Origin of the sequence: Allobosea sp. AK1 (assembly GCF_006714945.1) — a bacterium.
Lineage (GTDB): Bacteria > Pseudomonadota > Alphaproteobacteria > Rhizobiales > Beijerinckiaceae > Allobosea > Allobosea robiniae.
This window is the reverse complement of sequence record NZ_VFMG01000001.1, coordinates 4,022,267-4,077,670: the sequence shown is the minus strand read 5'-3', so window position 1 is coordinate 4,077,670 and position 55,404 is coordinate 4,022,267. Positions and strand designations below refer to the sequence as shown.

At 67.4% G+C, this 55,404-nt stretch carries 52 protein-coding genes (2 of these 52 only partly in view); 22 read left to right on the top strand and 30 right to left on the bottom strand.

Features of this window, described 5'->3' with window-relative positions; all coding sequences use genetic code 11:
• Together dxs and FHT98_RS19645 are read left to right on the top strand one after the other, a co-directional pair.
• A protein-coding gene (gene dxs, locus FHT98_RS19650) for a 1-deoxy-D-xylulose-5-phosphate synthase (protein WP_142114999.1) crosses the window boundary here: on the top strand, window positions 1-1,401 show its 3' portion. It extends 510 nt beyond the left edge of the window; 1,401 of the gene's 1,911 nt are visible here — the last part of the coding sequence; its start codon lies off the left edge, out of view; it ends in the stop codon at window positions 1,399-1,401.
• A gap of 10 nt (window positions 1,402-1,411) precedes the next feature.
• Window positions 1,412-2,140, top strand: a complete 729-nt coding sequence (locus FHT98_RS19645) for a TlyA family RNA methyltransferase (protein ID WP_142114998.1) — start codon at window positions 1,412-1,414, stop codon at window positions 2,138-2,140.
• Here FHT98_RS19645 and FHT98_RS19640 read toward each other — a convergent pair whose 3' ends face one another.
• A complete protein-coding gene (locus FHT98_RS19640; RefSeq protein WP_091855812.1) occupies window positions 2,141-2,641 on the bottom strand; it encodes a hypothetical protein in 501 nt (166 codons plus the stop codon).
• 87 nt (window positions 2,642-2,728) lie between these two features.
• On the opposite strand from FHT98_RS19640, the gene FHT98_RS19635 reads away from it, so the two are divergent.
• Both FHT98_RS19635 and FHT98_RS19630 read left to right on the top strand, forming a co-directional pair.
• Window positions 2,729-3,496 carry an SOS response-associated peptidase gene (locus FHT98_RS19635; protein ID WP_142114997.1) on the top strand — a complete coding sequence of 256 codons (768 nt, stop codon included), beginning with the start codon at window positions 2,729-2,731 and terminating at the stop codon, window positions 3,494-3,496.
• Window positions 3,497-3,549: 53 nt separating this feature from the next.
• Complete coding sequence (locus FHT98_RS19630) at window positions 3,550-5,145, top strand: gamma-glutamyltransferase family protein (RefSeq protein ID WP_142114996.1); 1,596 nt, start codon at window positions 3,550-3,552, stop codon at window positions 5,143-5,145.
• A 107-nt stretch (window positions 5,146-5,252) separates the two neighbouring features.
• Here FHT98_RS19630 and FHT98_RS19625 read toward each other — a convergent pair whose 3' ends face one another.
• A complete protein-coding gene (locus FHT98_RS19625) occupies window positions 5,253-6,662 on the bottom strand; it encodes an FAD-binding oxidoreductase (RefSeq protein ID WP_142114995.1) in 1,410 nt (469 codons plus the stop codon).
• Window positions 6,663-6,676: 14 nt separating this feature from the next.
• On the bottom strand, window positions 6,677-7,915 hold the full coding sequence (locus tag FHT98_RS19620; RefSeq protein ID WP_142114994.1) for a class I SAM-dependent RNA methyltransferase: 1,239 nt from the start codon (window positions 7,913-7,915) through the stop codon (window positions 6,677-6,679).
• A gap of 141 nt (window positions 7,916-8,056) precedes the next feature.
• Between FHT98_RS19620 and FHT98_RS19615 the strand changes: the two genes are divergently transcribed.
• Complete coding sequence (locus tag FHT98_RS19615) at window positions 8,057-9,121, top strand: cysteine synthase A (protein ID WP_465246916.1); 1,065 nt, start codon at window positions 8,057-8,059, stop codon at window positions 9,119-9,121.
• 28 nt (window positions 9,122-9,149) lie between these two features.
• Here the strand turns inward: FHT98_RS19615 and FHT98_RS19610 are convergent, their stop codons facing one another.
• A complete protein-coding gene (locus FHT98_RS19610; protein WP_142114993.1) occupies window positions 9,150-10,517 on the bottom strand; it encodes a dicarboxylate/amino acid:cation symporter in 1,368 nt (455 codons plus the stop codon).
• A 288-nt stretch (window positions 10,518-10,805) separates the two neighbouring features.
• Between FHT98_RS19610 and FHT98_RS19605 the strand changes: the two genes are divergently transcribed.
• A complete protein-coding gene (locus FHT98_RS19605) occupies window positions 10,806-11,864 on the top strand; it encodes a magnesium and cobalt transport protein CorA (protein ID WP_113585894.1) in 1,059 nt (352 codons plus the stop codon).
• Here FHT98_RS19605 and FHT98_RS19600 read toward each other — a convergent pair whose 3' ends face one another.
• The 4 genes from FHT98_RS19600 to FHT98_RS19585 form a co-directional block, all read right to left on the bottom strand.
• Window positions 11,865-13,643 carry an SLC13 family permease gene (locus FHT98_RS19600; RefSeq protein ID WP_142114992.1) on the bottom strand — a complete coding sequence of 593 codons (1,779 nt, stop codon included), beginning with the start codon at window positions 13,641-13,643 and terminating at the stop codon, window positions 11,865-11,867.
• 33 nt (window positions 13,644-13,676) lie between these two features.
• A complete protein-coding gene (locus FHT98_RS19595; RefSeq protein ID WP_061964667.1) occupies window positions 13,677-14,666 on the bottom strand; it encodes a magnesium transporter CorA family protein in 990 nt (329 codons plus the stop codon).
• 102 nt (window positions 14,667-14,768) lie between these two features.
• Entirely contained in the window at window positions 14,769-15,629 is an 861-nt protein-coding gene (locus FHT98_RS19590; protein ID WP_142114991.1) for an SDR family oxidoreductase, read from the bottom strand.
• Window positions 15,613-16,485 (bottom strand): SDR family NAD(P)-dependent oxidoreductase, encoded by an 873-nt coding sequence (locus tag FHT98_RS19585; RefSeq protein ID WP_091856162.1) that lies wholly within the window; start codon window positions 16,483-16,485, stop codon window positions 15,613-15,615. The genes FHT98_RS19590 and FHT98_RS19585 overlap by 17 nt, the downstream gene beginning before the upstream one ends.
• An 89-nt stretch (window positions 16,486-16,574) precedes the next feature.
• Here FHT98_RS19585 and FHT98_RS19580 point away from each other — a divergent pair, with 89 nt between their 5' ends.
• Window positions 16,575-17,369 carry a class I SAM-dependent methyltransferase gene (locus tag FHT98_RS19580; RefSeq protein ID WP_091855821.1) on the top strand — a complete coding sequence of 265 codons (795 nt, stop codon included), beginning with the start codon at window positions 16,575-16,577 and terminating at the stop codon, window positions 17,367-17,369.
• 17 nt (window positions 17,370-17,386) lie between these two features.
• Here FHT98_RS19580 and FHT98_RS19575 read toward each other — a convergent pair whose 3' ends face one another.
• A complete protein-coding gene (locus FHT98_RS19575) occupies window positions 17,387-19,162 on the bottom strand; it encodes an acyl-CoA dehydrogenase (RefSeq protein ID WP_091855822.1) in 1,776 nt (591 codons plus the stop codon).
• Window positions 19,163-19,349: 187 nt separating this feature from the next.
• Between FHT98_RS19575 and FHT98_RS19570 the strand changes: the two genes are divergently transcribed.
• Together FHT98_RS19570 and FHT98_RS19565 are read left to right on the top strand one after the other, a co-directional pair.
• Window positions 19,350-20,318, top strand: a complete 969-nt coding sequence (locus FHT98_RS19570) for an L-threonylcarbamoyladenylate synthase (protein ID WP_142114990.1) — start codon at window positions 19,350-19,352, stop codon at window positions 20,316-20,318.
• Between the two features lie 84 nt (window positions 20,319-20,402).
• Complete coding sequence (locus tag FHT98_RS19565; protein WP_061964675.1) at window positions 20,403-21,302, top strand: LysR family transcriptional regulator; 900 nt, start codon at window positions 20,403-20,405, stop codon at window positions 21,300-21,302.
• A gap of 2 nt (window positions 21,303-21,304) precedes the next feature.
• Here the strand turns inward: FHT98_RS19565 and acuI are convergent, their stop codons facing one another.
• Together acuI and FHT98_RS19555 are read right to left on the bottom strand one after the other, a co-directional pair.
• Window positions 21,305-22,291, bottom strand: coding sequence for an acrylyl-CoA reductase (NADPH) (gene acuI / locus FHT98_RS19560; protein WP_142114989.1), 987 nt, complete (start codon window positions 22,289-22,291; stop codon window positions 21,305-21,307).
• A 97-nt stretch (window positions 22,292-22,388) separates the two neighbouring features.
• Window positions 22,389-23,621: an MFS transporter gene (locus tag FHT98_RS19555; RefSeq protein WP_061964679.1), complete on the bottom strand. Its 1,233-nt coding sequence runs from the start codon at window positions 23,619-23,621 to the stop codon at window positions 22,389-22,391.
• Window positions 23,622-23,951: 330 nt separating this feature from the next.
• On the opposite strand from FHT98_RS19555, the gene FHT98_RS19550 reads away from it, so the two are divergent.
• Both FHT98_RS19550 and FHT98_RS19545 read left to right on the top strand, forming a co-directional pair.
• Complete coding sequence (locus tag FHT98_RS19550; protein ID WP_210244391.1) at window positions 23,952-25,157, top strand: cell wall hydrolase; 1,206 nt, start codon at window positions 23,952-23,954, stop codon at window positions 25,155-25,157.
• 592 nt (window positions 25,158-25,749) lie between these two features.
• On the top strand, window positions 25,750-26,343 hold the full coding sequence (locus FHT98_RS19545; RefSeq protein WP_142114987.1) for a hypothetical protein: 594 nt from the start codon (window positions 25,750-25,752) through the stop codon (window positions 26,341-26,343).
• A 232-nt stretch (window positions 26,344-26,575) separates the two neighbouring features.
• On the opposite strand, the gene FHT98_RS19540 is transcribed toward FHT98_RS19545, so the two are convergent.
• The 4 genes from FHT98_RS19540 to FHT98_RS19525 all read right to left on the bottom strand — a co-directional run bounded on the left by FHT98_RS19540 (window position 26,576) and on the right by FHT98_RS19525 (window position 29,103).
• Entirely contained in the window at window positions 26,576-26,842 is a 267-nt protein-coding gene (locus tag FHT98_RS19540) for a hypothetical protein (protein WP_091855827.1), read from the bottom strand.
• A gap of 4 nt (window positions 26,843-26,846) precedes the next feature.
• Complete coding sequence (infA, locus tag FHT98_RS19535) at window positions 26,847-27,116, bottom strand: translation initiation factor IF-1 (protein ID WP_061964687.1); 270 nt, start codon at window positions 27,114-27,116, stop codon at window positions 26,847-26,849.
• A gap of 78 nt (window positions 27,117-27,194) precedes the next feature.
• A complete protein-coding gene (locus FHT98_RS19530; RefSeq protein ID WP_082617058.1) occupies window positions 27,195-28,712 on the bottom strand; it encodes a DEAD/DEAH box helicase in 1,518 nt (505 codons plus the stop codon).
• Between the two features lie 181 nt (window positions 28,713-28,893).
• Window positions 28,894-29,103, bottom strand: a complete 210-nt coding sequence (locus FHT98_RS19525) for a cold-shock protein (protein ID WP_061964689.1) — start codon at window positions 29,101-29,103, stop codon at window positions 28,894-28,896.
• 271 nt (window positions 29,104-29,374) lie between these two features.
• Here FHT98_RS19525 and FHT98_RS19520 point away from each other — a divergent pair, with 271 nt between their 5' ends.
• Window positions 29,375-29,869, top strand: coding sequence for a GFA family protein (locus FHT98_RS19520; RefSeq protein WP_113585903.1), 495 nt, complete (start codon window positions 29,375-29,377; stop codon window positions 29,867-29,869).
• Between the two features lie 36 nt (window positions 29,870-29,905).
• Here FHT98_RS19520 and FHT98_RS19515 read toward each other — a convergent pair whose 3' ends face one another.
• From FHT98_RS19515 to FHT98_RS19500, 4 genes are all read right to left on the bottom strand, one after another.
• Window positions 29,906-30,607, bottom strand: coding sequence for an HAD family hydrolase (locus FHT98_RS19515; RefSeq protein ID WP_142114986.1), 702 nt, complete (start codon window positions 30,605-30,607; stop codon window positions 29,906-29,908).
• A gap of 13 nt (window positions 30,608-30,620) precedes the next feature.
• The gene (locus FHT98_RS19510) at window positions 30,621-31,175 is read right to left on the bottom strand and encodes a cupredoxin domain-containing protein (protein ID WP_142114985.1); all 555 of its coding nucleotides are present in this window, start codon (window positions 31,173-31,175) and stop codon (window positions 30,621-30,623) included.
• A 3-nt stretch (window positions 31,176-31,178) separates the two neighbouring features.
• Window positions 31,179-33,863, bottom strand: coding sequence for a pyruvate, phosphate dikinase (gene ppdK / locus FHT98_RS19505; protein ID WP_142114984.1), 2,685 nt, complete (start codon window positions 33,861-33,863; stop codon window positions 31,179-31,181).
• A gap of 187 nt (window positions 33,864-34,050) precedes the next feature.
• Window positions 34,051-34,545 (bottom strand): YcgN family cysteine cluster protein, encoded by a 495-nt coding sequence (locus FHT98_RS19500; RefSeq protein WP_142114983.1) that lies wholly within the window; start codon window positions 34,543-34,545, stop codon window positions 34,051-34,053.
• Between the two features lie 239 nt (window positions 34,546-34,784).
• Here FHT98_RS19500 and FHT98_RS19495 point away from each other — a divergent pair, with 239 nt between their 5' ends.
• The 3 genes from FHT98_RS19495 to FHT98_RS19485 all read left to right on the top strand — a co-directional run bounded on the left by FHT98_RS19495 (window position 34,785) and on the right by FHT98_RS19485 (window position 38,275).
• Window positions 34,785-36,995, top strand: a complete 2,211-nt coding sequence (locus FHT98_RS19495; protein WP_142114982.1) for a transglycosylase domain-containing protein — start codon at window positions 34,785-34,787, stop codon at window positions 36,993-36,995.
• Between the two features lie 75 nt (window positions 36,996-37,070).
• Entirely contained in the window at window positions 37,071-37,646 is a 576-nt protein-coding gene (locus FHT98_RS19490; RefSeq protein WP_142114981.1) for a DUF1214 domain-containing protein, read from the top strand.
• Complete coding sequence (locus FHT98_RS19485) at window positions 37,643-38,275, top strand: DUF1254 domain-containing protein (RefSeq protein ID WP_142114980.1); 633 nt, start codon at window positions 37,643-37,645, stop codon at window positions 38,273-38,275. The genes FHT98_RS19490 and FHT98_RS19485 overlap by 4 nt, the downstream gene beginning before the upstream one ends.
• A 1-nt stretch (window position 38,276) precedes the next feature.
• On the opposite strand, the gene FHT98_RS19480 is transcribed toward FHT98_RS19485, so the two are convergent.
• Together FHT98_RS19480 and FHT98_RS19475 are read right to left on the bottom strand one after the other, a co-directional pair.
• Entirely contained in the window at window positions 38,277-39,041 is a 765-nt protein-coding gene (locus tag FHT98_RS19480; RefSeq protein WP_061964707.1) for a hypothetical protein, read from the bottom strand.
• Entirely contained in the window at window positions 39,038-39,247 is a 210-nt protein-coding gene (locus FHT98_RS19475) for a hypothetical protein (RefSeq protein ID WP_091855834.1), read from the bottom strand. The genes FHT98_RS19480 and FHT98_RS19475 overlap by 4 nt, the downstream gene beginning before the upstream one ends.
• Window positions 39,248-39,417: 170 nt before the next feature.
• Between FHT98_RS19475 and FHT98_RS19470 the strand changes: the two genes are divergently transcribed.
• Window positions 39,418-40,551 (top strand): DUF2336 domain-containing protein, encoded by a 1,134-nt coding sequence (locus FHT98_RS19470; protein WP_142114979.1) that lies wholly within the window; start codon window positions 39,418-39,420, stop codon window positions 40,549-40,551.
• A 25-nt stretch (window positions 40,552-40,576) separates the two neighbouring features.
• Here FHT98_RS19470 and FHT98_RS19465 read toward each other — a convergent pair whose 3' ends face one another.
• From FHT98_RS19465 to FHT98_RS19455, 3 genes are read right to left on the bottom strand one after another with little or no spacing between them, the layout of a single operon-like run.
• Window positions 40,577-40,912 (bottom strand): DUF1491 family protein, encoded by a 336-nt coding sequence (locus FHT98_RS19465; RefSeq protein ID WP_142114978.1) that lies wholly within the window; start codon window positions 40,910-40,912, stop codon window positions 40,577-40,579.
• Window positions 40,913-40,927: 15 nt separating this feature from the next.
• Window positions 40,928-41,479 carry a hypothetical protein gene (locus FHT98_RS19460; RefSeq protein WP_142114977.1) on the bottom strand — a complete coding sequence of 184 codons (552 nt, stop codon included), beginning with the start codon at window positions 41,477-41,479 and terminating at the stop codon, window positions 40,928-40,930.
• A 14-nt stretch (window positions 41,480-41,493) separates the two neighbouring features.
• Window positions 41,494-43,302, bottom strand: a complete 1,809-nt coding sequence (locus FHT98_RS19455) for a PAS domain-containing sensor histidine kinase (protein ID WP_142114976.1) — start codon at window positions 43,300-43,302, stop codon at window positions 41,494-41,496.
• Between the two features lie 325 nt (window positions 43,303-43,627).
• Here FHT98_RS19455 and FHT98_RS19450 point away from each other — a divergent pair, with 325 nt between their 5' ends.
• Both FHT98_RS19450 and FHT98_RS19445 read left to right on the top strand, forming a co-directional pair.
• Window positions 43,628-43,897 (top strand): hypothetical protein, encoded by a 270-nt coding sequence (locus FHT98_RS19450; RefSeq protein ID WP_139163480.1) that lies wholly within the window; start codon window positions 43,628-43,630, stop codon window positions 43,895-43,897.
• Window positions 43,898-43,937: 40 nt separating this feature from the next.
• Entirely contained in the window at window positions 43,938-44,366 is a 429-nt protein-coding gene (locus tag FHT98_RS19445) for a SufE family protein (RefSeq protein ID WP_113585915.1), read from the top strand.
• Between the two features lie 6 nt (window positions 44,367-44,372).
• On the opposite strand, the gene FHT98_RS19440 is transcribed toward FHT98_RS19445, so the two are convergent.
• From FHT98_RS19440 to FHT98_RS19430, 3 genes are all read right to left on the bottom strand, one after another.
• On the bottom strand, window positions 44,373-45,167 hold the full coding sequence (locus FHT98_RS19440; protein WP_142114975.1) for a DUF6456 domain-containing protein: 795 nt from the start codon (window positions 45,165-45,167) through the stop codon (window positions 44,373-44,375).
• Window positions 45,164-45,532, bottom strand: coding sequence for a helix-turn-helix domain-containing protein (locus FHT98_RS19435; RefSeq protein ID WP_113585917.1), 369 nt, complete (start codon window positions 45,530-45,532; stop codon window positions 45,164-45,166). The genes FHT98_RS19440 and FHT98_RS19435 overlap by 4 nt, the downstream gene beginning before the upstream one ends.
• Window positions 45,533-45,770: 238 nt before the next feature.
• Window positions 45,771-46,187: a Ros/MucR family transcriptional regulator gene (locus FHT98_RS19430; protein WP_061964725.1), complete on the bottom strand. Its 417-nt coding sequence runs from the start codon at window positions 46,185-46,187 to the stop codon at window positions 45,771-45,773.
• Between the two features lie 330 nt (window positions 46,188-46,517).
• Here FHT98_RS19430 and FHT98_RS19425 point away from each other — a divergent pair, with 330 nt between their 5' ends.
• Window positions 46,518-48,689, top strand: coding sequence for a S9 family peptidase (locus FHT98_RS19425; RefSeq protein ID WP_142114974.1), 2,172 nt, complete (start codon window positions 46,518-46,520; stop codon window positions 48,687-48,689).
• On the opposite strand, the gene FHT98_RS19420 is transcribed toward FHT98_RS19425, so the two are convergent.
• Window positions 48,690-50,087 (bottom strand): hypothetical protein, encoded by a 1,398-nt coding sequence (locus tag FHT98_RS19420; RefSeq protein ID WP_142114973.1) that lies wholly within the window; start codon window positions 50,085-50,087, stop codon window positions 48,690-48,692.
• Between the two features lie 278 nt (window positions 50,088-50,365).
• Here FHT98_RS19420 and FHT98_RS19415 point away from each other — a divergent pair, with 278 nt between their 5' ends.
• Window positions 50,366-50,962, top strand: coding sequence for a superoxide dismutase (locus FHT98_RS19415; RefSeq protein WP_061964729.1), 597 nt, complete (start codon window positions 50,366-50,368; stop codon window positions 50,960-50,962).
• A gap of 117 nt (window positions 50,963-51,079) precedes the next feature.
• Here the strand turns inward: FHT98_RS19415 and FHT98_RS19410 are convergent, their stop codons facing one another.
• The gene (locus tag FHT98_RS19410; RefSeq protein ID WP_185745222.1) at window positions 51,080-52,765 is read right to left on the bottom strand and encodes a methyl-accepting chemotaxis protein; all 1,686 of its coding nucleotides are present in this window, start codon (window positions 52,763-52,765) and stop codon (window positions 51,080-51,082) included.
• A gap of 114 nt (window positions 52,766-52,879) precedes the next feature.
• Window positions 52,880-53,713, bottom strand: a complete 834-nt coding sequence (locus tag FHT98_RS19405; RefSeq protein ID WP_091855845.1) for a ChbG/HpnK family deacetylase — start codon at window positions 53,711-53,713, stop codon at window positions 52,880-52,882.
• 194 nt (window positions 53,714-53,907) lie between these two features.
• Between FHT98_RS19405 and FHT98_RS19400 the strand changes: the two genes are divergently transcribed.
• Both FHT98_RS19400 and murJ read left to right on the top strand, forming a co-directional pair.
• Complete coding sequence (locus tag FHT98_RS19400; protein WP_248309260.1) at window positions 53,908-54,939, top strand: glycosyltransferase family 2 protein; 1,032 nt, start codon at window positions 53,908-53,910, stop codon at window positions 54,937-54,939.
• Between the two features lie 6 nt (window positions 54,940-54,945).
• A protein-coding gene (murJ, locus tag FHT98_RS19395; protein ID WP_113585922.1) for a murein biosynthesis integral membrane protein MurJ crosses the window boundary here: on the top strand, window positions 54,946-55,404 show its beginning. The gene runs 1,068 nt beyond the window's last position; only the first 459 of its 1,527 coding nucleotides appear in the window; it begins with the start codon at window positions 54,946-54,948; the stop codon falls past the right edge of the window.

Here is a 55,404-nt window from a genome sequence, read left to right as displayed (position 1 = left end):
CGGCTGATCGTCATCCTCAACGACAACGACATGTCGATCGCCCCACCGGTCGGCGCGATGTCGGCCTATCTGGCGCGGCTCGTCTCGGGGCGGACCTATCGCTCGATCCGCGAGGTCGCCAAGCAACTCGCCGAGAAGCTGCCGCGCTTCTTCCACGACAAGGCCAAGCGCACCGAGGAATATGCCCGCGGCTTCTGGACCGGCGGGACGATGTTCGAGGAGCTCGGCTTCTACTATGTCGGGCCGATCGACGGGCATAATCTCGACCATCTGCTGCCGGTCCTGCGCAATGTCCGCGACGCCGAGAGCGGGCCGATCCTCGTCCATGTCGTGACGCAGAAGGGCAAGGGCTATGCGCCCGCCGAGGCCAGCGCCGACAAGTACCATGGCGTGGTCAAGTTCGATCCGGTCACCGGGCAGCAGGCGAAGGCGCCAGCGAATGCGCCGAGCTACACCAATGTCTTCGCCAGCGCGCTGATCAAGCAGGCGCGGGAAGACGACAAGGTCGTCGCCGTCACGGCCGCGATGCCGTCCGGCACCGGGCTCGACGCCTTCGGCAAGGAGTTCCCGGGCCGCACCTTCGATGTCGGCATCGCCGAGCAGCACGCCGTGACCTTCGCGGCCGGCCTCGCCACGGAAGGCTACAAGCCGTTTGTGGCGATCTACTCGACCTTCATGCAGCGTGCCTATGACCAGATCGTCCATGATGTGGCGATCCAGAAGCTGCCGGTGCGCTTCGCGCTGGACCGGGCCGGGCTCGTCGGCGCGGATGGCGCGACCCATGCTGGCTCCTTCGATATCGCCTATCTCGCCTGCCTGCCGGACATGGTGGTGATGGCGGCCGCGGACGAGGCCGAGCTGACGCATATGGTCGCGACCGCGACCGCTTATGACGATGGCCCGATCGCGCTGCGCTACCCGCGCGGCGAAGGCGTCGGCGTCGAGATCCCGGATGTCGGCGTGCCCCTCCCGATCGGCAAGGGCCGCATCGTCCGCGAGGGCACGCGGATCGCGCTGCTCTCTCTCGGGACGCGCCTCGGTGAAAGTCTCAAGGCAGCGGAATTGCTGGCGCAGCGCGGCCTGTCGACGACGGTCGCCGATGCGCGCTTCGCCAAGCCCCTCGACGAGGCGCTGATCCTGAAGCTCGCCCGCGAGCACGAGGTTCTCGTCACGGTCGAGGAAGGCTCGGTCGGCGGCTTCGGCAGCCATGTCCTGCATCTGCTGGCGCAGAATGGCGCGCTCGATGCCGGCCTGAAGATCCGGAGCCTGACGCTGCCCGACGTCTTCCAGGACCATGACAAGCCGGATGCGATGTATGCCGCCGCCGGGCTCGATGCCGCCGGCATCGTCAAGGCCGTCGAGGCTGCGCTGGGCCAACCCAGCGCGGTGAAGCTCGCCTGACGATCCAGCCATGAAGAGCCGTGCCGACCAGTTGCTCGTCGAGCGCGGCTTCTTCGAGAGCCGCGCGCGGGCACAGGCCGCGATCGCGGCCGGACTGGTCACCGCCAACGGCACACCGGTGCGCAAGGCCTCGGAGATGGTGGCTGCCGATGCGGAGCTGACCGCGCAGGCGCCGCATCCTTACGTCTCGCGCGGCGGGCTGAAGCTCGCCGGCGCGCTCGATGCCTTCGGGTTCGATCCGCAAGGCCTGACCTGCCTCGATGTCGGCTCCTCGACCGGCGGCTTCACCGACCTGCTGCTGAAACGCGGCGCACGCCATGTCGTGGCCGTCGATGTCGGGCGCGACCAGCTCCATGCCTCGCTGCGAGCCGACCCACGTGTGACGAGCTGCGAGGGACAGGATATCCGCACGCTCGACGTCGAGGCCCTGCCGGAGCGGCCGAGCCTCGCTGCGATCGATGTCAGCTTCATCTCGCTCAAGCTCGTGCTGCCGGCGGTCGCTGCCCTGCTCTCCCCTGAGGCTGGCATCGCTGCGCTGATCAAGCCGCAGTTCGAAGCCGGCCGTGCCGCGCTCAAGAAGGGCATCGTGCGCGACGAGGCGATCCAGCTTCAGGTCTGCGAGGAGATCGTCGCGGTGCTGAAGACACTTGGCTTTGCCGTGGATGGGCCGATCCCCTCACCGATCGAGGGCGGCGACGGCAATCGCGAGTTTTTGGTCGGGGCGCGTCGGCCAGCCTGATCAGCGCGCCAACAGCGCGTCGATCTCGGCTTGCAGGGCCGTATCCTCGAACAGCCCGATATCGATCGCGCCATTCGCGTTGATGAATTGGGTCGCGCGGGCGATCTGTCGGCGCAGCGCTTCACCAGCGACCTCGATGATCGCCGGCAATTCCGGCGGAGGCGGCGTTTCCGTGAGCAGCGCGGTGACCGTACGAATCAGGCGCGTCATCGCACGGCAAGCTTCGTCGAAGGCACGGGCCCTGTTCGGATTCAGCTCGTCATAGGCGGCGAGCGCAGAAGCAGCACAGCGCAGTGCGGATGTCGCGAAATGCTCGCGGTAACCGACAGCCTGCCAGGCCTGGAGATCGGCGAGGATGCTCTCATCCATCGCGACCATCTCGATCAGCATCAGCGCTTCGCTGTAACGGTTGAGAAAGTCGGTCGACAGACGCGGATGGACACCGGCATCAAGCCGATCGGCCGCCGTTCCAGCCAGCATCTCCGTCGCGATGACGCTCATCCGCTACCCCAAACCGGGGCGACTATGTTGGCCCAACCGCAAATAAAGTGTTGATTCCGAACGCTCGTCTCGACGTAAACAGCGGGCATGTGCGGACGCTATGCGATCACCCTGCCCCCCGAGGCGATGCGCGAGACCTTCGGCTATCGCGAGCAGCCGAACTTCCCGCCGCGCTACAACATCGCGCCGACGCAGCCCGTGCCGATCGTCAGGCTGCATGACGGAGCACGGCAATTCCTGCTGATGCGCTGGGGCTTCATTCCCGGCTGGGTCAAGGACCCCAAGGATTTCCCGCTCGTCATCAATATCCGGATGGAGAGCGCCGCCGAGAAGCCCTCCTTCCGCAACGCCTTGACGCGGCGGCGCTGCCTGCTGCCGGCCGATGCCTTCTACGAATGGCGGCGCAGCGGCACCGGCAAGCAGGCCCGCAGCGAAGCCTTCCTGTTCCGCAAGCCGGATCGCAGCCTCTTCGCCTTCGCCGGGCTGTGGGAGACCTGGCATTCACCGGATGGGTCCGAGATCGACACGGTCGCGATGATGACGGGGCCGGCGAACGGCACGATGGCTCCGATCCATCATCGCAGCCCGATCATCCTCGATCCCCGCGATCACGACGCCTGGCTCGATCCGCAGGCGACACAGGAGCAGACCGGGCGCCTGCTGAAGCCGCCGCCCGACGACCTGCTCGAGGCCGTCGCCATCGGCAATGCCGTCAACAAGGTCGCGAATGACGCCGCTGAGATCCAGTTGCCGCTGGCTGAGCTTCCGCAAGAGGAGGCGCCTGAGGAACCGAAGCGCCATGCGCGCAAAGCGACCCGGCCTCCCGCAGATGACGGGCAAGGCAGCCTGTTCTAGCGCCGGATTCGTGCTCTGATCGTCGCCAGAAGACGACGAGGAGGAGATTGAAGATGCACGGCCGCCGCCCCACGATGACCTCTCGCCACGGCATGGTTGCCGCGGCCCATCCCTTGGCGGCACAGGCCGGCGCAAAATTGCTGGCGCAGGGCGGCAACGCTTTCGACGCCGCCGCTGCCACGGCCGCCGCGCTGAACGTGGTCGAGCCTTTCATGTCCGGGCTCGCCGGCATGGGCCTCTCGACGATGTGGGTCGCGGCCGAGAAGCGGGTGCGCGTGCTCGATTTCGTGCCGCCGATTCCGGCGAGCTTCCCGGCCGACCGCTTCAGCCAGCGCACCGATCTGGAGCGCGGCGCGCTCGCCATCGCCTCGCCGGGCAATCTCGCCGGCTGGTGCGAGCTGGTGAAGACCTATGGCCGCAAATCGTTGGCCGAGGTCTTCGCACCCGCGATCGCGCTGGCGCGGGACGGCTTCGCGCTGGCCGAGTTCGGCGCGGCGGAGTTCGAGGAGAACGACCCGCTGCTGGAAAAGATTCCGGCGCTCTACCCGGCCTGGTCGAAGAACTACCAGCCCAACGGGCCGATGCATCTCGGCTCCGTGCTCGTGCAATCCGATCTGGCGAAGACATTGAGCGAGATCGCCGAGAAGGGGCCGGAGCATTTCTATCGCGGCGCGCTCGGCGAGAAGGTCATCGCGCATCTGCAGGCGCTCGGCGGCTCGCTGACCATGGCTGATCTCGCCGCGGTGAAGATGGTCTGGCGCGAGCCGATGGCCGTGAGCTTCAAGGGGCTGTCGGTGCATGTGCCGCCGCCGCCCTGCGAGGGCTTCCAGTTCCTGCTGACGCTCAAGCTGCTCGACGAGGTCGATCTCGGGTCCAAGCCGCGGGACGGGGCGGATCATCTCGACCTCGTCTATCGCGCGATCCGCCTCGCGGCCGGCGAGCGCATCGCCCATAACAACCCCGCGCCGGAGAAGCTCGCTGAGATCATGTCGGATGCTTCGGTCGCGCGCTTGCGCCAGCGCCTCACCGACGGCAAGCCGGTGACCGGGCCGACCGAGCAATGGGTGCCGCAGGACAAGGAAGACCCGGCGCACACGACCTCGCTCTCGGTCGCCGACAGCGAGGGCAATCTGATCTGCATCACGCAGAGCCTCGGCAGCCCGTTCGGCAGCGGCGTGGTCGTGCCCGGCACGGGCCTGTGCTTCAACAACTTCCTGTACTGGGCCGATGTCCAGCCCGGCAGCCCGAACCGCTCGAAGCCCGGCGACGAACTGCCGATGTGCATGTCGCCCTCGCTCTCGACCCGTGACGGCAAGCCGGTGCTCGCGCTCGGCACGCCCGGCAGCTACGGCATCATGCAGACGCAGGCGCAGGCCATGGTCCAGCATCTTGTCTACGGCCTGCCGCTGCAGGAGGCGATCGAGGCGCCGCGCGCCCGGCTCTGGGACGGGCGTCTCGTCGAGATCGAGAACCGGATCACGTCGGAGACGATCGCCGAGCTGGTCAGGCGCGGGCACGAGGCACGCGCCTTCGATGTCGGCTGGACGATGCGCTGCGGCGGCATGCAGGCGGTGGCGGTCGATCCGGCGACGGGCGTGTTCACCGGCGCCGCCGATCCGCGCCGCGATGGGTATGTCGCGACGCCTTGAGTGGAGGCCGTCATGCTCGGGCTTGACCCGAGCATCTCGGAAACGAGTGCCTTCTCGTCATGAGAGTCTCGGGTCGAAGCTCCGCTTCGCCCGAGAATGACGGTGCCCTACGCCTGAAGCACGGCGCCGGGGTTCAGGATGCCCTTCGGATCGAGCGTCTGCTTGATGGTCCGCATCAGGTCGAGCTCGACCGGATCCTTCACGCCCGGCAGCAGGTCGCGCTTCAAACGGCCGATGCCGTGCTCGGCCGAGATCGAGCCGTGCAGTTCGGCGACGATGGCGTGGACCGCCTCGTTCATCTCGCTCCAGCGCGCGAGGAAGCCGGCCTTGTCCGCGCCGACCGGCTGGCTGACGTTGAAATGGATGTTGCCGTCGCCGAGATGGCCGAACGGCACCGGCCGGCAGCCAGGCACCATCGCCTCGACCGCGGCAATGGCACGCGCCAGGAATTCCGGCGTCGCGTGGATCGGCACTGAGACGTCGTGCTTAATCGAGCCGCCCTCATAGGTCTGCACCTCGGAGAGCATCTCGCGCAGCTTCCAGAAATCGGCGCGCTGGGTCAGCGAACCCGCCAAAGCCGCATCGGTGACGATGCCCTTCTCCAGCGCTTCGCCGAGGAAGGCCTCGACATGCTCGTCGAGCCCCGTGGCCTGCTGGGCGGAGACCTCCATCAGCACATACCAGGGCGACGGCTCGGAGAGCGGATCGCGCGTGCCGGAAGCGTGGCGTAGGACGAAATCCATGCCGATGCGCGGCATCAGCTCGAAGGTGGTGAGCGTGCCGCCGGCGCCGGCCTTGGCGGCATTCAGCAGCTCCAGTGCGGCCGCTGGATCGGGCACGGCGAGGAAGGCAGTGGCGCGGGCCACCGGCGCAGGGAAGAGCTTGAGCACCGCCGCCGTGATGATGCCGAGCGTGCCTTCGGCGCCGATGAAGAGGTTCTTCAGGTCGTAGCCGGTGTTGTCCTTGCGGAGCTGGCGCAGGCCGTTCCAGATGCGCCCGTCCGGCAGCACGACCTCCAGCCCCATGCAGAGTTCGCGGGCATTGCCATAGGCCAGCACGGCAGTGCCGCCGGCATTGGTCGAGAGATTACCGCCGATGGTGCAGGAGCCTTCCGAAGCCAGCGAGAGCGGGAAGAGCCGGCCGGCAGCTTCCGCCGCATCCTGCGCACGCTTCAGCGTGACCCCAGCCTCGACGATCATCGTGTCGCCATCGGTATCGACGGCGCGGATCTTGTCGAGGCGCTGCAGCGAGAGGATGATCTCACGGCCCTCGGAGATCGGAATCTGGCCGCCGACGAGCCCGGTATTGCCGCCCTGCGGCACCAGCACCGTGCCGGTCTCGGCCGCGAGCTTCACCAGCTCCGCGACCTCGGCGGTCGAGCCGGGGCGGACGATGCCTTGCGCCTTGCCGCGGAAGAGATCGCGCCATTCCTTGAGATAGGGCACCATCGCGTCGGCATCGGTGATGACGTTCTTGCTGCCTACGATGCCGGCCATGCGATCGAGAATTGCGCTCATCCTGAAGCCCTGCCCTAGCCCTTCCTGCCTCGCCGGAACACGCCGACGAGCTCGACATGAGCGGAATAGCGGAACTGGTCGACCGGCGTCACGGCCTCCAGCGCATAGCCGCCCGCAACGAGGGTCGCGGCGTCGCGCGCGAAGCTCGCCGCATCGCAGGAGACGTAGATCACGTCCTTGACCTTGGACGCCGCCAAGCGCTTGACCTGCGCCTCCGCACCGGCGCGTGGCGGATCGAGCACGACGGCGTCGAAGCCGTTGAGCTCATGCTCCAGCAGCGGGCGGCGGAACAGGTCGCGCGTCTCGGTCGCGATCGGCTTCAGGCCTTGCGTCGCCCCTGCCCCCTTGGCCAGCGCCAGCATCGCCGCCTTGTCGCTTTCGATGGCGAGAACCTGCATCTTCTCCGCGATGCGGAAGCTGAACGGGCCACAGCCGGCGAAGAGATCGGCCGCGCGCTTGCCCTTGGGCAGAGCCGCCATGACGAGCCCGGCGAGCACCTCCTCGCCGGCCGCCGTCGCTTGCAGGAAGCCGCCCGGTGCGGGGGCCACAACTGCCTTGCCCATGCGCTGCAAGGGCGGGCGGCGCTCGACGACGATCTCGCCATGGTTGGAGAGCCGGGCAAGGTCGAGCCGTTCGGCGAGCTGCGTCAGGGCGAGCCTGAGCTTGTCACCGAGCGGGCCGTGGCCACGGATATCGACATCGAGCCCGGCTTCCGAGGCGGTGACCTGGATATCGAGCGGCTTGTTGGCACCGCCCATGCGGTTCGCCAGCATCAGGGCGACGGCAGGCGCGCGATCGAGCCCCGAGGCCAGCACCGGGCAGGCTTCGACCGAAATCAGGTCATGGCTGCGCGCCGCCATGAAGCCGACGACCATCGCCTCGCCCTGCCGGCGGGCATGGAAGGTGACGCGGCGACGGCCGGCACCATGGGCATCGACGAGGTCGCCGACCGGCGCCTCGACGCCGGCGCGGCTCAAGGCGGTGACGACCTGCTGGCGCTTCCATTCACGATAGAGGCCGGGTGCCATGTGCTGGGCAGCGCAGCCGCCGCAGCGGGTGAAGAGCGGGCAGATCGCAGCGATGCGGGATTCGGACGGCGCGATGATCTCGACGAGCTGGCCGCGCTCGCCATCGACCACGGCACGCACGGTCTCGCCCGGCAATGCATAGGGAATGAAGATGCTGCCGGAGGCGGCCTGCACGATGCCGTCGCCCTTCTGACCGAGGCGATCGACGGTGAGAACTTCATTCATGGCGAGCTTCGGAGAAGAAATTTCTCCGGCCTGCGGCTTGGCGACTGGCATTGTTCCGAACTCGGGGCGAAAGGCCCGCTCACTGATGACCGATGAGAGGCTTTCGCCTATCAGGTTGGAGAGACATTGGGAAATCCTGCCATGACTATCCGCGCGAAGATCGACATGAAGGATGGCGTCATCGAAGCCATCGGCAACACTCCCCTCATCAAGCTCGAACGCGCCTCGGCGGAAACCGGCTGCACCATCCTCGGCAAGGCCGAATTCATGAATCCCGGCCAGTCGGTGAAGGACCGCGCCGCGCTCGCGATCATCCGCGACGCCGAGGCGAAGGGACAATTGAAGCCCGGCGGCGTCATCGTCGAGGGCACGGCCGGCAATACCGGCATCGGCATCGCGCTCGTCGGCAACGCGCTGGGCTATCGCTCGGTCATCGTCATCCCGGAGACGCAGTCGCAGGAAAAGAAGGACATGCTGCGGCTGGCCGGCGCGACGCTGGTCGAGGTGCCGGCGGCGCCTTACGCCAATCCGAACAACTATGTGAAGGTCTCGGGCCGCCTCGCCGAGGAACTGGCGAAGACCGAGCCGAACGGCGCGGTCTGGGCCAATCAGTTCGACAATGTCGCGAACCGGCAGGGCCATATCGACACGACCGGCCCGGAGATCTGGGAGCAGACGGCGGGCCAGGTCGACGGCTTCATCTGTGCAGTCGGCTCAGGGGGTACGCTCGCCGGCGTCGGCATGGCGCTGAAGGCGCGCAATCCCAAGGTCACGATCGGGCTCGCCGACCCGATGGGCGCGGCGCTCTACTCCTACTACACGGCGGGCGTGCTCAAGGCCGAGGGTTCCTCGATCACCGAAGGCATCGGCCAGGGCCGGATCACCGCCAATCTGGTGGATGCGCCCGTCGATATCGCCTTCCAGATCCCGGATGCAGAAGCCGTGCAGATCGTCTTCGACCTGCTGGAGCATGAGGGGCTCTGCCTCGGCGGCTCGTCCGGCATCAATGTCGCCGGGGCCATCCGGCTCGCGAAGCAGATGGGACCGGGCCATACCATCGTGACGGTGCTCTGCGACTACGGCACGCGCTACCAGTCGAAGCTGTTCAACCCGGAGTTCCTGCGCTCGAAGAACCTGCCGGTTCCCGGCTGGCTGGAACGGGATAGCTCGGCGTTGAAGCAGGTCGTCAGCAAGGTAATGGCCTGAGGCGGCAGCCGCCCCAGGCCATTCGAGATCACGCCGCCCGCGGCGTCGCGTCGATCGCCTCGATATCGCCGGCTCGGTCGTACTGCGCCTGATCGAGCAGGCCCTGACGCTTCGCGACCAGGGTCGGCACCAGCGCCTGGCCGGCGACGTTCACCGCCGTGCGGCCCATGTCGAGGATCGGGTCGATGGCGAGCAGCAGGCCGACACCGGCGAGCGGCAGGCCGAGCGTCGAGAGCGTCAGCGTCAGCATCACCGTCGCGCCGGTGAGGCCGGCGGTCGCGGCCGAGCCGATCACCGAGACGAAGGCGATCAGCACATATTCCTGGATGCCGAGCGGCACGCCGTAGAACTGCGCGACGAAGATCGCGGAGATCGCCGGGTAGATCGCGGCGCAGCCGTCCATCTTGGTTGTCGCGCCGAGTGGCACGGCGAAGGCGGCGTATTCGCGGGGCACGCCGAGGCTCTTCTCGGTCACGGCCTCGGTCACCGGCAAGGTGCCGATCGAGGAGCGCGAGACAAAGGCGAGCTGGATCGCCGGCCAGGCGCCCGCGAAGAAGCGCGCCGGCGACAGGCCGTGCAGCAGCAGCAGCGCGGGATAGACGAGGAGCAGCACGATCGCGAGGCCGAGATAGATCGCGAAGGCGTACCAGGAGAGCTGCTCAAGCGTCTGCCAGCCATACTGCGCGACGGCATTGCCGAGCAGGCCGATGGTGCCGATCGGCGTCAGCCGGATCACCCACCACAGGACCTTGCGGACGATCGCCAGGAAGGACTCGTTCAGCGCGAGGAAGCTGTTGGCGCGCTCGCCGACCTTCAGTGCGGCGACGCCGACGACGATCGAGATCACCAGCAACTGCAGCACGTTGAAGCCGAGGCGCGTAGTCGCGCCGCTACCCTCGACGCGCGTCGTCGCCTGCAGGCCGAACATGTTGGCGGGCACGAGGCCTTTGAGGAAATCGAGCCAGGAGCCGACATTGCCCGGCGCCTTGGCGCTGGCGGCTGCGACGCCGGCATTGATGCCGGGCTGGATCAGGAGGCCGAGCGCGATGCCGATCAGCACGGCGATGAAGGCCGTGATCGCAAACCAGAGCAGCGTCTGCCAGACCAGCGCGGCGGCGTTCGAGAGCTGGCGGAGGTTGCTGATCGAGGCCACGATGGCGGTGAAGATCAGGGGCGGCACCAGCGCCTGCAGGAGCTGCACGAAGATCGAGCCGGTCGTCGCGAGCGTGACGGTGAGCCAGTTCGGCTGGCCCGGCGCGACCGGCCCCATGTTGCGGGCGACCCAGCCGAGGACGAGGCCGATCACCATGGCCGCCAAAATCTGGAAGCCGAAGCTGGAGTAGAACGGTTTCGAACCGGCTCCGGCTGCGCCGGTCCGGGGAATTGCGGTGGTCATGACAGGATCTCTTATGGCTCGGCCCTGGCCGTAGATGAATGTTCCTATACACCGTCCGATCCGGCCTCCGCAAAAGCGGATATTTTCGTTTTTTGACCACCGCGCGATAAAAATATTCTCTTTCTCTACCCTTCCCAAGCAGAAGGCCGGCCGCCGGGCGAATGGTGTTCTCGTCAGGACCAAAACTGCCGCGCAGCAGCGCTCTCGCTTGTCGGAAAAGTGATTTCCACGGAGATCGAACAGTTCTAGCCTGCACTGCGATGATCCAGCGATCGGCGAGGTGGTCGCATGTCAGTCTCGGAAGTCCGGTTTACCTCCTCCGCCGCGCGGGAAACGGCGCCTGCGGCTGTTCCGCTCGAGCAGGACCACCAGCCGCAGGACGGCGTCATCGCATCGGGCGTCTATGTCCATGGCGTACGCGTCGCCGACATCCCCGTCACCGAAGCCGGCGAATGGGCGCGCAAGGACGACCATGTCGTCTGGATCGGCCTGCTCGAACCGGAACCTGCGCTGCTGCGCTGCGTGCAGCAGCAGTTCAACCTGCACCCGCTCGCGGTCGAGGACGCCACCAACGCGCATCAGCGGCCCAAGCTGGAGCAATATGGCGACGCGCTCTTCGTGGTCGCCCGCACGGCACAGTTGACCGACGGGCGCATCGCCTTCGGCGAGACGCATATCTTCGTCGGCCGCGGTTATATCGTCAGCGTCCGGCACGGCGCGTCGACCTCGTACAAGTCGGTGCGGCAGCATTGGGAGACCTGCCCGACCTCGCTAGCGAAGGGCGAGGATTTCATCCTCTATGCGATCCTCGATTTCATCGTCGACAACTACATGCCGGTGCTGGAAGCGATCCATGACGAGGTCGAGGAGATCGAGGACAAGGTCCTGGCCAAGCCGATGGCGCGCTCCGATATCGAGCGGCTCTACATGCTGCGCCGCGACCTGCTGCGCCTGCGCAATGCGGTGGCGCCGCTGGTCGACGTCTGCCAGCGCCTGATGAACGGCACCGTCCCGCAGGTCCGGCCGACGCTCGCGCCGATGTTCCGCGACGTGACCGACCATGTCCGCACCGTGCAGGAGAAGATCGACAGCCTGCGCGAAGTGCTGGCCTTCGCCTTCGAGGCGAGCCTGCTGGTCGGGCAAAGCCAGGAAAGCCTGATCACCAAGCGCCTGGCCTCCTGGGCCGCGATCCTGGCGGTGCCGACCGCGCTGGCCGGCATCTACGGCATGAACTTCAAGAACATGCCGGAACTGGAGATGCAGTACGGCTATTTCGCGGTCATCGGCGTGATCGTGTGCACCTGCTCGATCCTGTACTGGCGCTTCAAGCAGAATGGCTGGCTGTAGCTATCTCAGCGGCCAGACCAGCAGGATCATTGGTACCGCGAGCAGGATGACCAGGAGGGAGAGCGGCGCGCCCAGCCTGGCATAGTCGCTGAAACGATAGCCGCCCGGCCCCATCACCAGCGTGTTGCACTGGTGGCCGATGGGCGTGAGAAAGTCGCAGGCCGCGCCGATTGCGACGGCCATCAGGAAGGCATCGGGATTGTAGCCGAGGTTTTTCGCGAAACCGGCGCCGATCGGCGCCATGACCAGCACCGTCGCGGCATTGTTGAGGAACGGCGTCACCGCCATCGCCGCCACCAGGATCAGCGCGACGGATGCCCAGCCGGGCAATCCGCCGCCGATCATCGCCAGCCACGAGGCGAAGAGATCGGTGGCCCCGGTCGTCCGCAGAGAGTCGGAGACCGGGATCAGCGCGGCCAGCATCAGTAGGATCGGCGCATCGATGCTGTGATAGGCCTCGCGCAGGGGCACGCAACGGCAGGCGATCAGGAGCACGGCGGCCGCGAAGAAGACGAGCGGCACCGGAGCCAGCCCCGCGGCCAGCGCGATGATCGCCGCCAGCACGATCGTCACGGTCAGGACGACGCGGCGCGTCGAGCCCAGCGGCACCAGCCGGTCGGCGAGCGGCAGCAGGCTGAGTTCGGACAGCTTCTCCGGCAGCAGCTTCTCGTCGCCCTGGATCACGACGATGTCGCCGGCCCGCAGGCGGATATCGCGCAGCCGCTGGCTAAAGCGCTCGCCCGAGCGGCTGATCGCGATCATGTTGACGCCGAAGCGGCTGTGCAATGCGATGTCGCCGGCCGACTGGCCGATCAGCGTCGAATCCGGGCCGATGATGGCTTCGGCGATGCGGTCGGGGTCGAGCGCATCCTCCTTCTGCGTCGGCCGGTCCTTGCCGGTGAGATCGAGCCCGCCTTCGGCGACGACCCGCTCCAGTACGGCGGCGTCGCCGCGCAGCAGCAGGATGTCGCCGGCCTTCAGCGCGGCATCCGGAAGGGGCGCCTGGACGCGGCGCTCGTTGCGCAGGATCGAGACGATCTCGATGGCCTCGCCGCCGATCGCCTTGAGATCGGCAACCGTCTTGCCGGCGAGCGGAGATTTCTCGCGAACCTTCGCTTCGGTCAGATAGTCCTTGATATCGATCGCCTGGTCGAGCGAAACCGCGCCGCGACGGTCGCGCGGCAGCAGGCGGTAGCCGACGCTGAGGAAGAGGCAGCCCGCCAGCGCCACCACGATGCCTACGGGTGCGAAATCGAACATGCGGAACGGCTCGCCGCCGAGTTCCTGACGGACGCGCGCGACGATGACGTTGGGCGAGGTGCCGACCAGCGTGACGATGCCGCCGAGCAGCGAGGCGAAGGCCATCGGCATCAGGAAGACCGAGGGCGATTTCCCGCTCTTGCGTGCGAGCTGATAGGCGATCGGCAGCATCATCGCGAGCGCGCCGATATTCTTGATGATCGCCGACATCACCGCGACGACGAAAACGAGCAGAGGCACCTGCAGCTGCGTCGAGGTCAGGCCCGAGCCCAGCTTCGAGAACAGCCGCTCGATGATGCGTGAGCGCGCGACCGCAGCGCTCAGCACAAGCGCGCTGCCGACGATGATGACGATGTCGTCGGAAAAGCCCTTGAAGGCATCGGCCGCCGGCACCAGCCCGAGCGCGACGGCGACGAGCAGCGCCAGCATCGCGACGATGTCGTAACGCAGCCGCCCCCATAGAAACGCCGCCATCATGCCGGCGACGACAAGAACGGAGAGAATCTGCGGCTGGGTCATCCGGTCTTCGACGTGTCGCGCACGCTTCTCATCTCACAGCCACTTCTTCCAGCGGAAGAACAGATAGGGCAGCACCGCGAACAGGATCATCAGTCCGATCGCCAGCGGATAACCCCACTGCCATTCCAACTCCGGCATCGTCTTGAAGTTCATGCCGTAGATCGAGGCGATCAGCGTCGGCGGCATCAGCGCGACAGAGACGACGGAGAAGAGCTTGATGATCTTGTTCTGCTCGATCGAGACGAGGCCGAGCGTGGCGTCCATCATGAATTGCAGCTTGTTCGACAGGAACGCGGCGTGCTCCTCGATCGCCTGCACGTCGCGGACCGCGGAGCGCCATTCGGCCGAGAAGCCGGTCTGCGCCTTTTTCGGGCGCGTGTAGTTGGCCGAGAGGAAGAGCAGCACCCGCTCGACCGAGACCATGCTCTCGCGGACGTTGGAGATGATGTGCTCGTACTGGCCGATCTTCTGGATCACGAGCTGATAGACGCCGCCGCGCTCGACATCCTGGCCGCGCCCGGCGAAGACGCGGCGCGAGGCGATGTCGATCTTGTCGCCGACACCGCGCAGCACCTCGGCGGCGCGGTCGACGATCGCCTCGATCAGCCCGTCCAGCACCGCTTCCGGCTGCTGGCCGCAGCCGCCGGGCTTGGTGGCGCGGTTGAGGAAGATGGTGAAGGCACCCGGCTCGTCATAACGCACCGTCACCAGCGCCTTGTCGGTCAGGATGAAGGTGACGTCCGCCAGCACCGGCACGATGGTGTCTGACTGGCAGATCACCCGCGCCGTCATGTAGCGCGCGCCGTTCTCGGTATAGATGATCTCGGACGGCTCGAGGTCGTGCATTTCCTCGCGTGTCGGGATCGAGATGCCGAGATGCCGCTCGACCCGCTTGTCTTCCTCGGGCGTCGGATTGAGCAGGTCGATCCAGACGATATCGTCGGGAAACGCGCCCTCCGTACCGAGCGTGCCGGGGCGGAGCTTGTCGCGCGAATCGGGGCATGTGCCGTGGATCGTCAGCATGGGCGCGAATCTCGCTGCACGGTCGGGATGGAAACCGGCAGGAACTCCGATATGGGGCGCGTGTCAAACCGATGACGGCGCGGATCGGAGCACTGCGTGCTGTCAAACCCCGCCCTTCACGCCCTGCGGCGGCAGGCTGTCGGCCGGCACGAAGAAATCCGGCATCAGCGGCACCGACGGATCGACGCGATAGGGCGTGAAGTCGGTGACGCCCTCCCCGGCCATGAAGCTGTCGTCGATCAGGAAGTTGCCGGAGAACGCGCGGGACGGTTTCGAGAAGATCATATGGGCGGCGTCCGCGAGAATCTCCGGCGTGCGGCTCGCCTGGACCATCTTGTCGCCGCCGAGCAGGTTCTGGACGGCCGCGGTCGCGATGGTCGTGCGCGGCCAGAGTGCGTTGACCGCGATGCCCTTGCGCGCCAGCTCGCCGGCAAGCCCCAGCACGCACAGGCTCATGCCGTATTTGGCGATGGAATAGGCCAGATGCGGCGCGAACCACTGCGTCTTCATGTCGAGCGGCGGCGAAAGCATCAGGATATGCGGATTCTCCGCCTTCTCCAGATGCGGAATGGCGTATTTGGAGACCATATAGGTGCCGCGCGTATTGATCTGGTTCATCAGATCGTAGCGCTTCATGTCGGTCATCTCGGTATTGGTCAGCGAAATCGCGCTGGCGTTGTTCACGACGATGTCGATGCCGCCGAAGGTCTCGGCGGTCTTCGCGATCGCATCAGCGACGCTCTGCTCGTCGCGGACATCAACCATCAGCGGGAGGCATTTGCCGCCGGCCGCCTCGATCTCGGCGGCGGAGGTGTAGATTGTGCCGGGCAGCTTCGGATGCGGCTCCGCCGTCTTCGCAGCAATGGTGACGTTGGCGCCGTCCCGCGCCGCCCGAAGCGCGATGGCGAGGCCGATGCCGCGCGAGCCGCCGGTGATGAAAAGCGTCTTACCCTTGAGCGACATCCCCGCCTCCCTGTTCATTGCTGATGACGTAGCGGGCCGGCTGCGAACCGTCCCGGTCGGTAAAGCCATAGGCGCGCGCGAGATCGGCCACATGCAGCATCCGACCGGCATGGCGTGCGACGTCGGGGTCGCCAGCCAATGCCGCGACGGCACGGCCGGCATAAAGCGGCGTCTCTGTGGTCTCGGCGCCGAGACCCGCATCGCGGACGCGCTCGGTCAGGACATGGCCCGGCGACAGGCCGAGCGCAGTGACGCCGAAGGGCTTCAGCTCTTCGGCCATCGCGAAGCTCAAGCGATTCATCGCCGCCTTGGCGAGGTCGTAGAAGACATCGCCAAGATAGCCCCCGGCCATGTCGAAGCTCAGCGTGACGATGAGTCCCGAGCGCGCCTGCACCATGGCCGGCGCCACCGCTCGCGCCAGCAAAAGCTGGGCATAGACGCCGCTTTCGAAGCTCTCGCCCAGCCTTGCGACGGGACGGCGCCAGAACGGCGTGCCGAAGCCGGAGCCATCGGGATAGCGCTCGCCATCATAGCCTTCATTGCCGCCCCAGACCGCATCGACGACGCAGTCGAGCCGGCCGAAACGGCGTAACGACCAGGCCACGAGCCCGTCGACCTCGCGCTCGCTGGTATGGTCGCAGCGATACGGATAGCCCTTGCCGCCGGCCGCCTCGACCTCGCGGGCGGCATCCTCGAAGGTCTCCAGGCGCTGGTCGGTGCGGGGACCCGCCTCGCTGGAGCGGCCTGTGACGATGACGGTTGCGCCGGCATCGCCCAAAGCCTTGGCGACGCCGCGTCCGAGCCCGCGCGAGGCGCCCGCGACGAGGCAGATGCGGCCGGAGAGCGATGGTTGCATGGGGGTCATGAGCATTCCCGGCGAATCGCCGCTGGCCAGAGCCGGCCCCCTGCTCTATAGCCCCGCTCCCCTCGCAACGGAGCCGCACCATGGACAGCACCGATGTCGCCGCCTGCTGGGAGGCCAATGCCGAGACCTGGACCCGGCATGCGCGGGCCGGCTACGACCTTTATCGCGACGCGCTGAACACGCCGGTCTTCCTGGCGAACCTGCCGGATATCACGGGACTGAACGGTCTCGATATCGGCTGCGGCGAGGGCTCGAACACGCGCAAGCTGGCCGAAGCCGGCGGGAGAATGGTTGCCGTCGACATCGCCCCGACCTTCATCCGCCATGCGCAGGAGGCGGAAGCCGCAGCGCCGCTCGGCATCGACTACCGGTTCGGAGACGGCACCGCCCTGCCCTTCCCGGACGCCAAGTTCGACTTCGCGACAGCCTTCATGTCGATGATGGACATGCCGCGGCAGGACAAGGCGCTGGCGGAAGCGGCGCGCGTGCTGAAGCCCGGCGGTTTTTTGCAGTTTTCTATCCTGCATCCCTGCTTTGCGCCGCCCTATCGCAAGGTTCTGCGCGACGATGCCGGCCAAATCCGTGCGATCGAGGTCGGCCGCTATTTCGACGGCATCGACGGCGAGATCGAGACCTGGCGCTTCGGCGCCGCGCCAGCCGAGGTCAAGGCCAGCGTCGTGCCCTTCCGCGTGCCGCGCTTCCACCGCACGCTGAGCGAATGGGTGGCGATGATCGTCGTGGCCGGGCTCACGATCGAGCACATGGCCGAGCCGCATGTCGACGCCGAGACGGCGCGGGCCATCCCCTATCTCGCCGATACGCATATCGTCCCGCTGTTCCTGCATATTCGCGCCCGCAAGGGCGCGGCCGCCTGAACGGGGCGCCGCTGCTTTCACGCGGCGAAGACCGCAGCCGCATCGGCGATGGCGCCGGCACCTTCCGTGACCGCGAGTTCCAAGGCCGGAGCCTCGGTCGCGATGCATTCGGCATAGAAGCGGGCGGTGGCGAGATCGGCAGTGCCGTCGGCTTCCGAACGGGTGGCGAGCGCCTTCTTCGCGAGACCCGTGCCGCCCTGCGCCAGCGCGAAGAGCTTGAGATAGGGGGTGGCACCCGCCAGCGCGTCGGCCGGCTTGCCGCCGAGTGCGCCGAGCATCCACTCGGTCGCGCGCTCCAGCGCATCGACAGCCGCGCCAAGCCGGGCGGCAGCATGGCCGAAGCCCGGCGTGTTGGCACGCTCGACTTCCATGACGATGCCGCGCATCTCGTTGATCAGAGCATGCACCGCATCGCCCTGCGACAGCGGCAGCTTGCGGGTGACGAGGTCGATTGCCTGGATGCCGTTGGTGCCTTCGTAGATCGCGGCGATGCGGGCGTCGCGCAGATGCTGGGCTGCGCCGGTTTCCTCGATGAACCCCATGCCTCCATGGACCTGCACGCCGGTCGAGGCGACATCGATGCCGATATCCGTCGCATAGGCCTTGGCGATCGGCGTCAGGATGGCGGCGCGTTCGGAAGCGGCCTTGCGCCTCGCCTCGTCGGTCTCGCGATGCGAGCGGTCGAGCGCCTCGGCGACCTGATAGGAAATGGCGCGGGCGCCTTGAGTCTTGGCGCGCATGTCCATCAGCATGCGGCGCACGTCCGGATGGACGATGATCGGGCTCATCGGCGCGCCCTTTGGAGCATCGAGCGCCGCGCCCTGCTTGCGCTCATGCGCGAAGGCGAGCGCCTGCTGATAGGCACGTTCCGCGATGGCAACGCCCTGCAGCGCGACGTTGAGGCGGGCGTTGTTCATCATCGTGAACATGCAGGCGAGGCCGCGGTTCTCTTCGCCGATCAGCCAGCCGATCGCCCCGTCCTTGTCGCCGAAGGCCATCGAGCAGGTCGGCGAGGCATGGATGCCGAGCTTGTGCTCGATGCCGGAGCAGCGCAGGTCGTTATGCGCGCCGAGCGAACCATCGGCATTGACCATGAATTTCGGCACGAGGAAGAGCGAGATGCCGCGCGTGCCGGGAGGGGCGTCGGGCAGGCGCGCCAGCACGAGATGGACGATGTTCTCGGTCAGGTCGTGCTCACCATAGGTGATGAAGATCTTCTGGCCGGTGATGCGGTAGGTGCCGTCACCGACGCGCTCGGCCTTGCTGCGCAGCGCGTTGAGGTCCGAGCCCGCCTGCGGCTCGGTCAGGTTCATCGTGCCCATCCATTCGCCGGAGACGAGCTTGGCGAGATAGGTCTCCTTGAGATGGTCCGAGCCATGGGCATGGATCGCCTCGATGGCACCGACGGTCAGCAGCGGGCCGAGCGCGAAGGCGAAGGCGGCGGAGTTCCACATCTCGATGCAGGCCGATTGCAGCAGGGTCGGCAGGCCCTGCCCGCCATAGGCTTCCGGCGCCGGCAATGCGTTCCAGCCGGCCTCGGCCCAGGCCTTGTAAGCTTCCTTCCAGCCTGGCGGCGTGGTGACGGCGCCGTCCTTCAGCTTGGAGCCGTGGGCATCCCCCACGCGGTTCAGCGGTGCGATCACATCGGCGGCGAACTTCGCAGCCTCGTCGAGCACGGCCTCAGCGACGCCGCCTTCGAGCTCCGGCGCCAGCCCGTCAGCGATCAGTCGATCGAGGCCCGCGACATGGCGCATGGTCGAGAGCATGTCCGAAACCGGGGCGCGATAGCTCATCTCTCTCTCCTCAAGGCCGGCCTTAACCCGCAAGGGCAGCCGCAACCTGCATTTGCCATTGCCGCGATGGTAGCGAGGAACTATCGCCTAAGCCACGCGCAAGCGAGCGCGACCTTCGTCCGAAGGCCTGCTCGCCGATTAGTTTATATATAAACTATCTTCGGTCAATCTCGTCGTGAACCATCAGATGCTCGCCTCCCGCCCGACCAAGCTGCTCGCCGCCGATGCCTCCGGCATCGCCGAGGCGGCGGCGCTGCTGCAGGCGGCCGGGCTTGTCGCGCTGCCGACGGAGACCGTCTACGGGCTCGCTGCCGATGCGACCTCCGGCACCGCCGTCGCCGGCATCTACGCCGCCAAGGAGCGGCCGAGCTTCAACCCGCTGATCTCGCACCTGCCGGATCTCATGAGCGCGCGCCGGCAGGGCCTGTTCGATGCGAACGCGCTGGCGCTGGCGCAAGCCTTCTGGCCGGGGCCGCTGACGCTTGTCGTGCCGGCCTCGCCGGGCTGCACGGTGAGCGATCTGGCGCGGGCGGGACTTCCCTCCGTCGCCTTGCGCGTTCCGGCCCATCCGGTCGCACATGCCGTGCTGGAGGCGGCCGGGCGGCCGATCGCGGCGCCCTCCGCCAACCGCTCCGGCCGGATCAGCGCGACCAGCGCGGCCCATGTGATGGCCGATCTCGATGGACGCATCGACGCCATCATCGATGCCGGGCCGACCGAGGTCGGCGTCGAATCGACCATCGTCGCCTGCCTCGACGGCGCGCCGCGGCTGCTGCGCCCCGGCGGGGTGCCGCGCGAGGCGATCGAGCATGTGATCGGCCGGCCGCTCGTCATCGCGGGCGATGCCGGCCATGCGCCGATCTCGCCCGGCATGCTCACCTCGCATTATGCGCCCGCGGCGCGCGTGAGGCTCGACGCCGACGCACCTCATGACGGCGAGGCCTGGCTCGGCTTCGGCCCCGAGGAGCGCGCTTACCCGGCCTCGCTCAATCTGAGCCCCACCGCCGACCTCCGCGAGGCAGCTGCCCATCTCTTTGGATACATGCGCCAGCTCGATGAGATCGGGCGGAAGACCATCGCAGTCGCCCGCATTCCCGAGCATGGGCTCGGCGAGGCGATCAACGACCGTTTGCGGCGCGCCGCCGCGCCACGCTGAGCCCTGCTCTCCGGGATTTGAATTCCTCCAGCTTGCAACGATGCAAGATATCGGCTTGCGTGCCGACTGGAGGACGCCTTGCCGATGAATGCCAAGCTTGCCTGGGACGATTTCCGACTGATCAAGGCCATTGCCGATCATGACGGGCTGACCGGGGCGGCAGCGGCGCTCTCCGTCAACCATTCCACCGTGTTCCGGCGGCTCGGGCAGATCGAGGAACTGGTAGGACTGCCGCTCTTCGAGCGGCGCAAGACCGGCTATGTCGCGACGGTCGCCGGCGCAGAGATGGCGGCGCTGGCCAGCCGCATGGACGAGGATGTCACCGCCTTCGCCCGGCGCCTCGCCGGGCGTGACGTTGCTCCATCGGGCGAATTGCGGATCACGACGACCGACACGCTCTACCAGAACGTGCTGCTGCCGATCTTCGCGGCGTTTCGCCGGGCGCACCCGCTGATCCGGCTCGATGTCGTCATCGGCAACCAGGCGCTCAACCTGTCGAAGCGCGACGCCGATATCGCGATCCGCGCCAGCGACACGCCGGGCGAGACATTGGTCGGCCGGCGTATCGCCACCATCGCCTGGGCGATCTATGGCCGCGCGCAGGACGGCATCACGACGGAGGAGGAAGCGAGCCCGGCGCTGCTCTACCAGCGCGACTGGGTCGCGCTCGGCGACCAGCTCTCGCATGTGAAGGCGGCGCGCTTCGTGCGCGAGCATGTCGCGCCGGAACGGATCGCGCTGAAGAGCTCGGCCGTTCTCGGCATCGCGGAAGCGGTCGCGCAGGGGCTCGGCATCGGGCCTTTACCGTGCTTCATCGCCGACCAGCGGCCGGACCTGATCCGGCTCCTGCCGCCCAATCCGGATTTCGCCACCGGCTTATGGGTGCTGACCCATCCCGATATCCGGCATGTGCCGCGGGTGCGCGCCTTCATGGATTTCTGCAGCAACGAGCTCGCACGGCAGCGCGCGCTGTTCGAGGGGTAGCCTCAGCCGATCTCGACGACGACGCGGCCCTTGACCTTGCCCTCGACGATGGCCTTGCCGGTTTCGATCACGGCCTCGAGCGGAATCGTCGTCGTGATCAGGCCGAGCTTGTCGCGGTCGAGATCGCTGGCGAGGCGCGCCCACGCCTCGATCCGGCGCGGCTTCGGGCACATCACCGAATCGACGCCGAGCAGCGCGACGCCGCGCAGGATGAAGGGTGCGACCGAGGCCGGCAGGTCCATGCCCTGGGCGAGGCCGCAGGCGGCGATGGCGCCGCCATATTTCGTCACGGCGAGCAGGTTCGCGAGGGTGTGCGAGCCGACGGCATCGACGCCGGCAATCCAGCGTTCCTTGCCGAGCGGACGGCCCGGCGCGGAAAGCTCGTTGCGGTCGATGATCTCGGCGGCGCCGAGGCTCTTCAGGTAATCGGCTTCCTCGGCCCGCCCGGTCGAGGCGATGACATGCCAGCCGGCCTTGGCCAGCAGCGCGATCGCGACCGACCCGACGCCGCCAGCCGCACCGGTGACCACGACGGGACCGTCGGCGGGCTTGAGACCGTGCCTCTCGAGGGCGAGCACACAGAGCATCGCGGTATAGCCGGCAGTGCCGATCGCCATCGCCTCGGCGGGCGTCAGCCCTGCCGGCAGCGGCACCAGCCAGTCGCCCTTGACCCGACTCTTCTGGGCGTAGGACCCGAGATGGGTCTCGCCCGTGCCCCAGCCATTGAGCACGACGAGGTCGCCCGGCTTGAATTCGGGATGGTCGGAGGTTTCGACCCGGCCGGCGAAGTCGATGCCGGGGATCATCGGCCAGCGGCGCACCACCGGGGCCTTGCCGGTAATGGCGAGGCCATCCTTGTAGTTCACCGTCGAATGGGTGACGCGGACGGTGACGTCGCCCTCCATCAGGTCGCTCTCGGCGAAATCGGTGAAGGCGAGATTGGTCCCCGTCTCGCCCTTAGTCGCCACGAGGGCCTTGAACGTCGTCATCACCATCTCCGAAATGCACAAACACGAAGGCCGACAAGGTTGCAGCGGCGTGGCGCCACCGCAACCCCATCGGCCGTGTGTAGATCAGTCTTCCCGATCAGGCCGGCTGCGCTTCCGGCCTGTTCACCGGCTTCTCGACGATCGGCAGGTTGATCAGGGCCGAGGCGACACCGAGCGCGACGGAGAGCCACCAGACGAACTGGTAATTGCCCATCGATTCGTAGAGCACGCCGCCGAGCCAGACGCCGAGGAACCCTCCGACCTGGTGCGAGAAGAAGGCGAAGCCATAAAGCATCGCCATGTATTTCGTGCCGAACATCAGCATGACCAGCGAGGAGGTCGGCGGCACGGTCGAGAGCCAGAACAGGCCGATCACGACGCCGAAGGTGATCGCCGTCGTCGGACTGGGAGGCAGCAGGATGAAGGCGGCGATCGCCACCGCCCGGCCGAGATAGATCCAGGCGAGGAGATGGCGCTTCGGCATCCGTGTCGAAAGCCAGCCCGAGGAGAGCGAGCCGACGGCATTGGCGAGGCCGATCACGGCCAAGGTCCAGCCGCCGACCCAGGCCGGCAGCCCGGCATCCTTGAGATAGGCCGGCATGTGCACGGTGATGAAGGCGAGCTGGAAGCCGCAGGTGAAGAAGCCGAGCACGAGCAGCACGTAGCTGCGATGCTTGAAGGCCTCGCCCAGCGCCTGAACGATGGTCTGGTTGGGCAGATTGGCCGCGGCGGCACCGGCCGCAGCGCCGGTCTTGCGCGTCGCCATCACGATCGAGATCGGCAGGATCGGCAGCAGCGTGAAGGCAAAGACGACGAGCGCCTGCTGCCAGCCCAGCGTGTCGATCAGGATGTTGCCGATCGGCGGGAACAGGAACTGGCCGAAGGAGCCGGCGGCCGTGCCGGCGCCGAAGGCCATCGGCCGCCATTGTTCCGGCAGGAGCTTGCCGAAGGCAGCGAGCACGAGGTTGAACGAACAGGCCGAGAGGCCGAAGCCGATCAGCACGCCGGCGCCGAGATGGAGCTCCAGCGGCGTCGTCGCATAGGCCATCATGACGAGACCGCCGGCATAGAGCAGCGCGCCGACGCAGAGCACACGCACCGTGCCGTAACGGTCCGCGATCGCCCCGGCGAAGGGAGCTCCGAGGCCCCAGAGCAGGTTCTGGATCGCCAGTGCCAGGCTGAACGTATCGCGGCCCCAGTTGAACTGGACCGTCATCGGAATCTGGAACAGGCCGGCGCTGGCCCGTGGGCCGAAGGTGATCAGGGCGATCAGGCAGCCGGCAGCGACGATGATCTCCGGAGCATAGCTGCGCGCTGGAGTGGACGTCATGGATGTCTCCGAAGCATCGAATGTGTGCCTACACGTTAGCGCCCTGCCCGGACGGCAACCAGCGCGATTTCGTGAAATCTCGCATCACGGCGACAGATGAAAGGCAAGAGGCGCAGCCGCCGTTAACCGGCGCTCAACCTTACCGAGGCGATAACGGAATCCAACGAAGGCGCGCGGGTTCGGCTGCGCTTTTCGTTCCGTGCGATCGGGACGGGTTTTGTCGCTTTGAGTCATTGGCGTGTCCACAGGCATGGGCGGAATGCGCGCCCCCTCGGCATCAGATGGGCCGCGAGCACCGTCGCGCCCTGGGCCCTGTCCGTCGGCATGCTCGTGTCCTTCACCGCCTCCGCCGGCCAGAATTTCGGGCCCAACGGCCTGCCGTCGAGCGCCATTGCCCGGGTCGCGCCCGGCCCCGTCTCGGAACTGGCCGAGGGTCCGTCCATGCTGGTCGCCGCCAGCGCTTTCCGGCTGCCGGGCCTCGCCCTGACCTCGGCGGTCACGCAGGCGAAACTCTCCTTCGAAGATCCGGAGCGCCGCATCGTCGTCGACCCGCGCGCGCCGCGCGAGGACATGAAGCGCTCCGCGGCGGCATCCTTTCCTGAGGTCGACCGCACGGCCAAGGGCGACATGCTGCCGAGCCTGCGGCCGGGCCTCACCGAACATCCTTCCGTCGAGCTGGAGCGCGTGGTCTTCGGCGAGACCCAGCCGAAGCTGATTTCGGGCGGATTCTCGATCGATGCGATGCGCGCGGCCGAAGCCATCGACGGGCCGCAGATCGGCTTCGAGCTCGACGCCAATGACGAGGGATTGACCGATCCGGCCCTGTCGGATTCGTCGCCGGTATCGCCATTGAAGCCGAAGATCCATTCGGCACGGCAGGCCGAGCTGCATCTGGAAAGCATCGACGGTTCCTCGCCCCTGGTGCCGACGGCAAGCCAGGTCTCGTCGTCGACGCCGCTCGTCGGCTCCGTCATGGGCACGCTCACGCCGCCGGCCCTGCCCGCTCATTCCGCACCCCAGCAGCAGCGCGCACGCATCGCGCTCGCCTCGGCGCCGGCCGGTCGCGACCTGCGGCTGGCCGAGCCCGGCGTGAAGCAGGACTATACCCAGTTGATCGCGCCGGAGAACATGGCGAAGGAGCAGCGCTGCCTCGCGGAAGCCGTCTATTTCGAGGCCCGCTCGGAATCGCTCCTCGGCCAGGCGGCCGTGGCGCAGGTCGTGCTGAACCGGGTCAAGAGCGGGCTCTATCCGAGCAGCGTCTGCGGCGTCGTCTACCAGAACAGCAACCGCTATCTCGCCTGCCAGTTCACCTTCACCTGCGAGGGCAAGTCGCTGCGCATCACCGAGCCCGCCTCCTGGCGCGATGCGGTCAGGATCGCGCGCGAGGTCTATGACGGCACGACCTACCTGCCGGATGTCGGCGCCTCGACCCATTACCACGCGAACTACGTGCGTCCGTACTGGGCGAAGAAGCTCAAGAAGATGGACACGATCGGCCAGCACGTCTTCTATCAGCTGCGGCCAGGGCAGACCTGATCGCCCCGAACGGCCGCTGCCAGCTATTGGCGGGCCCGGACCATCGCCTTCCCTGAAACGGCACGGCAGGCGATGAGCTATCCGAACAGGAAATGCCAGACGCCGTAACCGACCACACCGATCCAGGCGAGCGTCACGACCCCAGCCAGGCCGAGGCAGAGCGCGACGAACGCGTTGTCCTTGAGATCGTCCATGTGACCTTCCGGCAAAAGCGACGCAGCGACCTTTTCCCTCAACGAGCCAGCCCGAGGCTGCGGCATGCGTTCGGGCCATGCCTTTCGGGTGTCATAGCGGGACGATCACGGGCCCGGCATCCTTCGTTCGAAGGGCACGCGATCGTGCAGGCCGCAGGCCGCTTCGATCGCCGCCGTTAATATCGGGAGCGCTTCCAATCGCCCCGCGGGCTGCCCTCCGGATCCCTAAAAAGCGAGCGTTTCCCTTTACTTGGACGCAATCTGCATGAATGCGCGGGCCGCGCCGAACTGGTTAATTTTACCTTGTTTTAGCGTTTACCTTGCGTTCATCACTTCGAGCGGGCTTCCTGTCCTCAACGAACGGCGCCTGGCGCCGAAACCGACAGGTCAGGTCCAACATGGTGCGCTCGCTTTCCTCAGGGTTCATCGCCGCTTCCAGCGTCGCGACGGCGCTTCTGCTCGGCGCCTCGGTCGCCCAGGCCGGTGGCGGCTGCCGCGGCTCCGCCTGCTACAACCTGGTTACCGCGCCGCCGGTCTATGGCTCGATCAACGAGACCTACCAGGTTCGCCCGGCACAGGTGCAGCGCCGCGTCGTCCCGGCCGAATACGAGACCGTGACCGACAATGTGATGATCGCTCCCGAGCGCCGCATCCCGCATCACCGCGCCGCCGTCTACGAGACCGTGACGGAGAAGGTGCTGATCTCGGCTGCCGGCCGCCGCTGGGAAGTGACCCGCGACGCTTATGGCAATACGGTCGGCTGCTGGGTCGATGTACCCGCCCGCTACGGCTACCAGAGCCGCCGCGTCGAGGTATCGCCGGCTACCATCGATTACGAGACGGTCCCTGCCGTCTATACGCAACGTCAGCGCCAGGTGATGGTGCGTCCGACCCAGGTCGTGCGGGAAGAGATCCCCGCCGTCTACGAGACGAGGCAGCGCCAGGTGATGGTCAGCCCCGGCTCGCAGTATTGGTCCCGCTCCCGCTACTGAGCGGATCGGGACAGAGTTTCACGCAGACCCTTTTTTACCACGGAACGACCACTTTCACCCCGGCCCTCGCGCCGGGGTTTTTTCTTGGGCAGTTTTGCGGGAAAGGGGCCGGCATTCTCGGGCGGAGCGAAGCGCAGACCCGAGAATCTCTCGCAGGATCGGGGGCCTTTTGGCCGGAGATGCTCGGGTCAAGCCCGAGCATGACGCAAGGAACGCCTCGCGCCCTGCCCGCTCAGGCGAACTTGCCGCCGAGCAGGACGACGCAGACGCCGACGACGAAGGCAAGGAAGCGGGCGGGCATGCCGACCAGCGTTCCGGGCGAACGGCCCGTTGCATAGCCGACGAGCAACTCGACGAAGCCCAGCCCGAGCAGCACGATGGCGAAGGGCGGCAAGGCTCCGTCGGGTGCAACGAAGCCAGCCTTGACCCCATAGGCGACCACAGCGCCGAGGGCAGCGCCCAGCGCGACGAACAGCAGCTCGTTTCGCGACGGGCGCATGGTGTCAGCGCCGGCGGAAGTTCTGGCGCGGCGGGCCGCCCGGAGCGGGACCAGCCGTCTTCTGACGGAAATTGATGCGGCCGCGATCGAGGTCGTAAGGCGACATCTCGACGATGACGCGGTCACCCGCGATGGTGCGGATGCGGTTCTTCTTCATCTTGCCGGCTGCATAGGCCAGGATGATGTGCTCGTTATCGAGCTTCACCCGATAGTTGCCGTCCGGAAGCACCTCGACCACGGTGCCGTCGAATTCAAGCAGTTCTTCTTTCGCCATCTGTCGTCCTTCGTGAGCCCTAGGGCGCGTGGGCGAGCCGTCGTCAAAGAGGCTCGCCCTGTTCTGGCCGATCGCGCGTCAGCGCGCGCGCCGCCGGGCGCCGTTGGTGCGTGGTTGCTGTGTTCTTTGCTGCAAGAACGCGACGCCGCCAAGCCCTTCTTTTGCCGAAACGCCGTCTTTTCGCTGTGCGGCCTGCTCAGGGCGCGGCGCACGCTCGGGATGACGCGGGCGTTCGTGACGCTCCTGGCGCGGACCGCCATTGGCAGGCTGGCTACGCTGGCCGCCCTCACCGGGCTTGCCGCCGCGCGGCTGCTGTCCTTGCGGACGAGCCTGCTGCTGGCCCTGCGGGCGGGCACCTTGCTGGCCCTGCGGGCGGCCTGGACCGCCACGTCCGCCGCCGTTCTGCTGCTGGCCGCGCCCACCGCCGCGCTGGTTCTGCGGCGGCTTCTTCGGCGTACGGCCGTCCCAGTAGGGAACCTCGCCGATTGGGGTGATCGCGACCTTGGTCAGCTTCTCAATCGCAGCGAGATCGCCGCGCTCTTCCGGGGTGCAGAAGGCGATGGCGATGCCCGCCGCACCGGCACGCGCGGTGCGGCCGATCCGGTGGACATAGGTCTCCGATACGTTCGGCAGGTCGAAATTCACGACATGGCTGATGCCGTCGACATCAATGCCGCGGGCGGCGATGTCGGTGGCGACGAGGATGCGCAAGCTACCGTCGCGGAAGGCGCCGAGCGCCCGCTCGCGCTGGCTCTGGCTCTTGTTGCCGTGGATCGCGGCCGCCTCGATGCCGGACGCACCGAGCTGGCGCACGACCTTGTCGGCACCGTGCTTGGTGCGGGTGAAGACGATGGCGCGCTCGAGTTCGGGCACGTTCAGCGTCTTCGCCAGCAGCGCCGGCTTGTCGTGGGCTTCCGTGAAGATGACGCGCTGGTCGATCTTCTCGGCGGTGGTCGCGACCGGCGCCACCGCGACCTCGACCGGGTCGGTGAGATAGGCGGAGGCGATCTCGCGGATCGGCTTCGGCATGGTCGCCGAGAAGAGCAGCGTGTGGCGCTCCTTCGGAATCAGGGTCGCGATACGACGCAGCGCGTGGATGAAGCCGAGATCGAGCATCTGGTCGGCCTCGTCGAGGACGAGGAACTCGATCTCGCGCAGCGAGACGGCACGCTGGTCGACGAGGTCGAGCAGGCGGCCGGGCGTGGCGACGAGGATGTCGACCTTGTCGCCGAGCGCGCGGATCTGCTTGCCGACGGGCACGCCGCCGAAGATCACCGTCGAGCGCAGCGTGGTGAACTGGCCGTAGGTGCGGATGCTCGCCTCGATCTGGGCGGCGAGTTCACGCGTCGGCGACAGAATGAGCGCCCGCACGGCGCGGGCCGGCATCTGGCGCGGCTTGCCGAGCAGCCGATGCAGCATCGGCAGCGAGAAGGCAGCGGTCTTGCCGGTGCCGGTCTGGGCGGCACCGAGCAGGTCGCGGCCCTGGAGAATGGGGGGGATAGCCTGCGCCTGGATGGGCGTGGGCGTCTCATAACCTTCGGCTGCGAGCGCCTTGAGAAGGGGCTCGGCAAGGCCGAGATCGGTAAACTTGGTCAAGAAAGGGCTTTCTGGGCGCCGTGATCGCGGGGGGCGCATGTGGAATCGGCTGCGCCGCAGGCCCGCATCCGGCCTGAATTCAAAGATAGTCGGACCTGCCGGCGAACCGCTAGCCACAGCGCCGGCAGGCTTGTCGTGGACCGGGATGGCTCAAGGCCCGCCCGGTCGATCAGGTATTGGCTCAGGCGACGACGAGGTTGCCGGCCGAGGTCTTGCCGGTCTTGCGATCGGCAACGAGTTCGAAAGAGACGACCTGGCCGTCATGCAGCTCGCGCAGGCCGGCGCGCTCGACGGCGGAGATGTGGACGAACACGTCCTGGCCGCCGTTCTCAGGGGTGATGAAGCCGTAGCCCTTGGTGGCGTTGAACCACTTCACGGTGCCTTTTTCCATGGCGTAGAATCCTTACGTTTCAGATCCGCGTATCGTTGCGACCCAGAGCTCGACGCGCGGACGCCTTGCAATGGTCTTGTAGCGATGTGTGGTGGATCTGAATCGTGCCCGCCGACCGGATTGCCCGCGCGGAGGATTGGCCAGAACCCGGCCGCATCTCGTCATACATCGGCATGGGTAGCACGAAATGCAAGAACCGTCCAGCAAGGGGCCATCGCCGCTCGGAACCGAGCCGGCAAGCAGATGGTTGGCAGGAAAAGGAGGCCACACCATGCCGATCACGCTCAAGGGCTCCTGCCGCTGTGGAGCCGTGCATTTCTCGGTCGAAAGCCATGCCCCGGTCCCCTACCAGCTCTGCTACTGCTCGATCTGCCGCAAGACGGCGGGCGGCGGCGGCTTCGCGATCAACCTCTCGGCCGACGCCGCGACGCTGAAGGTCGAAGGCGAGGACAAGATCGGCAGCTTCAGCGCGGAGATCGAGAGCGATGACGGGGCTTGCGAGCGCTCGCAGGCGCAGCGCCGCTTCTGCACCAGCTGCGGCACCGCTCTCTGGCTGTTCGACCCGCGCTGGCCGGAGCTGCTCCACCCCTTCGCTTCCGCAATCGACAGCCATCTGCCGCGCGCACCCGAAAAGACCCACCTGATGCTGCGCTTCAAGGCCGGCTGGGTCGAGCCGGCGATCGGGCCGAACGACCAGAGCTTCGACGAGTATCCCGAGGAATCGATCGAGGACTGGCACCGCAAACGCGGCCTGTGGGTCGATTGATCCCGCGGCCCGCGGAGGTAGCTTGCTACGAACAGATTAGCGAACGAGCTGTTCGATGAGACTGCGCAGCGGGCCGAGATCCGGGATCGCATGGTAGCGGCCATGTCCCACGGGCTCCGCGGCATGTTCCAACACCCAGGTCAGTTCATGCGGCACATGCACCGCCCATGACCCGGCCTCCAGCGCCGGCAGGATATCGGACTTCAGCGAATTGCCGACCATCATCGCCTGCCCCGCCCCATCGCCATGGCGAGCGAAGATGCGATCGTAGGTATCCGGCTTCTTGTCGCTGACGATCTCGACCGCGTGGAAGAAATCGCCGAGGCCAGACTGGGCGAGCTTGCGCTCCTGGTCGAAGAGGTCGCCCTTGGTGATCAGGACCAACCGGTAATCGCCGGAGAGTGCCGCCAGCGTCTCACGGGCATGCGGCAAGGTCTCGACCGGATGAGCTGCCATCTCGCGGCCGGCGGCGAGGATCTCGCCGATGACAGCAGCGGAAACCTGCCCTCGCGTGACCTCGATCGCCGTTTCGACCATCGAGAGCACGAAGCCCTTGATGCCGAAACCGTAGAACCCGAGATTGCGCTTCTCGGCTTCCAGAAGGCGCCCGGAAATCTCGGCCGCCTCGCCGTGCTCGCCGAGCAGCGCGACGAAGCGATCCTCCGTCATCCGGAAGAACTGCTCGTTCTGCCAGAGCGTGTCGTCGGCGTCGAAGCCGATGGTGGTCAGGCGCGACATCGCTCGCGTCCCCTCAGCCGGAGGCAAAGCAGGACGGAGGGAGTGTTTGCCCCTCCCATTCGGCATAGGCATCGGGCGGCAGCACCCGGACCGCCACCGGCTTCTCATCGCCCGCAGGGGCTGCAGCCAGGTCACCGATGTCGCCCGGCGGCAGCTTGATGATCTTGTCCTCGATCCGGCCGGGGATCCCGGTCAGGTCCAGATCGAACTGCGGCAGCCGCCACGGGCGGATGATATCGCTCGCCGTCACCGAGAGACGCACGGCCGTGTCGGCCGGAAGCACCAGCGCTCCGCTGACGACACACTCATCGTCGGAGCCGACTCCGCCCGGCTGAAGATAGTCATAGCGCCAGCCTTCCGGAGTACCGGTCGCCAGAATGCGGCGCGCCGGTTCCGGCTCCTGCCTGCCGCCCTGGACAAGCAGCTCCAACGCTTCGCGGCAAGACTTCTGCATCGCGGCAGGCTGCCCGCTGCAGAGATCCGGCGCCTGCGCCAGAGACGGGACAGCAAAGCCACAGCTCAAAGCGAGCAGCAGCCCGCCGAAGCCGATGAACCGCCCGCCCGTCACGGCTCAGCCGTCCTTCGGCTTGATCGCGCCCAGCGCCGCCTGCGCCGCGGCAAGGCGGGCGATCGGCACGCGGAAAGGCGAGCAGGAGACGTAATCGAGCCCGACGCTCTCGCAGAAGCCGATCGAGGCCGGATCGCCGCCATGCTCGCCGCAGATGCCGAGCTTGATGCCTGAACGGGTCTTGCGGCCGCGCTCGGCGGCGAGCTTCACCAGTTCGCCGACGCCGTCCTGATCGATGGTGACGAAGGGATCGGCGTCGAGCAGGCCCTTGGCGGTGTAGGAACCGAGGAAGGAGGAGGCGTCGTCGCGGCTGATGCCGAGCGTCGTCTGGGTCAGGTCGTTGGTGCCGAAGGAGAAGAACTCGGCGCTCTCGGCGATCTCGGCAGCGCGTAGCGCGGCGCGCGGCAGTTCGATCATGGTGCCGACCTGATAGTCGATCTTCGTGCCGCTCTCCTCGATCACCGCTTTGGCCATGGCGTCGATACGGGCCTTGACCAGGTCGAGCTCGGGCTTGCCCATGACGAGCGGCACCATCACCTCCGGGATCACCGGCTTGCCGGTTTCCTTGGCGGCAATGACCGCCGCCTCGAAGATGGCGCGGGCCTGCATCTCGGCGATCTCGGGGAAGGCCACCGCCAAGCGGCAGCCGCGGAAGCCGAGCATCGGGTTGAACTCGTGCAGCTCGGCGGCACGGTGCTTCAGCGCCTCGGGGGTGACGCCGAGCGCGGCGGCGACCTCAGCGATCTCCTTCTCGCCATGCGGCAGGAACTCGTGCAGCGGCGGATCGAGCAGGCGGATCGTCACCGGCAGGCCGCTCATGATGCTGAAGAGCTGGACGAAGTCCTGGCGCTGCACCGGCAGGAGCTTGGCGAGCGCAGCCCGCCTGCCCTTGTCGTCCTGCGCGAGGATCATCTCGCGCACCGCCTGGATGCGATCCCCTTCGAAGAACATGTGCTCGGTCCGGCAAAGACCGATGCCCTCGGCGCCGAATTCACGCGCGGTCCTGGCGTCCTCCGGCGTCTCGGCATTGGCGCGGACCTTGAGGCGGCGGACCTTGTCCGCCCAGCCCATCAGCGTCGCGAACTCGCCGGACAATTCCGGCTTCTGCATCTTGATCTCGCCGAGCAGGACCTGGCCGGTACCGCCGTCGATGGTGACGAAATCGCCGGCCTTCAGCGTGTTCGGGCCGACGGAGAGCGTGCCCTTGGCATAGTCGATGCGGAGCTGGCCGGCGCCGGAAACGCAGGGCTTGCCCATGCCGCGCGCCACGACCGCCGCATGCGAGGTCATGCCGCCGCGCGAGGTCAGGATGCCCTCGGCGGCATGCATGCCATGGATGTCCTCAGGGCTCGTCTCGACGCGGACTAGGATGACCTTGCGGCCCGCCTTCTTCGCCGCCTCGGCATCGTCGGAATTGAACACGATTTCGCCGGCGGCGGCGCCGGGCGAAGCTGGCAGGCCGGTGGTCAGCACGCGGCGCTCGGCCTTGGGGTCGATGGTCGGGTGCAGGAGCTGGTCGAGCGCGCCGGGCTCGACGCGGCCGACGGCCTCCTCCTGCGTGATCAGGCCCTCGGTCGCGAGCTCGACCGCGATGCGCAAAGCCGCCTTGGCGGTGCGCTTGCCGGACCGGGTCTGCAGCATCCAGAGCTTGCCCTCCTGGATGGTGAACTCCATGTCCTGCATGTCGCGATAGTGCTTCTCGAGGATGCCGTAGATTCGGCAAAGCTCGGCATAGGCCTCCGGCATCTCCGCTTCCATCGAGGGCTTGTCGGAGCCGGCCTCCTTCTTGGCGGCCTCGGTGATGTCCTGCGGCGTGCGGATGCCGGCGACGACGTCCTCGCCCTGGGCGTTGATCAGGAACTCGCCATAGAGCGCGTTCTCGCCGGTCGAGGGATTGCGGGTGAAGGCGACGCCGGTCGCGGAGGTGTCGCCCATGTTGCCGAACACCATCGACTGGACGTTGACCGCCGTGCCCCAGCTCGCCGGGATGCTGTTCAACTCGCGATACTTGATGGCGCGGGCGTTCATCCAGGAGGAGAAGACGGCGCCGACCGCGCCCCAGAGCTGCTTCTCGGGGTCCTGCGGGAAGTCGGAGCCGAGCTCCTTCCTGACGATCTCCTTGTATTTCCCGACCAGCAGCTTCCAGTCGGCGGCCGAGAGATCGGTGTCGAGATGTAGGCCCTTGCGCTCCTTGTAGTCCTCCAGCGCCTCCTCGAAGAGGCCGTGGTCAATATCGAGCACGACGTTGGAATACATCGTGATGAAGCGGCGATAGCTGTCCCAGGCGAAGCGCTCGTCGCCCGAGGCCTTCGCGACAGCCTCGACCGTTTCGTCGTTGAGGCCGAGATTGAGGACGGTGTCCATCATGCCCGGCATCGAGGCGCGCGCGCCCGAGCGGACAGAGACGAGGAGCGGATTGGCGGCGTCGCCGAAGGTCTTGCCGGTGAGCTTGCCCATGCCGGCGAGCGCAGTCCGGACCTGCCCGTCGAGCTCGGCCGGGAAGCTCTTGCCGTTGTCGTAATAGGCGGTGCAGACCTCGGTGGTGATGGTGAAGCCGGGCGGAACGGGCAGGCCCAGATTGCTCATCTCGGCGAGGTTCGCGCCCTTGCCGCCGAGCAGGTTCTTCATGCCTGCCTCACCCTCGGCCTTGCCGTCGCCGAAGGTATAGACCCACTTCCCACCTGCCATCACATAGCCTCTTCTGTTCAACCGGACAGGGCAAACGCCGCGCCGGCTTGAAAGTTTCGTGTGCGTGCCGTCGATGGCCATTGGTCACCGGCAGCGGGGATGAGGCGCTCATGCCCAAACCGACATGAACGATCAATGAGCGTGTGCAGCATCGACTGATGCAGCGCAATAGCACGGCCGGGTTGCGTCAGGCTCCCTTCCCGCGCGCAGCCCGCGGCCAGCGCAGCGGCCAATTGACGATGCGCTCGGCGACCTCCTCCTCAGGCACCTCGTCCTCATTGGCGAAGACACGGCCGCGCACGGAGACACCGGCCGCGACCACCGTCTCGGGGTCGCCGGAGACCAGCGGATGCCACCAGGGCAGGTCCTTGCCCTCGGCGATGAGGCGATAGGCGCAGGTCGGCGGCAGCCAGGGCAGCGTGCGCACATCCTCGGGCGTCAGCGTCACGCAATCCGGCACTTTCACCGAGCGGTTCGGATAATCGCGGCAGCGGCAGGTGCCGGCCTCGAACAGGCGGCAGCCGACATCGGTCGCGAAGATGCGCCCGGTATCCTCGTCCTCGAGCTTGACGAGGCAGCAGCGGCCGCAGCCGTCGCAGAGCGATTCCCATTGCTCCGTCGACATCGCCTCCAGCGGCGTCGTCAGCCAGAACGGCTGCTGTTTCGGCGGGGTTTGCGTCATGGCAGGCTTATGCGCCCGCAGGCGACAAGATGGAAGGCCGTTGCCTGCCCGTTCATGTCTCGGGCCGGCACAGCCACCATGGCGGGCGTCCTGCCTTCTCCATGAAATTTACCGTCTCGCCTCTTATCCGGTAGCGAGACGTCCTTATGTGTCCATTCCCCGGCGCTCTTCTGTTGCCAAGATGGCAAGCACGCGGCAGGACTAAGCCTGGGGGCCATTCAGGAAGCCTGGATAAGGCCATGGAGTTCAGGAAGGCAGGCTGGAGGACGCGGCTGAAGCGCTTCGCGCTCGCCGCAGACTCATGGCTCGATGCCGGCCTGTGGGGCGCCGGGCGCCGCGCCGGCGAAATCCATGAACGCATCCGCAGCACCGCCGACCGCCTGACCGTCACCGGCGGCAAGCGCGTCGCCGCCGAATTCGCCAGCGAGGGCCTGAATATCGGCATCGTCGGCGCGCTGATCCTGCTGATGCTGGCCCTGCCGGCCTTTCGGATCGGCAATGACGAGGCGCTTAAGAACCAGGTCTTCGCCGTCACCTTCCTCGACCGCTACGGCATGCCGATCGGCCATCGCGGTGCCCGGCACGACGATTCCCTGAAGCTGGAGGAGATGCCGGACCATCTGCTCAAGGCGGTGCTTGCGACCGAGGATCGCCGCTTCTACGACCATTTCGGCATCGACGTGATCGGCACCTCGCGGGCCCTGCTGGTCAACACGCGGGCCTCGGGCGTCGTCCAGGGCGGCTCCTCGCTGACCCAGCAGCTCGCCAAGAACCTCTTCCTCAACAACGAGCGCTCGCTCGACCGCAAGATCAAGGAAGCCTTCCTGGCGCTGTGGCTGGAGGCAAGGCTCAGCAAGAACGAGATCCTCAAGCTCTATCTCGACCGCGCCTATATGGGCGGCGGCACCTTCGGCGCCGCGGCGGCCGCCGAGTATTACTTCGGCAAGTCGGTGAAGGACGTCTCGCTGGCCGAGGCCGCGATGCTCGCCGGCCTGTTCAAGGCGCCGACGAAATACGCCCCGCATGTCAACCTGCCGGCCGCGCGGGCGCGGGCCAACGACGTGCTCAACGCCATGGTCGATGCCGGCTTCATGACCGCCGGCCAGGTCGACAGCGCCAAGCGCAATCCGGCGACGCCGGTCGACCGCAAGCGCGATTCCAGCCCCGACTACTATCTCGACTGGGCCTTCGACGCGGTGAAGGAGCTCGCGAACGAGGGCAAGCTCGGCGCCGACCGTGTGCTGACCGTGAAGACCCCCCATGACACCGCGATCCAGCAGCGCGCCGACGAGGCGATCGAGACGATCCTGCGCCAGCACGGACCGGCCTATCGGGTGAAGCAGGCAGCGACCGTGGTCATGGACCCGGACGGGGCCGTGCGCGCCATCGTCGGCGGCCGGGACTATGGTGCGAGCCAGTTCAACCGCGCGACCGCGGGCCTGCGCCAGCCCGGCTCCTCGTTCAAGCCATTCGTCTATGCCGCCGCGCTCTCGGCCGGGCTCTACAAGCCGAATACGATCGTCACCGACCGGCCGGTCTGCATCGGCAACTGGTGCCCGAACAATTACGGGCGCTCCTATGCCGGCTCGATGCCGCTCACCGTCGCGCTGGCAAAGTCGATCAATACGATCCCGGTGCAGATGTCGATCGCCATCGGCCGCGCGACCGGCGAGACCCATGAGGCGCGCGCGGCCGCGATCGGGCGCCGGAAGATCGTCGAGACGGCCCGCGCCATGGGCCTGACGACGCCGCTGACCGACACGGTCTCGCTGCCGATCGGCGCCGCCGAGGTCACCGTCATCGACATGGCCGCCGGCTATTCCGTGCTCGCCAATGGCGGGCGCCGGGCGAAGCCCTATGCGGCGATCGAGATCGCCAATTCGCAGGGCGAGGTGATCTATCGCCATGACCGCGACGAGCCGGAGCCGAAGCAGGTGCTAAGCTCCCAGGTCGCGCAGGACATGAACTTCATGCTCTCGAAGGTGCCGACCGAGGGCACCGGCCGTCGCGCCGCGCTCGACGGCGTCGTCACCGCCGGCAAGACCGGCACCACCAACGGCTACAAGGACGCCTGGTATGTCGGCTATTCCGGCAATCTCGTCGGCGCCGTCTGGTTCGGGAACGACAATTCCACTGAAACCGCGAACATGACCGGCGGCTCGCTGCCTGCGATGACGTGGAAGGAGATCATGCAGTTCGCCCATCAGGGCCTGGAGCTCAAGCCGATTCCGGGCGTGCCCGTAACCGACCCGAAGGGCGCGGCGGTGGCCAGGGCCGGCAGCGCCACGAGGCCGGCTGGCGCGACCGCCGGCCATATGCCGCGCCAGTCCTTCGAGGTGCTCTCGGCCGTCGGCTCGATGTTCAAAGCCGTCGAGCCGCGGCGCAGCGCCGGCCGCCCCGTCCAGGTCGGCATCCGCGAGATCTCGGGCAGCGAACCACGGCTGCGCTGAGAGGCAGGCGATTGACGACGACCGGTGCGGTGGCTCAACTCCGCCCGGAACTCCTCTCCCAGGCGGAAGGACAGCGTGCGGATTCTCGACCTCGCCTATATCCTCGCCCTCGGCGCCGGCCTCGGGCTGGGCTCGGCCCATTGGGCGGTGGCCGGGCGCCCGGCCATCGGCCGGGTCGAGGTCGGCGCCTGGACGGCCTGGCCACGCAGCGGCAGCCGCGAGGTCGATCCCTATATGCGCGCCTATCTCGCCCGCGGCGTCCATCTGCCATTCGGCTCGGGTGAAGGGCTTGAGCTGATCGCCGAGCGGGACGACGCGGGGCAGACGCTGGACGGGCGTTGCCGCTACCGGCTGTCCGGCGCGACGCCGCCGACGCGCGGCTGGACCATCGGCATCACCGATGGCGACGGCCTGCCGTTCCGCCTGCCCCTGGAGCGCACCGGCTTCACCGATTCGGAGATCGTCCGCCCCGAGGACGGCGGGCTCGCCATCATCGCCGCTGCCACCCCTGAAGCCGGCAACTGGCTGCCCTTGCCGGCAAGCGGGCGCTTCCAGTTTCGCCTGCGGCTCTACGATACGCCGATATCGAGCCAGACCGGCGAGACACGGGCCGCCAACCTGCCGCGCGTCACGCGCCTCGATTGCCGATGAGCGCCCTCAGCCACGATCCGACGGAAAAGCGCAGCGCCCCCTTCGCCGGCTGGCGGCCGCGCCTGCGCACCGGCTTCGCGCGCTTCGCGATCACGACACTGGCCGGGCTGATACTCGCGGGAATCGTTCATATCGTTACGATCCTGGCGATCCCGGCGCTCTCGCTGCGCGACGCTGCTCATGCCTATCGCGAGCTTGGCATCGAAGGGCATGCCGAGCCGATCCCCTCCCCCGGCAATGCCCGCGGCCTGCCCGCCCTGCGCGAGGCCGATCCCAATGTCGTCACCGCGATCTGCAGCTACGATCTCTCGGCCGGCCCGATGCGGGTGGTCGCCCGCACGGGCACATTGCCGCTCGGCCTGACGCTGCACCGGCAGGGCGGCGGCGTGCTCTATGCCATCACCGACCGGGCGGCGATCCGCGGCACGCTCGAATTCCTGGTGATGACCGAGACCCAGCGCGACGAACGCATCGCGGCCGACGAGGAGGGCGAGACCAGCCGGGAGCTGCGCATCGTCTCCGATACCGAGCAGGGGCTGATCGTGGCGCGCGTGCTGATGCGCCTGCCCTCCGACCGGGCCGACGCGGAGGGCCTCGCGACGGGCGTCGCCTGCGGCGCGGCGAATTGAGTTAGCCCTTGTAGACGACCGGCCGCTTGCCGCCTTCGCCGAAGGTACCGATGAGCGGCATCTGGCAGAGCGGCCTGGCTTCCATCTCCAGCGCCATGATCGCACGCTCGGCCTTCACGGCTTCGCGCGAGGGCATCTCGACGACCAGATTGACCAGCGCGTGACGGTAGCTGCGGAGGCGGAAATCGAGGCGTTCGCAGACCCAGAAAACCAGCCCCTCGTTCTCGACGACGCGCGCATAGGCCGGTTCCTGCTTGTCGACAGGCACATCGGGAGAGGCCTCGACGGTGCGCATCCGCACCCGGTCCATGCTCACCACCCGTGCCGCATTGGCACGGAACGGGCCGATCAGCAGGCGATCGGCATTGGCATCCTCCGCCAGCCGGTTGTAGCGCGAGGCCTGGGAGGCGAAGGATATCGAGGTCAGCCCGCGGAAATAGTCGCCGACATCGGTCGACTGGGCCGCGACCGGCAGGATGCGCGTATGGGCAAGGTTGGAGACCTCGCCCTGGAAGACGCTGTTCGGGCTTGCCGGCATGACGAAGCGCCAGGCGCGGTCGCGCATCTGTTCCTCGTCGTCGGTCAGGCGGAAATAGGAACTCTGCTCGCCGCGGGCGGTCGCGGACCAGAAGCCCGTTTCGGGAGCGATGAGCTGCGACCAGACCGTCGGGCGCGGCCGGCCGAGATCGCCCGTGGTGGCGGTGCAGGCGGAAACGGACACAGCCGCCAGCGTGGCGAGCAGCAGCTTGGCCGGGCTTCGTGTCACGCAGGCTGCCTGCGGGCACTTTTCCGCGCAGCGACCTTCCGGGGCCGGGCATTGGCGGATGATTTTGCGCCCGGCAGCCGGGCTTCGGGCGGGCGCTCGTAGCGCACGCCGGTGAAGAACAGGATGTCCGCCGTCCGTGGCGGAAGGGAACAGGCCGAGGCCTGCTGCAGGCGCCGCTGCGGCGCAAAGGGGATGACGATGGCCATGATGCGCCTCCTTATCCAGCGCCAGAGTTGCAACGCGAGGGGCGGCGAGGTGCGGGCAGCACCGAGTCGCAGGCCCCGCAGGCCCATCAGGCCCGGACATGGTTAACGCAGCCTTAACGGTCGGGGATTAATGCTGATTCATTATCAGTTTCCCGGTCCCCGAGTCCGTCATGCCTGCATCCGTCTCCAAGGAACTCGCCGATCTCGCTCGCCTGGCGCGCGAGGGCGGGCTCGACCTCAGCCCGATCTCGCTGCGCGTCAAAGCGGACCTGCTGCTCTCGACGTCGCATCCCTCGCCCACCGATCTCGCCGCTTTCAACGAGATGGCCGAGGCGCTTCTGCCGGGCATCGACGAGGCGACGGCGCTCATCCTGGCGCGCAAGCTTGCCGGCTGGGCGCATACGCCCGCGTCGGTCCTCGCCGGGCTTGCCGCGAAGGGCGGCGCCGTGCTGGCGGAGCTGCTTCGCCATGGCATGCCGGTATCGGCGACCGAGCTCGAAGGTTTGGTCGAAACCGGCGACGAGGCGATGCGCGCGGCCCTGGCCGTCCGCAGCGACCTCACCGCCCAGGCCGTGATCATGCTGGTATCGGGTGCGAATCGCGCGCTCGACCTTGCCCTGATCGCCAATCACAGCGCCCCGATGCCGCGCGCCGCCGTCGACAGCCTGATCGCGCGGGCCCGGACCGAGCCGACCTACCGGCCCGGCCTGCTCGCGCGCCCCGACCTGTCCAACCTCGAACTCGCGCCGCTTTTCCTCCATGCCGGGCCGGAACGGCGCCTCGCGATCCTCGAATCGCTGATGGCGCGCGAAGCTCTGCATCCCAGCGAGAGGCGCCCCGCCCTGTCCGCTGCGACGTTCGCCGGCTGGCTCGACCTCGCGGCCGAGGATCGGGACATCGCCTTCGCCGCCATCGCCGACCATCTCGGCGGTGGTGCGGCGCTGGCCGGCGCCATAGCGGCCGACGCGTCGCGGGATCTGGCGGCGCTCGTCCTCACGGCGAGCGGCACGACGGTCGAGGAAGCGACGCGCTTCCTGATCCGGCTCGGCGACGATACGGCTCATTCGGTCGAGCGCATCTTCGCTCTGGTCGCGCTGATGCGCTCGGTCAGGCCTGCCATCGCCTTCCGCCTGGCCATGCATATCGCCGGCACGATCGTCGCGGCACCGCAGCGGCGCGGCCAGCACCAGCCGTCCATGGACCCGAGCGGGACGCCCTCGCGCGCCGGTCATGCCCGGCCGGAAGCGCAACCGGCGATGTCGGACATTCTCGGAAAGATCGGCGCCAAGCGCGAGCGCGGCTGAGCCACCCCGCCTCGCTGGAGCGGTATCAGCCGCTCACGAGTGCGAGCCGCGGATCGCCGGCCTGGTTCTCGATCTCAACCAGCCAGAGATCGCTGTCGAAGCGCAGTTCCCGCGCGACACGATCCTCGATCGCCAGCGGATCGGAATCGAGCAGAAGCTGGAAGCGGCGCTCGCCATCCTCCTCGGCCAGCGCCTGCGGCGCCGGGGCGTAGAGCGCGGCAGTGCCGTCCAGCCGGTCGAGCTTGACGAAGATGGCGCCGGCCTCACGCGCGCCACGGCGGCGCAGCACGGCGACGAGGCCATCGAAGGCCGCCTGCCGCAGATAGGCGGAAACCCAGAAATCGCTGGTCAGCCGCGCCATGTCAGGCGCCGCCGATCAGGTGCGCGGGGCTGTGGCTGAACGGCTGGCCGCTCTGACATCCGCAGGCGGGCGCAGGTCGCCGTTGATCAGGTCAGCGATCGGATCGCGCGCGGGAGCCGCCGCAGCGCGCGGCGCAGGTGCAGCGGCCCGCGGCGCGGCCTGAACCGGCGCCGGCGGCCGGGGTTGCGCTTCGCGCGTGGCTTGCGCCTGGGACAGATCGTTCGGTCGCGCCGGCGGGCGGATCGGCTGCGCTGCGGGAGCCTCGACGGCGGGAGCAGGCACCGGTTCGGTGCGGCGCTCGGTCGTGGCCCGCGGCTGCGAGGCCGGCGCTGACGAAGAGAGAATCGGGGCCGGATGGCGCGCCTTCTGGAACAGCAGCGCATTGGCGACGATGGCGATCGAGACGATACCGAAGGTCAGCAGGACAAGCGCCCTGCCCGGCCGCTGCCCGGCGGTGCGGGCGACCCGGCCAAGCCAGGATGTCTTGCGTCGCGCCGGTTGGGCACGGCGCACCGGGGCGGACAGGGAAGCGCCGGAATGGGCGCGGGCGGCCATGGTCACGGACATCGGTCAGCTCGTCTTCAGGCGGTCAGGCGGAGAGGTTCTTTGGTATCGATGCCCCGGCGCGGAGCCCGGGCGAAAGTCACGATCTTGGCCGGCTGTTCGACGCCCTCGATGCCGCCGACCGGCAGCCGGACCGAGACGCGCGTGCCGATGTCCGGCGCGCTCTCGACCGTCAGGCGGCCGCCATGCAGGCCGACGAGCCCGCGCACCACGGACAGCCCGAGGCCGGTGCCCTCATGGCTGCGATCATAGGCGCCCTTGGCCTGGAAGAAGGGATCGCCCAGCCGGGGCAGGTCGGCAGCGGCGATGCCGATGCCGGTGTCGGATACCGAGAGATCGATCGTGTCGCCGTCGCGCACGACGGCAAGCGTCACGCGGCCACCGGCCGGCGTGAACTTGATCGCGTTCGACAGGAGGTTGAGCACGACCTGCTTCAGCGCGCGACGGTCGCCTTCCATCGCAGGCAGAGCCGGCCCGGTCACGCGCTCCAGCGCGATGCCGCCAGCCTCGGCCCGCAGCGCCATCAGCGCGCAGCAATCCTGCACCATCGCGGCGAGGTCGAGCGGCTCGCGTTCGATCGTCATCGCGCCGCTCTCGATCTTGGAGATGTCGAGCAGCGTGTTCACGACATCGAGCAGGTGATGGCCGGAGGCGTGGATGATACGGGCATATTCGAGACGCTTCTGCGCATCGAGCCAGCCATTGTCCTCGGCGCTCAGCATCTCGGAGAAGCCGATGATCGCGTTCAGCGGCGTGCGCAGCTCGTGGCTCACCGTCGCCAGGAACTGGCCCTTGATGTCGTTCGCGCGCAGCGCCTCGGCATGGCCGCGCTCGCGGGTTTCCTCGGCGGCCCGGCGCTCGGTCACGTCGCGCATCACGCAGACCACGGCCGCGCCATCGGCGGCAGCGGCGCCGGCAACGCGGCAGGCCTGCATCTCCAGCCAGAGCGAGACCGGCAACCTGGCCTCGCCCGCACCTTCGCGCGGCACGAAGAGCGTCCGGAAGCAGGCGGTCACGCCCTCCCCGCCGTGAGCGGCATCGCTCAGCGCCTTCAGGAAAAGCGGCCGGTCGGCAATGTGGACGCGCTCGAACAGGCCGCGTCCGAGCAGTTCGCGTGGATCGGCACCAGCCAGGGCCCGCGCCGCGGCATTGGCGAAGACGACCGCGCCGTTGGCGTCATGCCAGGTGACGAGATCGCCGACATGATCGAGCAGAAGCTGAGAACGCGCATCCGAGACGCGCTGCTCGCGCTCCTCGGCATGGCGCCGGCGCAGCAGGACCGCCGTCACGACCAGGGCCTGGGCCAGCGCGGACATCGCCAGAAGCGGCATCGCCTCGCCGGTCCACACCATCGTTTCGGAGAAAAGGCCGAGCCATTGCAGCCCGATGGCGGCGAACAGCGCGCCGACCGCGATCCAGCCGGCCCGCAGCATGAAGCCGCGCGAACCGAAGAAGGCCGCCTCGACCGGCACGACCGCCAGCCAGAGCAGCAAGGGGGAGGACAGACCGCCGGTCGCGCCCGCAAGCGCCACGATGAAGAGGGACAGCGCGGCGGAGGACAGCGCATGCGCCCGATCGAGACGGCCCGTGCGGGAAACCAGCGCCACGGAGAGAACAGCGAGCGCGGCAGCGACGATCATGGCCGCCTCGAAGGCGCCAGGCGCGCCGCGCCAGGCGAGATAGGCCGGAGCAAGGCCGAGCATGCCGCCACCGACGAGCAGGCGCGACAGAACGAAACGTTCGTGACGCCGCCTTTTCGCCGGGTCCGACTGCACCGATGCATGCACCAGTGCTGCCGCCTGTGTCCTCAATGCTGTCATCGCCATACGGAACGCAACGCCTTGCTTTCGCGGATACCCGATCCGCTTGGCCCAATCTCGCCATGGCCGGTTTAAGCGGGGCTTAAGGCGAAGCGCGGCGAAAGCCCGGGCCAGCGGCGGAAAGCAATTTTTTCTGTCGACTTTTCATGCAGTTAGATAAAATCATCGCGTTTTCTCGGCACGAGCCGATGTTCGCGGCAAGGTGAACGGAAGCTGAAGATCACTTGCGGCATTCGACTCGCATTTGAGCGTTTGGAATGACGCGATTTTTCGAGATCCCGGTCTAGGTTGTTCTCGCGGCGCAAGAGAGGCGTCGACGATGGAGACCGACATGGCCTACCTGCTGCGCAAGATCGCGATCATCGGCCTGATCGCCGTGAACTCGCCCGTGCATAGCGGCAAGCCGGCCGACGCCGCATTGCCGCAGGCCATGTGGCAGGCGGCCGAAACGGTCCGGACCGAGACGCGCACGGTCGCAGGCAGCCTGACCGCCGCGCGCGAAGCGGCCGAGATCCTCGCGGGAATGGACCCGGCCTTACGCGAGCGCATCCTGCATGCCGCGGCGACGACGGTGATCGGGAAGCAGGCGCCGCAGCGCTGAGCGCTTGACGCTCCCCCGCAATCGCGGGAAGACGCCGGTCATGACGACAAGCCTCGACGACATCGTCGCGAATTTCGAACTGCTCGACGAGTGGGACGATCGCTATCGCTATCTCATCGAACTCGGCAAGGGCCTGGAGCCCCTGCCCGAGGAGGCGCATGTCGACGCCAACAAGGTGCGCGGCTGCGCGAGCCAGGTCTGGCTCGTTGCCCATCGCGATGGCGGCAGCGGCCCGCAGACGCGGCTTCGCTTCGTCGGCGACAGCGACGCCCATATCGTGCGCGGGCTCGTCGCGCTGGCGCTGGCGATCTTCTCCGGGCGGGAAGCGGCGGAGATCCTCGCGACCGACGCCTTCGCCATCTATGAGCGCCTTGGCCTCGCCGCCCATCTCACGCCGCAGCGCTCGAACGGCGTGCGCGCCATGATCGACCGGATCAAGCGCGACGCCCAGGCTGCCGCCGCAGCCTGAGCCGTTTCAGCCGGTGGCCGGGAATTCGCTCGGCCGGGCATCGGCTGCCTGCCAACTGCGCACCCCGCTCTGCCGTGTGCGGCGGTCCAGGCCGTAATGCGTCACCAAGGTCGCCAGCGCGACACGCAGCACGACCTTTGCCGAGCGCGGCGGCCAACGGCGCTCCTTCTCGACGAGATCGAGCCCCTTGAGAAAGCCGCAGATATCGATCGCGAGACCTGACAGCTCCGGCCCCAGCCGGTCACAGGCGAGCCTGACGCGCTGACGCGCGGCGAGCGCGGTGTCGGACGAGCCGGCGACGTCGCGCGGGCCCGCCCCCGCCTGCTCCGGGGTGAGCGCCGCATCCCAGTTCATCGTCACGCGCGGCAGCATCCCGGCCAGTGTGATATCGGCGCGGAAGCGCTCGCCGGCCGCGAATTCCTCGTCGCCGATCTGGGGCCTGCCGTCCTTGCCCGGACGGCGATAGAGCCAGAGCAGTGGACTTTCGCGATCGTCCATCGCGGGAGCAGGCGGCTCGCCCGGCTCGGGGCGGGCCTTTTCCACGACCGGCGCGTCCGGCACCGATGGAGCGAGGCCGAGGCGGGCCGCTTTGGCATCTTTCGACCAGGCGACGAGCCCTTCCGCCGCCAAGGCCTGCACGGTTTCCGACGCGACATAGCCGGCACCCAGGCTTGTGCCGTTCACCGTCCGGTAGAGCGCGATGCGCCCACATCCCAGCGGGGAAACCAGGCCGTAGCATCCGGGCGCGGCGAGATGCCTCAGGAGCCGGCCGCGTTCCTGGCGTTCGATTTCAGCGCTCATCGGCGGGCCTCCGTCGGTTGGTCGACCAGCCTCGTCATCGTGGCCAGAAGTGCGGCTTCCAGGGCGGTCAACCCGAACTCCAGCCCCGGGTCGTCGCGGCGATCCTCGATCAGGGCACAGGCATGGCGAACGGTGGTGCGGTCCCGGCCAAAGCAGATGCCGACACGGGTGAGGCTCAGGCCGAAGGCGACATGGGCGAGATACATCGCCGTCTGGCGAGCCACCGCAATCGACTTCCGGCCTCGATGCGCGGCCCGCAGGCCGGCCAGCGGAATCCGGGTCGCGGCTGCGATGGCCACTTCCGCCAGGCGCGCAACGGCGCTGGCACGCAGGGCAGTTTGGGATTGGTCGCGCTCTTTGTTCATGATATGTTCCTATTCAGAGTCAGCCGCCCCTCCCCGCGAGGCGTGACCGATATAGGATTATATTCTTATATTCCGACTGGCAACCCCGGAGCCGGCTTTATCCCCGCCCCTCCCGACGAGACGCATGAAAAAAGCCGCCGAGATCATCGGCGGCTTTTTCCGGGGTCGGCGTAGCCAGAGCATCTTCTTCCCGCAAACCGAAGTTCACGTCGCTCGAAAATGCTCTATCGCACGCGGCTCAGCGGCGCTTACGGCGCTGCTGGCCGAGGCCCATCTTCTTCGCAAGCTGCGAGCGCGCCTCGGCATAGTTCGGCGCGACCATCGGATAGTCCGGCGGCAAGCCCCACTTCTCGCGGTACTGCTCGGGCGACATGTTGTACTGCGTACGCAGATGCCGCTTCAGCGACTTGAACTTCTTCCCGTCTTCCAAGCAGATCAGGTAATCGGCCGTGATCGACTTCTTCACGGGGATGGCGGGCTTGGGAGCCTCGGCCTGCACCACAGGCGCGGCGCCACCAATGACCCGGCTCAGCGCCGAATGCACTTCGCTGATCAGTGCCGGCAAATCCGAGGCAGGCACGGAATTGTTGGAGACATAGGCGGAAACGATATCCGCCGTCAGCTCAATGAAGTCCGCTCCGTCGTTCTCGGCCATGGCGATGTTTCTCCTTATCGTTCTTGCTGGCGTTATGCGCTGACCGTCCACCGCCTTGCGCCCGATAGCCTGATGAATATTACCAATAGTGGGTCAAGCACCATCGGCCCAGAATCAGACAACGCGGACTGATCGAGATATGCGTTTATTCCATGCTGTTTAGTTACGCAAGTCAGCAAATTCCAACAATTAATGTATTGAAACGTCAATATTTCGCCATCCGGATGCTGCGTTGCACTGAATGCGAAAATCAAAGCCGCAGATGGCCTCGATGTCTTGCAAGCTGATCCCGCCGCCTCTACGTGTCAGCGCCCCAGATCGGAGATCGTCATGCGCCTGGATCAGGATCGCCACTCCCCAAGCGCCGCGCCACGCAGGTCCCGCCGGATACCCCCGCCGCCGCGCGCCGAGATCCGGACCGCGGAAACGCAGGTCCACGGCGTCACCTTGCGCGACGACTACGGTTGGCTGCGCGCGGGTAACTGGAAGGATGTGCTGCGGGAACCCGACGTCCTGCCGGCCGATATCCGCAGCTATCTCGAAGCCGAGAACGCTTTTTGCAAGGCCTTGATGGCGCCAACGCGCGCACTGCAGAAGGAACTGGTCAAGGAGATGCGCGGCCGGATCAAGGAGGACGATGCGAGCGTCCCGCAGCCGGACGGGCCGTTCCTATACTATTCTCGCTACCGCAAGGGAGCCGAGCATCCGTTGATCTGCCGCAAACCGCGCAGCATGGCGGGAAAGACCGGCCGGGCGGGCGAGCAGATCATGCTCGATGCCGATGCCCTTGCTGAAGACAAGGATTTCTTCGATCTCGGCGACGCCGCGCATAGCCCGGATCATCGCCTGCTCGCCTGGAGCGCCGACGAGGCCGGCTCGGAACTGCATACGGTCCACGTCAAGGATCTGGAGAGCGGGGACGATCTGCCGGACCTCGTCAAGGACACGACCGGCGAGATCATCTGGGCCAGCGATTCCCGCTCGTTCTTCTATGTTGCGCTCGATGACGATCACCGCCCGTCGCGGGTGAAGCGCCACCGGCTCGGCGAGCAGGCCGAGCTGGACGCGTTGCTGCATGACGAAGCCGATGCCGGCATGTTCGTCGATATCGACAAGACCCAGTCCGGGCGTTTCCTGCTGATCACGGTTGGCGATCACGAGACCTCGGAGACGCGCATCCTCGACCTGGACCGGCCGGAGGCGAAGCCCGTCCTCGTCGCGGAGCGCGAGCCGGGGCGCCAGTACAGCCTGGAGCACCACGGCGACATCTTCGCAATCCTGACCAATGCCGGTGGCGCCGAGGACTTCAAGATCGTCACGGCCCCCGTCGACGCGCCCGCTCCGGCGAACTGGCGCGACCTGATCGCGCACAAGCCGAGCCGTCTCATCCTCGATCATGTCTGCCTGAAGGGGCGGCTGATCCGGCTGGAGCGCGAGGACGGGCTGCCGCGCATCGTCATCCGCGATTTCGTCGATGGTACAGAGCGCAGCATCGCCTTCGACGAGGAAGCCTATGGGCTGGGCATGGATGCGGGCTACGAGTTCGAGACCGATACGCTGCGCTTCATCTATGCCTCGATGGCGCGGCCGGCCGAAACCTATGACTACGACCTTGCCACCGGCGCGCGGACCTTGCTGAAGCGGCAGGAGGTGCCGTCAGGCCATGATCCGGACCACTATAAGGTGCGCCGGATCTTCGCCACCGCCTCGGACGGCGCGCGCGTGCCGATCTCGATCCTGCACCGGGCCGATCTTAAGCTCGACGGCAGCGCCCCCTGCCTGCTCTACGGCTACGGTTCCTACGGCTCGGCGATGTCGGCCTCGTTCCGGACGCGGCCGCTCAGCCTGGTCGATCGCGGCTTCGTCTATGCGATTGCGCATGTACGCGGCGGCACCGACAAGGGCTGGCGCTGGTATCTCGACGGCAAGCGCGAGAACAAGCGCAACACCTTCACCGATTTCATCGCCGCCGCCGGGGCGCTGGCCGATGCCGGCTTCACGACGCGCGGCCGCATCGTCGCCGAAGGCGGCAGCGCCGGTGGGATGCTGATGGGCGCGGTCGCCAACATGGCTCCCGAGCTCTTCGCCGGCATCGTCGCGGAGGTGCCCTTCGTCGACGTGCTCAACACGATCCTCGACGACACCCTGCCGCTGACGCCGCCGGAATGGCCGGAATGGGGCGACCCGATCCGCGACGTGAAGGCCTTCGAGACCATCCGCAGCTATTCGCCTTATGACAATGTCACGACACAGGCCTATCCGCCGATCCTCGCCATGGCCGGGCTGACCGATCCGCGCGTGACCTATTGGGAGCCGGCGAAATGGGTCGCGCGCCTGCGCGCCACCATGACCGGCGGTGGGCCGGTCCTGCTGCACACCAACATGGAAGCCGGCCATGCCGGGTCGGCCGGGCGCTTCGACTCGCTGAAGGAGACCGCCCTGGCCTATGCCTTCGCCATCCATACGGTGGGCGAAGGCTGGGACGCGGCAAAGGGCGCCTGATCAGACGCCCAGCCGGCTCTTCTCGCTGGCGAGATAGACCTTCAGCTCGTCCATCGAGGCGAAGCTGTATTCGCCATCGGGGGTCCGTGCCCGGATCGAGCCATCGGCGAAGATGGTGAAATGCGCATCGCCGACCTGATAGGCGCCGACGATACCCTCGTCGGAGGCCGGACGGCTGTCGGTCGCGGCCGGAGCCGCCTCGGCCTGCGGCTCGGACGCCTCGACGGGCTCGGACGCCGATTCCGGCTCGACGTTCCCCGCGTCGGATTCGTCGTCCTGAAGCGGCGGATCGACGGCATCGGAAACAGCCTCGGTTTCGGCATCGTCAGCCGCAGGCTCGGCCGGTGCATCGAAGGCGTGAGGCTCCGTCCGCGGCGGCCAGAGCGGAGCCCCCGTTTCGGTGGGCACCTCTTCGGCGGCGGCAGGAGACGTATCGAGCCAGGGCTCCCGGCGCGGCGAAGCGCGGTCCATCCAGGTCTCGGCTTCGGCGAAGGGGTCGGGCTCCTGCGAGAAGGACGGCTCGACGCGCCCGGTTGCGGGCTCCGGCTCGTTCAGGTGGCCCGCCAGGCTCTCGCGCAGGGCGCTGAACTCGTCACGCTCGGCTTCATCGCGGGCTGCCGCGATGGCCTCCCCCGCCTCGGTAGGAGCCGCCACGGGCTCATCGGCCGGCGGCTCGACCGAAGGTCGGTCGCCGAAGGGAACCGGCGCGTCATGCGCGGCGAAGGCTTCCTCATCGGCCACCGGCTGGGCATCGGCCGCAGCGGGCTCTGCCAGCTCATGCTCTTCCGCTTCAAAGGCGACCGGCTGAGGAGATGCGGTCGGCAGCGCCTCCTCGAACATGTCGGGCAGCGGCTCGGCTTCCTCAACCTGGGTCTGTGCCGATTCAGATGCCGCCTCGGGCTCGCTCTCCGCAGCCGGCTCCGGCTCCTGCAAGTCATGCGCGACGGGCGCGCCGAACAGGTCCCGGTCCCCGGATGAAGCAGGCACCTCGGCGGGAGCCGATGCGTTTTCGTCTTCGGGCTCGGTCAGGGCCTGCGCCACGGCGCTCGTCGCCGCAGCACCGGCGACCGCGCCGATCGCAACCGGGGCCACGGAGCGCGCAAATGCGGTGGCGTCGTCGCGCGGGAGCGACACGGGCGGGGCTTCCACCGCCGAGGCCGCAGGTAACGGCATGGCCGAACGAAGCTCGATCGCCTCGACCAGCGCGCGCCGGGTCGCCCTGACTTCCCTGAGGATCCAGGCGAGCGAGAGCATGATCAGGCCAGCGCTGCTCGCGATCGAGCCCATGATGACTTCGGTGAAGCCGCGTTCCAGCACCAGATAGGGCCAGCCGTCATAGATGGCATAGGCGCCACCACCGAACAGGAGCAGACCCAGAATGGTAAAAATCGCGATCAAATCAATATCCTTGGCAGGGCCGGACCAGAGCCGGCCTTTGCGTCACTATCTAACGTATTGAATAAGAGAGAGTTTCCAATCCGGACCGCTTAGAGGGAGAAATCTGGCGCGAATGTGGCGGCCTGTCGAGAAGACATATGCTTTTCGCGATGGCAGCGGTTGTCGACCGGCGCGGAGGCGCTTAACTATCGCAGGGAATGACAGGGCCTCCGCGGCTCCGCCTGTCCCGTACAGGCCATTCTCATTTCAAGCGATTTCACAGCCCAAGGAGAGGCCTCATGTCCTTTACCCTTCCCGATCTTCCCTACGCCCATGATGCGCTCCAGCCCTTCATGTCGAAGGAGACGCTCGAGTACCATCACGACAAGCACCACCTCGCCTATGTGACCAACGGCAACAATGCCATCAAGGGCACCGAGTTCGAGGGCAAGTCGCTGGAGGAGATCGTCAAGGGCTCCTATGGCAAGAACCCCGCGATCTTCAACAATGCCGGCCAGCACTACAACCACCTCCATTTCTGGAAGTGGATGAAGCCGAATGGCGGCGGCAAGATCCCGGGCGCACTGGAGAAGGCGATCGTCGATTCGTTCGGCTCGGTCGACAAGTTCAAGGAAGACTTCGTCGCCGCCGGCGTCGGCCAGTTCGGTTCCGGCTGGGCCTGGCTCGAGGTCAAGGGCGGCAAGCTCGCCGTCAGCAAGACCCCGAACGGCGAGAGCCCGCTCGTCCACGGCGCGACCCCGATCCTCGGCGTCGACGTCTGGGAGCACTCCTACTACATCGACTACCGCAACCGTCGCCCCGACTATCTCAAGGCCTTCCTGGAGAGCCTGGTGAACTGGGACTACGTGGCCGAGCGCTTCGACGCCGCGAAGTAATTCGGCGGTCTTCCGGATACGAAAACGGGGCCTCGCGGCCCCGTTTTTTTGTTCGCGGGTGTTTTCCCGCAGGCGCTGCGGCGCGAAGTGCCGCTGCGCAGATGCGGGGCTGCCATCTCAGGCGGCGACGTTGCGCAGGAACTGGTCCACGGTCGAGTCGAGACGCTGGGCCTGGTCGGCGACCTCGCCGGCCGCGCCGCGCACCTGCTCGGCCGAGCGCCCGGTCTCCTCGACGCTGTCGGCGAGCACGCTGAGATCGCTCGAGACCGAGAGGGCCGAGGTGCTGGCCATGGCGACGCCGCTGGCAATCTCGCCGGTCGCGATGGCCTGCTGCTCGATCGAGGTCGCGACCGAATTCGCGAATTTCTCGATGGCGTTCATCCGCTCGGCGATGTTCTGGATCGCGCCGACAACCTGGCCGGTCGCACCCTGGATGGCGGCGACCTGCGCCACGATGCGGTCGGTCGCATCCGCGGTCTGCGCCGCCAGCGACTTGACCTCGGAGGCCACCACGGCGAAGCCGCGGCCCGCCTCGCCGGCACGCGCCGCCTCGATCGTGGCATTGAGGGCAAGCAGGTTGGTCTGCGCGGCGATGTCGCGGATCAGGTTGACGACCTCGCCGATGGCGCGGGCGGTCTCGTCGAGCGCCTGCACGGAGCCTGCGGTATCGCGCGAGACGGAGGCCGCCTCGACGATCTCGGTGCGGACGCGGCGCACCTGGAACTCGACCTCGCGGATGGCCGCGCCCATCTCTTCGGCAGCCTGCGCGGCACTCTCGACATTGCCCGAAGCACCATGGGCATTGTCGGCGGCGCGGGCGGCACGCCCGGACGATTCGGCAGCGACGCGGGCAAGCCCGTCGGAAGCCTCGCGCATCCGCTCGGCATTGCTCTTGAACGCTTCGAGCGCCAGGCCGACCTCGCTGCGGAAAGAGGTGATCGCATGGTCGACGCCCTGCTGGCGCGAGCGCCGTTCAACCTCGGCCACGCTCTGCTGCTCCTCGAGCGTTGCCCGCTCGGCGAGACGAATCTTGAGGACGCCGAGCGCACGCGCGATCGCGCCGATCTCGTCGCGCCGGCCCAGCGCGTCGATCGGCGTCGAGAGATTGCCGTCGGAAATGCTGACGATCGCCTTCGTCATGCTGCGCAGCGGCCGCATCGCCCGCGACAGCGAGAGCCAGAGCAGCGGGCCGAGCACCAGCAGGATCAGCAGGCCGAGCCCGATCGTCACGAACTGCTCCCAGGCGGCACGCGCCACGAGGCGCGTCTTGTCGAAGCGCAAGGCGACATAGCCGATCTGCTTCTGCTGGCTACCGACGCGGACCGCGTGGATCTTCGTCACATAGACATTGTCCTCGATATCGATCTCGTTGCGCGTCTGCAGAGCCTTCCAAGGCTCTTCGCCGATCTGTTCGGCGAGCCAGCGCGGCGTCAGCGACAGCCGCGCTTCGACAGTGCGTCCCGCGGACGCCAGCCCGGCGACATCGTCGGCGACGATGCCGGCATCGAAATCGGGGTCGCGCTGCAACGAGGCGAGAATGGACCCGAGCGTGTTGTTGTCCCGCGACAGGATCAGGGACGGCGCAGCATTGACCACCATCAAGGTCAGCGCCATGACCTTCTGATCGAGATCGGCGCGGGTGCGGGCATCGTTATAGCGGGCGATCGCCAGCACCACGAAGACGATGGCGACAGCGACGATCGCCACGGCTGCGGTTGCGATCTGCCGGCTGAGTGAGCCAAGGGCCTGCCTGCCCGGCTGCGCCGGCTCTCCCGCGCCGGCTGCGCGCCTGAACACCTTCATCGAGCCGACCATCTCCAGAACCGGCGCAAACTGCTGCGAAGAGCGGCGCCTCCAACCCGACGCCACAATGGCCGGTTCCGGTAAACAAATCGCTTGCGGCGCGCCGTCTCGCTATCAGTCCTCCAAGGTGGCGAAGCGGCGCAGCGGCAAGCCGGGCGGCGACACGAAGGCAGCGATGGCGGCGTGCTCGACAGGCCGTGACGCGACCACCGGATCGAGCGTGGCAAGCTCGTCATCGACGAAGCCTGGATGACACATGACGAGATGGCGCGGCCCCGGCTCGATCAGGAAACGGGCCAGATCCGCAGCGAAATCCCGTTGCGGATCGAAGGGCGCCACGCCGGAAAAGCCGCGATTGACGCGCAGACCCCGCTTCAGCGCCGCGCTGCGGAAGCCGGCGGCGAGACCGGCGATGACGAGCGCCTTGCCGACCGCGACGCCGCGCGCGCGAATTGCGGCCAGACGATCCGCCGGATCGCGCACATAGAGCGCCCCCGCCGGATAGCGCCGTGCCAGGGCATCGAGCAGCGCCCGCCGCACGCCAGGCAGAACATGCACATGCTGGTGACCGTCGACGAAATCCGGCCGCCGGCCGAGCGCGTCCTCGAAGGCATCGAGCTGGCACGCGATCTCGGTCGCGATCTCGGCCCGCGCCGCCGGTGACATCGAGGCTGCGCGCGCAACCTCCTTCAGCTTCGGCAGGGCACCGCCAGGCGCCAGCCGTGGCATCGTTGACAGCGGCGCCGCGCAGGTGAGGTTGAGATGCAGGCCGAGATCGGCCTCGCCCGCGAAGACGGCGAGCTCGGGCGCCAGCCGACGCCAATGCGGGCGATTGGTCATCGCCCCGGTCGCGGTGAGCTTGCCGCGTTCGAGAAGGTCGAGGATGGCGCGGCTGACGCCGTCCGTCAGGGCGAAATCATCGGCGCACAGGATGAAGCCCTTCGCCATCGCGCGTATCGTCCCTCGTTGACCGGGCTCGCGCTATAGCGCGATGCCTTCCCGATGGGAACGCGCCGCCATAAAGTCGCGCGTTTTACCAGGGCAGTTTTACCGTGCCGGACTTGTCGCCCGGCAAGCTTTGCGGTTCTGTGCGTCGCGCCTCGCCGGAGAGGCGTATGCACCCGCAGTTTGAAAGGTCGTTCGTGACGGATATCGGGTCTCAGCCGGTTCAACGTGCGCCTCGGGCCTCCCGCTGGCCCGAACTCTCGATCGTCGTGCCCGTGCACAACGAGGCCGATAACCTCGCCCTGCTCGTCGAGCGCCTGCGCACGGCGCTCACCGGGGAAGTCGCGTCCTGGGAAATCGTCTTCGTCGACGATGGCAGCCGCGATGAGACCCTTGCCGTAATCCGCGACCTAAATGCGGCCGACCCACGCATCAGCGCCGTCTCGTTCAGCCGTAATTTCGGCAAGGAGATCGCGATCGCAGCCGGGCTCGACCATGCGCTCGGCGATGCCGTCATCATCATGGACGCCGACCTGCAGCATCCGCCGGAGACCATTCCCGCCTTCCTCGCCAAATGGCGGGAAGGCTATCTCAACGTCTACGGCCAGCGCACCGACCGCGAAGGCGAGACCCGGATGAAGCGCGGCTTCGCCAAGCTGTTCTACCGCATCTTCGGCTATTTCGGCGAAACCCCTCTGCCGGAAGGCGCCGGCGATTTCCGCCTGCTGGACCGCAAGGCCGTCGATGCCCTGCGGGCGCTGCCGGAGCGCGCGCGCTTCTCGAAAGGACTCTATGCCTGGGTCGGTTTCCGCTCGGCCGGCGTGCCCTTCCATGTCGCCGAGCGCGAGCACGGCCAGTCCAAGTTCAAATACCGCAAGCTGTTCTCTTTCGCCTTCGACGGTTTGTCCTCCTTCTCCACCGTGCCCCTGAAGATCGCGACCTGGTCAGGCGCGATCATCGCGGTGATCGCAACGTTGTCGGCAGTCTATTTCATGCTGCGGACGCTGCTCTTCGGCACCGACCTGCCCGGCTTCCCCTCGCTGATCGTCTCGATCATGTTCTTCTCGGGCATCCAGCTCGTCTCGCTCGGCATGATCGGGGAATATGTCGGGCGCATCTTCGCGGAGGTGAAGCGCCGGCCGCTCTATCTGATCGGCGAGCGCGTCGGCTTCGACGCCCGCACCGTCGACCACCCGCGCGGCGACGCCCTGCCGCCGCTGATCCGCTAGGCCTTCATGCTCAGAAACATCCTGTCGGTCGGCGGCTACACGCTGATCTCGCGCATCACCGGCTTCGTGCGCGACATCGCGCTCGCGGCTGTGCTGGGCGCGGGCGCGACGATGGACGCCTTTTCGGTCGCGCTACGACTGCCCAATCATTTCCGGGCGATCTTCGGCGAAGGCGCCGTCAACCAGGCCTATGTGCCGACCTATGCCCAGATCGCCGAGAAGGAGGGGCCGGAAGCGGCCAGCCTCTTCGCCGACCGGCTCTTCACCGTCCAACTGATCGTGCAGGTCGTGCTGCTGGCGCTGGCCTTGCCCCTGATGCCCTGGCTGGTCAGGCTGCTGGCGCCGGGCTTCGCCAAGGACCCGGCGGTGTTCGAACTCGCGGTCGCGCTGACCCGGATCACCTTCCCCTATCTGCTGTTCGTGACCATGGTCACGTTCCTCGGCGCGACCCTCAATGCGGTCGAG

What these genes read in the sequence shown, in the direction of transcription:
- FHT98_RS19485 (WP_142114980.1), top strand. Translation starts at nt 37,643, where the DNA reads ATGAGCGCCCTCAGCCACGATCCGACGGAAAAGCGCAGCGCCCCCTTC.
- FHT98_RS19640 (WP_091855812.1), bottom strand. Translation starts at nt 2,641, where the DNA reads ATGAGCGTCATCGCGACGGAGATGCTGGCTGGAACGGCGGCCGATCGG.
- FHT98_RS19570 (WP_142114990.1), top strand. Translation starts at nt 19,350, where the DNA reads ATGCTCGCCTCCCGCCCGACCAAGCTGCTCGCCGCCGATGCCTCCGGC.
- acuI (WP_142114989.1), bottom strand. Translation starts at nt 22,291, where the DNA reads ATGACGACGTTCAAGGCCCTCGTGGCGACTAAGGGCGAGACGGGGACC.
- FHT98_RS19515 (WP_142114986.1), bottom strand. Translation starts at nt 30,607, where the DNA reads ATGTCGCGCCTGACCACCATCGGCTTCGACGCCGACGACACGCTCTGG.
- FHT98_RS19575 (WP_091855822.1), bottom strand. Translation starts at nt 19,162, where the DNA reads ATGAGCTATCGCGCCCCGGTTTCGGACATGCTCTCGACCATGCGCCAT.
- FHT98_RS19540 (WP_091855827.1), bottom strand. Translation starts at nt 26,842, where the DNA reads ATGCGCCCGTCGCGAAACGAGCTGCTGTTCGTCGCGCTGGGCGCTGCC.
- FHT98_RS19565 (WP_061964675.1), top strand. Translation starts at nt 20,403, where the DNA reads ATGAATGCCAAGCTTGCCTGGGACGATTTCCGACTGATCAAGGCCATT.
- FHT98_RS19440 (WP_142114975.1), bottom strand. Translation starts at nt 45,167, where the DNA reads ATGAGCGCTGAAATCGAACGCCAGGAACGCGGCCGGCTCCTGAGGCAT.
- FHT98_RS19525 (WP_061964689.1), bottom strand. Translation starts at nt 29,103, where the DNA reads ATGGAAAAAGGCACCGTGAAGTGGTTCAACGCCACCAAGGGCTACGGC.
- FHT98_RS19415 (WP_061964729.1), top strand. Translation starts at nt 50,366, where the DNA reads ATGTCCTTTACCCTTCCCGATCTTCCCTACGCCCATGATGCGCTCCAG.
- FHT98_RS19425 (WP_142114974.1), top strand. Translation starts at nt 46,518, where the DNA reads ATGCGCCTGGATCAGGATCGCCACTCCCCAAGCGCCGCGCCACGCAGG.
- FHT98_RS19470 (WP_142114979.1), top strand. Translation starts at nt 39,418, where the DNA reads ATGCCTGCATCCGTCTCCAAGGAACTCGCCGATCTCGCTCGCCTGGCG.
- FHT98_RS19620 (WP_142114994.1), bottom strand. Translation starts at nt 7,915, where the DNA reads ATGAATGAAGTTCTCACCGTCGATCGCCTCGGTCAGAAGGGCGACGGC.
- FHT98_RS19610 (WP_142114993.1), bottom strand. Translation starts at nt 10,517, where the DNA reads ATGACCACCGCAATTCCCCGGACCGGCGCAGCCGGAGCCGGTTCGAAA.
- FHT98_RS19435 (WP_113585917.1), bottom strand. Translation starts at nt 45,532, where the DNA reads ATGAACAAAGAGCGCGACCAATCCCAAACTGCCCTGCGTGCCAGCGCC.
- FHT98_RS19590 (WP_142114991.1), bottom strand. Translation starts at nt 15,629, where the DNA reads ATGTCGCTCAAGGGTAAGACGCTTTTCATCACCGGCGGCTCGCGCGGC.
- FHT98_RS19555 (WP_061964679.1), bottom strand. Translation starts at nt 23,621, where the DNA reads ATGACGTCCACTCCAGCGCGCAGCTATGCTCCGGAGATCATCGTCGCT.
- FHT98_RS19630 (WP_142114996.1), top strand. Translation starts at nt 3,550, where the DNA reads ATGCACGGCCGCCGCCCCACGATGACCTCTCGCCACGGCATGGTTGCC.
- FHT98_RS19580 (WP_091855821.1), top strand. Translation starts at nt 16,575, where the DNA reads ATGGACAGCACCGATGTCGCCGCCTGCTGGGAGGCCAATGCCGAGACC.
- FHT98_RS19605 (WP_113585894.1), top strand. Translation starts at nt 10,806, where the DNA reads ATGTCAGTCTCGGAAGTCCGGTTTACCTCCTCCGCCGCGCGGGAAACG.
- FHT98_RS19450 (WP_139163480.1), top strand. Translation starts at nt 43,628, where the DNA reads ATGGCCTACCTGCTGCGCAAGATCGCGATCATCGGCCTGATCGCCGTG.
- FHT98_RS19405 (WP_091855845.1), bottom strand. Translation starts at nt 53,713, where the DNA reads ATGGCGAAGGGCTTCATCCTGTGCGCCGATGATTTCGCCCTGACGGAC.
- FHT98_RS19615 (WP_465246916.1), top strand. Translation starts at nt 8,057, where the DNA reads ATGACTATCCGCGCGAAGATCGACATGAAGGATGGCGTCATCGAAGCC.
- FHT98_RS19635 (WP_142114997.1), top strand. Translation starts at nt 2,729, where the DNA reads ATGTGCGGACGCTATGCGATCACCCTGCCCCCCGAGGCGATGCGCGAG.
- FHT98_RS19475 (WP_091855834.1), bottom strand. Translation starts at nt 39,247, where the DNA reads ATGGCCATCGTCATCCCCTTTGCGCCGCAGCGGCGCCTGCAGCAGGCC.
- FHT98_RS19500 (WP_142114983.1), bottom strand. Translation starts at nt 34,545, where the DNA reads ATGACGCAAACCCCGCCGAAACAGCAGCCGTTCTGGCTGACGACGCCG.
- FHT98_RS19520 (WP_113585903.1), top strand. Translation starts at nt 29,375, where the DNA reads ATGCCGATCACGCTCAAGGGCTCCTGCCGCTGTGGAGCCGTGCATTTC.
- FHT98_RS19410 (WP_185745222.1), bottom strand. Translation starts at nt 52,765, where the DNA reads ATGAAGGTGTTCAGGCGCGCAGCCGGCGCGGGAGAGCCGGCGCAGCCG.
- FHT98_RS19465 (WP_142114978.1), bottom strand. Translation starts at nt 40,912, where the DNA reads ATGGCGCGGCTGACCAGCGATTTCTGGGTTTCCGCCTATCTGCGGCAG.
- FHT98_RS19600 (WP_142114992.1), bottom strand. Translation starts at nt 13,643, where the DNA reads ATGACCCAGCCGCAGATTCTCTCCGTTCTTGTCGTCGCCGGCATGATG.
- FHT98_RS19595 (WP_061964667.1), bottom strand. Translation starts at nt 14,666, where the DNA reads ATGCTGACGATCCACGGCACATGCCCCGATTCGCGCGACAAGCTCCGC.
- infA (WP_061964687.1), bottom strand. Translation starts at nt 27,116, where the DNA reads ATGGCGAAAGAAGAACTGCTTGAATTCGACGGCACCGTGGTCGAGGTG.
- FHT98_RS19445 (WP_113585915.1), top strand. Translation starts at nt 43,938, where the DNA reads ATGACGACAAGCCTCGACGACATCGTCGCGAATTTCGAACTGCTCGAC.
- FHT98_RS19625 (WP_142114995.1), bottom strand. Translation starts at nt 6,662, where the DNA reads ATGAGCGCAATTCTCGATCGCATGGCCGGCATCGTAGGCAGCAAGAAC.
- FHT98_RS19460 (WP_142114977.1), bottom strand. Translation starts at nt 41,479, where the DNA reads ATGTCCGTGACCATGGCCGCCCGCGCCCATTCCGGCGCTTCCCTGTCC.
- FHT98_RS19585 (WP_091856162.1), bottom strand. Translation starts at nt 16,485, where the DNA reads ATGCAACCATCGCTCTCCGGCCGCATCTGCCTCGTCGCGGGCGCCTCG.
- FHT98_RS19430 (WP_061964725.1), bottom strand. Translation starts at nt 46,187, where the DNA reads ATGGCCGAGAACGACGGAGCGGACTTCATTGAGCTGACGGCGGATATC.
- FHT98_RS19455 (WP_142114976.1), bottom strand. Translation starts at nt 43,302, where the DNA reads ATGGCGATGACAGCATTGAGGACACAGGCGGCAGCACTGGTGCATGCA.
- FHT98_RS19645 (WP_142114998.1), top strand. Translation starts at nt 1,412, where the DNA reads ATGAAGAGCCGTGCCGACCAGTTGCTCGTCGAGCGCGGCTTCTTCGAG.
- FHT98_RS19545 (WP_142114987.1), top strand. Translation starts at nt 25,750, where the DNA reads ATGGTGCGCTCGCTTTCCTCAGGGTTCATCGCCGCTTCCAGCGTCGCG.
- FHT98_RS19495 (WP_142114982.1), top strand. Translation starts at nt 34,785, where the DNA reads ATGGAGTTCAGGAAGGCAGGCTGGAGGACGCGGCTGAAGCGCTTCGCG.
- ppdK (WP_142114984.1), bottom strand. Translation starts at nt 33,863, where the DNA reads ATGGCAGGTGGGAAGTGGGTCTATACCTTCGGCGACGGCAAGGCCGAG.